The organism is Mesorhizobium sp. M0768, from assembly GCF_040320195.1.
Taxonomy (GTDB): Bacteria; Pseudomonadota; Alphaproteobacteria; order Rhizobiales; family Rhizobiaceae; genus Mesorhizobium.
Genome location: NZ_JAMYPD010000017.1, coordinates 57,672 through 115,342, shown reverse-complemented (window position 1 = coordinate 115,342; position 57,671 = coordinate 57,672). Strand labels below are relative to the sequence as shown.

42 protein-coding genes and 7 pseudogenes (2 of these 49 cut by a window edge) are annotated in these 57,671 nt (G+C 58.6%); 27 read left to right on the top strand and 22 right to left on the bottom strand.

Annotated elements, in window-relative coordinates:
• Together NKI08_RS21175 and NKI08_RS21170 are read right to left on the bottom strand one after the other, a co-directional pair.
• Positions 1-12, bottom strand: the beginning of a protein-coding gene (locus tag NKI08_RS21175; RefSeq protein WP_352771950.1) for a glycosyltransferase. It extends 1,269 nt beyond the left edge of the window; 12 of the gene's 1,281 nt are visible here — the first part of the coding sequence; the start codon lies at positions 10-12; the stop codon falls past the left edge of the window.
• A gap of 96 nt (positions 13-108) precedes the next feature.
• The gene (locus NKI08_RS21170) at positions 109-1,356 is read right to left on the bottom strand and encodes a glycosyltransferase (RefSeq protein ID WP_352771948.1); all 1,248 of its coding nucleotides are present in this window, start codon (positions 1,354-1,356) and stop codon (positions 109-111) included.
• Between the two features lie 442 nt (positions 1,357-1,798).
• On the opposite strand from NKI08_RS21170, the gene NKI08_RS21165 reads away from it, so the two are divergent.
• Genes NKI08_RS21165 through NKI08_RS21150 form a run of 4 tightly spaced genes read left to right on the top strand, consistent with a single transcriptional unit; the run spans position 1,799 to position 7,384 of the window.
• Positions 1,799-4,447 (top strand): SGNH/GDSL hydrolase family protein, encoded by a 2,649-nt coding sequence (locus tag NKI08_RS21165; protein WP_352771946.1) that lies wholly within the window; start codon positions 1,799-1,801, stop codon positions 4,445-4,447.
• Positions 4,402-4,662, top strand: coding sequence for an acyl carrier protein (locus NKI08_RS21160; protein ID WP_352771945.1), 261 nt, complete (start codon positions 4,402-4,404; stop codon positions 4,660-4,662). Before NKI08_RS21165 ends, NKI08_RS21160 begins: the two co-directional genes overlap by 46 nt.
• Positions 4,663-4,670: 8 nt before the next feature.
• Positions 4,671-6,236, top strand: a complete 1,566-nt coding sequence (locus NKI08_RS21155) for an amino acid adenylation domain-containing protein (protein WP_352771943.1) — start codon at positions 4,671-4,673, stop codon at positions 6,234-6,236.
• Complete coding sequence (locus tag NKI08_RS21150; RefSeq protein WP_352771941.1) at positions 6,236-7,384, top strand: acyl-CoA dehydrogenase family protein; 1,149 nt, start codon at positions 6,236-6,238, stop codon at positions 7,382-7,384. Before NKI08_RS21155 ends, NKI08_RS21150 begins: the two co-directional genes overlap by 1 nt.
• A gap of 424 nt (positions 7,385-7,808) precedes the next feature.
• On the opposite strand, the gene NKI08_RS21145 is transcribed toward NKI08_RS21150, so the two are convergent.
• Positions 7,809-8,036, bottom strand: coding sequence for a hypothetical protein (locus tag NKI08_RS21145; protein ID WP_352771939.1), 228 nt, complete (start codon positions 8,034-8,036; stop codon positions 7,809-7,811).
• A gap of 241 nt (positions 8,037-8,277) precedes the next feature.
• Here NKI08_RS21145 and NKI08_RS21140 point away from each other — a divergent pair, with 241 nt between their 5' ends.
• A complete protein-coding gene (locus NKI08_RS21140; protein ID WP_352771937.1) occupies positions 8,278-8,637 on the top strand; it encodes a glycosyltransferase in 360 nt (119 codons plus the stop codon).
• Between the two features lie 282 nt (positions 8,638-8,919).
• Here the strand turns inward: NKI08_RS21140 and NKI08_RS21135 are convergent, their stop codons facing one another.
• Positions 8,920-9,438, bottom strand: a complete 519-nt coding sequence (locus tag NKI08_RS21135; RefSeq protein WP_352771935.1) for a transposase — start codon at positions 9,436-9,438, stop codon at positions 8,920-8,922.
• A gap of 22 nt (positions 9,439-9,460) precedes the next feature.
• Positions 9,461-9,574, bottom strand: coding sequence for a transposase (locus tag NKI08_RS21130; protein ID WP_352771933.1), 114 nt, complete (start codon positions 9,572-9,574; stop codon positions 9,461-9,463).
• A gap of 589 nt (positions 9,575-10,163) precedes the next feature.
• On the opposite strand from NKI08_RS21130, the gene NKI08_RS21125 reads away from it, so the two are divergent.
• Complete coding sequence (locus tag NKI08_RS21125; protein WP_352771931.1) at positions 10,164-11,258, top strand: acyltransferase family protein; 1,095 nt, start codon at positions 10,164-10,166, stop codon at positions 11,256-11,258.
• Positions 11,259-11,557: 299 nt separating this feature from the next.
• Here NKI08_RS21125 and NKI08_RS21120 read toward each other — a convergent pair.
• A pseudogene (locus NKI08_RS21120) lies at positions 11,558-11,977 on the bottom strand (IS5 family transposase); the annotation flags it as partial.
• Here NKI08_RS21120 and NKI08_RS21115 point away from each other — a divergent pair.
• Positions 11,943-12,338 (top strand): annotated as a pseudogene (locus tag NKI08_RS21115) (transposase); the annotation flags it as partial. The pseudogenes NKI08_RS21120 and NKI08_RS21115 sit on opposite strands and share 35 nt — an antisense overlap.
• Before the next feature lie 131 nt (positions 12,339-12,469).
• On the opposite strand, the gene NKI08_RS21110 reads toward NKI08_RS21115, so the two are convergent.
• Positions 12,470-13,837: an exopolysaccharide biosynthesis polyprenyl glycosylphosphotransferase gene (locus NKI08_RS21110; protein ID WP_352771929.1), complete on the bottom strand. Its 1,368-nt coding sequence runs from the start codon at positions 13,835-13,837 to the stop codon at positions 12,470-12,472.
• Between the two features lie 398 nt (positions 13,838-14,235).
• Here NKI08_RS21110 and NKI08_RS21105 point away from each other — a divergent pair, with 398 nt between their 5' ends.
• Both NKI08_RS21105 and NKI08_RS34715 read left to right on the top strand, forming a co-directional pair.
• Positions 14,236-15,012, top strand: a complete 777-nt coding sequence (locus NKI08_RS21105) for a Crp/Fnr family transcriptional regulator (protein ID WP_352771927.1) — start codon at positions 14,236-14,238, stop codon at positions 15,010-15,012.
• A gap of 180 nt (positions 15,013-15,192) precedes the next feature.
• Positions 15,193-15,518: pseudogene (locus NKI08_RS34715) on the top strand (alkanesulfonate monooxygenase); the annotation flags it as partial.
• Positions 15,519-16,120: 602 nt separating this feature from the next.
• On the opposite strand, the pseudogene NKI08_RS21095 reads toward NKI08_RS34715, so the two are convergent.
• A pseudogene (locus NKI08_RS21095) lies at positions 16,121-16,261 on the bottom strand (transposase); the annotation flags it as partial.
• Positions 16,261-17,057 (bottom strand): annotated as a pseudogene (locus NKI08_RS21090) (type IV secretory system conjugative DNA transfer family protein); the annotation flags it as partial. The pseudogenes NKI08_RS21090 and NKI08_RS21095, both read right to left, overlap by 1 nt.
• A gap of 138 nt (positions 17,058-17,195) precedes the next feature.
• On the opposite strand from NKI08_RS21090, the pseudogene NKI08_RS21085 reads away from it, so the two are divergent.
• A pseudogene (locus NKI08_RS21085) lies at positions 17,196-17,645 on the top strand (TIR domain-containing protein); the annotation flags it as partial.
• A 250-nt stretch (positions 17,646-17,895) separates the two neighbouring features.
• Here NKI08_RS21085 and NKI08_RS21080 read toward each other — a convergent pair.
• The 3 genes from NKI08_RS21080 to NKI08_RS21065 all read right to left on the bottom strand — a co-directional run bounded on the left by NKI08_RS21080 (position 17,896) and on the right by NKI08_RS21065 (position 23,845).
• The gene (locus tag NKI08_RS21080; RefSeq protein ID WP_352771925.1) at positions 17,896-20,097 is read right to left on the bottom strand and encodes a family 16 glycosylhydrolase; all 2,202 of its coding nucleotides are present in this window, start codon (positions 20,095-20,097) and stop codon (positions 17,896-17,898) included.
• Between the two features lie 907 nt (positions 20,098-21,004).
• Entirely contained in the window at positions 21,005-21,259 is a 255-nt protein-coding gene (locus NKI08_RS21070) for a DUF982 domain-containing protein (protein ID WP_352771923.1), read from the bottom strand.
• 279 nt (positions 21,260-21,538) lie between these two features.
• Positions 21,539-23,845: an AGE family epimerase/isomerase gene (locus NKI08_RS21065; RefSeq protein ID WP_352771921.1), complete on the bottom strand. Its 2,307-nt coding sequence runs from the start codon at positions 23,843-23,845 to the stop codon at positions 21,539-21,541.
• 810 nt (positions 23,846-24,655) lie between these two features.
• Between NKI08_RS21065 and NKI08_RS21060 the strand changes: the two genes are divergently transcribed.
• A complete protein-coding gene (locus NKI08_RS21060) occupies positions 24,656-26,473 on the top strand; it encodes a GumC family protein (RefSeq protein WP_352771919.1) in 1,818 nt (605 codons plus the stop codon).
• Between the two features lie 179 nt (positions 26,474-26,652).
• Complete coding sequence (locus NKI08_RS21055) at positions 26,653-27,453, top strand: sugar transferase (RefSeq protein WP_352771917.1); 801 nt, start codon at positions 26,653-26,655, stop codon at positions 27,451-27,453.
• Between the two features lie 12 nt (positions 27,454-27,465).
• On the opposite strand, the gene NKI08_RS21050 is transcribed toward NKI08_RS21055, so the two are convergent.
• The 3 genes from NKI08_RS21050 to NKI08_RS21040 form a co-directional block, all read right to left on the bottom strand.
• Positions 27,466-27,702, bottom strand: coding sequence for a hypothetical protein (locus tag NKI08_RS21050; protein ID WP_352771916.1), 237 nt, complete (start codon positions 27,700-27,702; stop codon positions 27,466-27,468).
• A 211-nt stretch (positions 27,703-27,913) separates the two neighbouring features.
• Positions 27,914-29,221: a polysaccharide biosynthesis/export family protein gene (locus NKI08_RS21045; RefSeq protein WP_352771914.1), complete on the bottom strand. Its 1,308-nt coding sequence runs from the start codon at positions 29,219-29,221 to the stop codon at positions 27,914-27,916.
• A 13-nt stretch (positions 29,222-29,234) separates the two neighbouring features.
• Positions 29,235-30,107, bottom strand: a complete 873-nt coding sequence (locus NKI08_RS21040; protein ID WP_352771912.1) for a glycosyltransferase family 2 protein — start codon at positions 30,105-30,107, stop codon at positions 29,235-29,237.
• Between the two features lie 244 nt (positions 30,108-30,351).
• On the opposite strand from NKI08_RS21040, the gene NKI08_RS21035 reads away from it, so the two are divergent.
• A complete protein-coding gene (locus tag NKI08_RS21035; protein ID WP_352771910.1) occupies positions 30,352-31,584 on the top strand; it encodes a glycosyltransferase in 1,233 nt (410 codons plus the stop codon).
• On the opposite strand, the gene NKI08_RS21030 is transcribed toward NKI08_RS21035, so the two are convergent.
• On the bottom strand, positions 31,577-32,707 hold the full coding sequence (locus NKI08_RS21030) for a glycosyltransferase family 4 protein (RefSeq protein WP_352771908.1): 1,131 nt from the start codon (positions 32,705-32,707) through the stop codon (positions 31,577-31,579). The two genes, NKI08_RS21035 and NKI08_RS21030, sit on opposite strands and share 8 nt — an antisense overlap.
• A 191-nt stretch (positions 32,708-32,898) precedes the next feature.
• Between NKI08_RS21030 and NKI08_RS21025 the strand changes: the two genes are divergently transcribed.
• A complete protein-coding gene (locus NKI08_RS21025; protein ID WP_352771906.1) occupies positions 32,899-34,173 on the top strand; it encodes a glycosyltransferase family 4 protein in 1,275 nt (424 codons plus the stop codon).
• 136 nt (positions 34,174-34,309) lie between these two features.
• Positions 34,310-35,320 (top strand): glycosyltransferase family A protein, encoded by a 1,011-nt coding sequence (locus tag NKI08_RS21020; RefSeq protein ID WP_352771904.1) that lies wholly within the window; start codon positions 34,310-34,312, stop codon positions 35,318-35,320.
• 419 nt (positions 35,321-35,739) lie between these two features.
• On the opposite strand, the gene NKI08_RS21015 is transcribed toward NKI08_RS21020, so the two are convergent.
• Positions 35,740-37,233 (bottom strand): lipopolysaccharide biosynthesis protein, encoded by a 1,494-nt coding sequence (locus NKI08_RS21015; protein WP_352771902.1) that lies wholly within the window; start codon positions 37,231-37,233, stop codon positions 35,740-35,742.
• The gene (locus NKI08_RS21010; RefSeq protein ID WP_352771900.1) at positions 37,230-38,339 is read right to left on the bottom strand and encodes a hypothetical protein; all 1,110 of its coding nucleotides are present in this window, start codon (positions 38,337-38,339) and stop codon (positions 37,230-37,232) included. The genes NKI08_RS21015 and NKI08_RS21010 overlap by 4 nt, the downstream gene beginning before the upstream one ends.
• A 398-nt stretch (positions 38,340-38,737) precedes the next feature.
• Between NKI08_RS21010 and NKI08_RS21005 the strand changes: the two are divergent.
• A pseudogene (locus NKI08_RS21005) lies at positions 38,738-39,742 on the top strand (IS5 family transposase).
• A 363-nt stretch (positions 39,743-40,105) separates the two neighbouring features.
• Here the strand turns inward: NKI08_RS21005 and NKI08_RS21000 are convergent.
• Complete coding sequence (locus NKI08_RS21000; protein WP_352771898.1) at positions 40,106-41,092, bottom strand: glycosyltransferase family 8 protein; 987 nt, start codon at positions 41,090-41,092, stop codon at positions 40,106-40,108.
• Positions 41,093-42,038: 946 nt separating this feature from the next.
• On the opposite strand from NKI08_RS21000, the gene NKI08_RS20995 reads away from it, so the two are divergent.
• From NKI08_RS20995 to NKI08_RS20975, 5 genes are all read left to right on the top strand, one after another.
• Entirely contained in the window at positions 42,039-43,547 is a 1,509-nt protein-coding gene (locus tag NKI08_RS20995) for a DUF4214 domain-containing protein (protein WP_352771896.1), read from the top strand.
• A gap of 377 nt (positions 43,548-43,924) precedes the next feature.
• Complete coding sequence (locus NKI08_RS20990) at positions 43,925-44,089, top strand: hypothetical protein (RefSeq protein WP_352771894.1); 165 nt, start codon at positions 43,925-43,927, stop codon at positions 44,087-44,089.
• An 87-nt stretch (positions 44,090-44,176) separates the two neighbouring features.
• Complete coding sequence (locus NKI08_RS20985; protein ID WP_352771892.1) at positions 44,177-44,335, top strand: hypothetical protein; 159 nt, start codon at positions 44,177-44,179, stop codon at positions 44,333-44,335.
• A 595-nt stretch (positions 44,336-44,930) separates the two neighbouring features.
• Entirely contained in the window at positions 44,931-45,992 is a 1,062-nt protein-coding gene (locus tag NKI08_RS20980; RefSeq protein ID WP_352771890.1) for an NAD-dependent epimerase/dehydratase family protein, read from the top strand.
• Positions 45,993-45,997: 5 nt separating this feature from the next.
• Positions 45,998-47,320, top strand: a complete 1,323-nt coding sequence (locus NKI08_RS20975; protein ID WP_352771888.1) for a DUF4910 domain-containing protein — start codon at positions 45,998-46,000, stop codon at positions 47,318-47,320.
• Between the two features lie 37 nt (positions 47,321-47,357).
• Here NKI08_RS20975 and rfbC read toward each other — a convergent pair whose 3' ends face one another.
• The gene (gene rfbC / locus NKI08_RS20970) at positions 47,358-47,897 is read right to left on the bottom strand and encodes a dTDP-4-dehydrorhamnose 3,5-epimerase (protein ID WP_352771886.1); all 540 of its coding nucleotides are present in this window, start codon (positions 47,895-47,897) and stop codon (positions 47,358-47,360) included.
• Between the two features lie 338 nt (positions 47,898-48,235).
• On the opposite strand from rfbC, the gene NKI08_RS20965 reads away from it, so the two are divergent.
• The 4 genes from NKI08_RS20965 (at position 48,236) to NKI08_RS20950 (ending at position 51,412) form a co-directional block, all read left to right on the top strand.
• On the top strand, positions 48,236-49,531 hold the full coding sequence (locus NKI08_RS20965; RefSeq protein ID WP_352771884.1) for a methyltransferase domain-containing protein: 1,296 nt from the start codon (positions 48,236-48,238) through the stop codon (positions 49,529-49,531).
• Positions 49,528-50,343 carry a sugar phosphate nucleotidyltransferase gene (locus NKI08_RS20960; RefSeq protein ID WP_352771882.1) on the top strand — a complete coding sequence of 272 codons (816 nt, stop codon included), beginning with the start codon at positions 49,528-49,530 and terminating at the stop codon, positions 50,341-50,343. Before NKI08_RS20965 ends, NKI08_RS20960 begins: the two co-directional genes overlap by 4 nt.
• Complete coding sequence (locus NKI08_RS20955; RefSeq protein WP_352771880.1) at positions 50,340-50,993, top strand: PIG-L deacetylase family protein; 654 nt, start codon at positions 50,340-50,342, stop codon at positions 50,991-50,993. The genes NKI08_RS20960 and NKI08_RS20955 overlap by 4 nt, the downstream gene beginning before the upstream one ends.
• Positions 50,994-51,145: 152 nt before the next feature.
• Entirely contained in the window at positions 51,146-51,412 is a 267-nt protein-coding gene (locus tag NKI08_RS20950; protein WP_352771878.1) for a hypothetical protein, read from the top strand.
• A gap of 138 nt (positions 51,413-51,550) precedes the next feature.
• Here the strand turns inward: NKI08_RS20950 and NKI08_RS20945 are convergent, their stop codons facing one another.
• Together NKI08_RS20945 and NKI08_RS20940 are read right to left on the bottom strand one after the other, a co-directional pair.
• Positions 51,551-52,297, bottom strand: a complete 747-nt coding sequence (locus tag NKI08_RS20945) for a LuxR C-terminal-related transcriptional regulator (protein WP_352771983.1) — start codon at positions 52,295-52,297, stop codon at positions 51,551-51,553.
• 613 nt (positions 52,298-52,910) lie between these two features.
• Positions 52,911-53,567 (bottom strand): Crp/Fnr family transcriptional regulator, encoded by a 657-nt coding sequence (locus tag NKI08_RS20940; RefSeq protein ID WP_352771876.1) that lies wholly within the window; start codon positions 53,565-53,567, stop codon positions 52,911-52,913.
• Between the two features lie 392 nt (positions 53,568-53,959).
• Between NKI08_RS20940 and ligD the strand changes: the two genes are divergently transcribed.
• Together ligD and NKI08_RS20930 are read left to right on the top strand one after the other, a co-directional pair.
• Positions 53,960-56,575, top strand: coding sequence for a non-homologous end-joining DNA ligase (gene ligD / locus NKI08_RS20935; RefSeq protein ID WP_352771874.1), 2,616 nt, complete (start codon positions 53,960-53,962; stop codon positions 56,573-56,575).
• Between the two features lie 1,081 nt (positions 56,576-57,656).
• Positions 57,657-57,671, top strand: the 5' end (the start) of a protein-coding gene (locus NKI08_RS20930) for a hypothetical protein (RefSeq protein ID WP_352771872.1). 162 nt of this gene lie beyond the right edge of the window; only the first 15 of its 177 coding nucleotides appear in the window; it begins with the start codon at positions 57,657-57,659; its stop codon lies beyond the right edge, outside the window.

Genomic DNA, 57,671 nt, shown 5'->3' with positions numbered 1-57,671 from the left:
GATGGCGGCCACCAAGATTACAACCGGTCCCACGTGCAAAAAAGAGCGTGCACCGCTATCCAATCTGATAACCTATCGATCACTGTAAAACGCACAGGTCACAGCCGTTCATCGCGGAAGCGCAACATTTCGGACAGGACGCCTTGCTGACACTCCCTTGCTTGCCCAATGCTGGTGGAGAACTTTGCGGTAAATGGCATCGATCCGCTTGCCCATCAGCCTGGCGTCCCAGTTCGAAAGATCAGTCGCCGCGGCACCTTGGGCGAGGCCAGCCAGTCTTTCACGATCCTCAAGGAGGGCTGCAATGGCGTCGGCCATGGCTGCCAAATCGTGCGCGGGTGCAATCACACCGTTGATACCAGGGCGGAGCACTTCGCGAAGACCTGGCAGATCGCAAGCGACGCAAGGCTTGCCGCCGGCGAGATATTGCATGACCACGCGGGGGAGTCCCTCACGCATGGAACAGAGCAGGCAGAGATCCGCGAGCGCGATCAGCCGCTCCGGGTCGTCCCGATAGCCGGTAAAGACCACTTGGCGCCCCAGCCCTAGCCATTTGGCCCGCGATTCGACGACCGAGTGAAGCGGTCCGTCGCCCGCAAGCACAAGCATCGCGTCGGGTAAGCGGGTTTCGACTTTCCTGAAAACGTCCAGAAATTCCGTGTGTCGCTTCCGTGGCTCGAATGCAGCGATCATCAAGAGCACAGGCGGCCGCGGCGCGCCCGGTGCCAAGCGCAACAAATCGCGCCAATCATCGGGCGGACCGGCGTTGCGAAAACGATCGAGATCGAATCCGGAATGGATCACATAATGTTTGTCCGGACGTCCCACTCCTGCGCTTAAGCACAAATCACGGATGCCCTCGCTCACACTGATGAACGCACTGGTGAGTGGTGCTGCCAGCTTTTCCAAGACGAGATAGGCAAACCGCTCGACGACACCGACATTGACAAAAGGCACGATATGCACGCCATGAACGATCCCTGGAACGCCCGCCGCCCATGCCGCGAAACGCCCGAGAATGCCTGCTTTGCTGGTGTGCGTATGCACGATGTCGGCATTCAACGAGCGGAAGCGTCGGGTAAGCGACAACAATGCCCTCACGTCGCAAAGGGGCGAAATGGACCGGGTCAAGCTAGGGACACCAATGAGTTTCACCCGCGGGTCCACTCTAGCTATGATTTCCGGGTGGACCGTCTCGCCGTGAAGCAGGACAACATCATGTCCTCTTTGCGCGGCCCAATTGCAGGAATGGACAGTATTCTCATCAGCACCGCCATTGATGAGACGGGTAATGACATGAACGATCCGCAGTCGATGCCCCATGTCGATCTTGTTTTCCGGATCCCGTGCTTTCATATGGCCGCACCGATCGCGCTGAATCCATGGGATGGGTACGTTCCATGCCCAGCCGTGCATCGATGGGTGGCATGCCGCATCCTCAAGACCCCCGAATCCTGTTCTCTGCCCTTCTCCTTGTTGGGTCATGGCACGTGCAGTTCCATAAGGAGGGGGGTCATCCCAGTCGCTCAGATTGAGCCTGATTAATTTAAACGTCTCAGAGACATATCGCTGTTACCCCGGGCACAGCGGACTGCTTATTTTGCGGTATACTTCTATGCTAATGTCTCTGCTTAACGCGTTTGCGCGAAATCGGATTCGTTGAAAGAAAAAGAAGTAGTCAAGGCAACGCTTTAAGGAAGCGGTGCGCTTACCTTTTCCAGGGGACAGGAGCCAATGGCAGAGGTCGCTTGGCCTGCAGCTCGGGGAACTTTCGCGTGCCCCAAGTTGCTTATTGTCGATGTGCGCCGGCATCGATCAAGAGATTCGTGGCTTTGATATGAAGACATTGATCCTTCCCTGGTCGGCGGGTCCTACGGAGTCTGACCCGAGGAGCATTCTGGCTTGGTTAGCCATAGCCGGCCAGTTGGCCCTCTTCATCACACTCGTCTATCTCCTCAGGCTTGAGACTACTGCGCTTGTCCGCGTCCTGCTCGTCGCTCTCGCCGGCTGGTGCGTGCACTACTTCCTGCCACAGCGTTACCGGCTGCAGTTTTTCGTGCTGCTCTCGTTCGCGGGTATCGCCGCAGTCTTTGGTAACTTTGGGCCCAACCATCATCATTGGAGATTTGAAGGCCTCATCGATGCTGCCTGGATCGTCGTCATTGGGCTCGTATTGATCGAAATTGCTCGCCTGCCGATCGCTTTTGGATGGAGAGTGCTGGTGCTGGTTGGCGCCGGCTGCGGGCTCGCCGCCGCACGGATCGATTGGATAGCTACCCCATGGACGCACGCAATCTGGCCCGTGCTCGCTTCCATGTTCATGTTCCGTCTAATCGTCTATGTATACGAAATGCGGCGAGAACAGAGAATGTCGACGCTGTCGGAACGGCTCGCGTATTTCTTTATGTTGCCGAATGTATGCTTCCCGCTCTTTCCAGTCGTAGATTTTAGGACTTTCCGTAGCAGCTACTACAATGCTGACCAGCACTATATATATCAAACGGGTATTCAGTTGCTGTTTCGCGGCGCTATCCATTTGATATGCTACCGCATCGTATATCAGCGATTTGTGATCGATGCAGCGGATGTACAGAATCAGGTTGAACTTGTGCAGTTCATGATCTGGCCGTTTTTGCTTTATATGAAGATTTCAGGAACATTTCACGTAATCAGCGGGATTCTTCATTTATTTGGATTCAATCTTCCAGAAACCCACAATCTCTATTTCCTCTCCTCGAGCTTTACAGACTTCTGGCGTCGAATAAATATATATTGGAAAGACTTTATAATGAAAATTGTATACTATCCCGTTTATTTTCGTTTTCGACGCTGGGGAGAGAGCGTGGCGCTCGTCAGCGCGACACTCCTGGCGTTCCTCGCGACTTGGCTGCTGCACAATTATCAGTGGTTTTGGTTGCGTGGCACCTGGGTATTCACCTGGAACGACTTCCTCTTCTGGATGATCCTGGCCGTGCTCGTGACAATCAACGCCCTCTATGAAATGCGGCACGGTCGCACGCGGCGCCTGCGTGGCGGGGCACTCAGCTGGAACGGTTCGCTGCAAACTGCGGGCCGGACCATCGGCGTGTTCGTCGTTATCTCGCTCCTTTGGTCGTTTTGGAGCGCGAGCTCGGTCCCGCTATGGTTCTCGGTCTTCGACACCGTGGGCGTCGAAGGTCCCGGCAAAATGACGCCCGTCCTCGTGCTGGTCACGGTGGTAGCTATAATTGGCATTCCTGCCCTTGCGCTCGCGCGTGGCGCCGCCGACCGCCAGTACAGTTTCTGGCGGTCGGTTGCGTCGGTCGGTGTCTGCGGGTTTATCGCGGTTTGCACCTCGCTCCTGGGGGTTCGCGGTGGCCTGGGCGAGACAGTCAGTACCGCAATGGCCGACATTAGAATGCCGAACCTCAACACTCGCGACAGGGCGAACCTGGAGCGCGGCTACTACGAGAACCTCGTCAATGTCGGCGCATTTAACCCAGAACTGTGGATTGTCTATGGCCAACGACGACTTGACGGATGGGAGAATTTAGACAAAACGCCGCTGAGTGAGTTCACAGGTGCGCTTCCCACGACCTATCTGCGTCCACTCTCCCAAGCAGACTTTAAGGGAACCCGGGTCCACATCAACCGCTGGGGCATGCGAGATCAGGATTACGAAAAGCTCGCTCCTCCCGGCACCCTACGAATTGCAGTCGTCGGCTCTTCGCACGTCTTCGGCGAGGGTGTCGCGGATGACGAGAATTTCGAGGGCCTGTTGGAGCGGCGGTTGAATGAGCAGGCGGCCGACAGCGGGTATCAACACTACGAGGTGCTGAACTTTGCCGTTGGGGGTTATGCTAGTCTGGACATGCTGGCCATCATCGAGGATCGGGTGCTTGCATTCAAACCACAGTACATCTTTTACTTTGAGCACAGCGCGCTTAATCCGCGAATGCTAAAGCAGCTCGTGAAAGCAATCCAGAATGGCTCCGCATATCGCTACGACTTCGTGCGCGACATTATACGCCAGGGCGCGATAGATCACAGGGCCGATCGTGAGGTGATTAGACGAAAGCTCACGCCCTACGGAGAGACACTTTTGCGTGCGATCTATTCTCGAATCGTGGAAACTGCGAAGCGTGAAGGTGTGGGGGTCTTTTGGATCTATCTTCCCAGACTAGACGAGAGGACCAATCCTGACCTGGAGAGGCGCCTCGCTGCCGAGGCCGGATTCAACGTTCTCGATCTTTCCGGCGTGTATGACGGGTACGACTGGCGGACCCTTCAAGTAGCGCCTTGGGATGATCACCCAAACGCCGCTGGCCATCGGCTTATCGCCGACAAGCTTTACGAGGTGCTGCAGCAACGCCGGGATCTAATTCCCCTGAACCTTGCGGTTGCTCCACAAAAGGAGGAAAAATGGATGCGATCCAGATTAGGACAATGGCAAAGGACTTCATATTGAAGGAGTTCCTGCCCGGTGAAAGGCCGGAGAATCTGACGGATTCAACGGAGCTGATAGATGGCGGCATTCTCGACTCGCTGGCGACGCTTAGGCTCGTTGCCTACCTAGAAAAGTCCTGCGGTATCGAAATCGCCCCCGACGAACTCGTGCCAGAGAACCTGAACTCCATCGCCCATATTGCCCATTTCGTCCAATCGAAGCAGGCGTTTACATAGAGCCCGTCATGACGGTCGCTACCTTACACGAATATCTGGAACAGAGCGCGATGCGGCATAGCGGTGCGTGCGCAGCCGTCGAGGCGAGTTCCGGGCGGCAGATCACTTACGGCGAACTCGACACGCTGTCGAGCCGAGTGCGCGCCTATCTCCGTCGGATAGGCGTCCGTCCGGGGGATCGCGTCGGCATTTGCCTTCCAAAGTCGATCGCTTCGCTCGCTGTTTTATTCGGTATCTTGAAGGTCGGCGCGGCCTATGTGCCTGTCGACTCTCTGGCGCCGCCTGCGCGTAATGCGTTCATATTCACCGACTGCGGCGTGCGCGCGATTTTCGTGGAGGCGTTCCGAGCCGAAGCTTTGCGCTGCGAGTTAGCGCGCTTAGATGCGGAACCTCGGCTCTTGCCGCTCGACGGGTCCGACAGTTCCTCGCCGCTCTCGACGTACCTGGCTCGCATGGAAGCCGAGGGCGGTTTGGCGGTGGAGGACGAATCGGCGCGGCCGGGGCCGGAGAACCTGGCTTACGTGCTCTACACTTCGGGCTCGACCGGCCAGCCGAAAGGTGTGATGCTGACGCATCGTAATGGCTCGAGCTTCGTGGACTGGTGCTCCGAGATCCTCGCCCCTGACGAGACTGACCGCTTCTCCTCTCATGCGCCCTTCCACTTCGACCTGTCCCTCCTCGACATCTACGTACCGCTGAAGCACGGCGCGACCGTATTCCTGATCGGTGAAGAGCTCGGCAAGAACCCGGCCCGAATGGCCTCGGTTATCGCGGAGCAGCGGTTGACCGTCTGGTATTCCACGCCCTCCGTACTGACGCTTCTAGTCGAGCACGGCGGCCTTAATGCTCGCGACGACTACGCTCTTCGGTTCATTCTATTTGCCGGCGAGGTTTTTCCGGTCAAGCATCTGCGCAGGCTGAAGGCTCTGATTCCGCGCCCCCGCTACCTGAATCTTTATGGCCCAACCGAAACCAACGTCTGTACCTATTACGAAATCCCGCAGACGATCGTCGAAGACCGCACAGCACCATTTCCGATCGGGCGCTCTTGCTCGCATGTTAAGGCACGCGTGATTGATGCGAAGGGCCGCGACGTGCCGCGAGGCCAGGAAGGCGAGCTCGCAATCAGCGGCGCGCCCGTGATGCTGGGCTATTGGAACCTGCCTGAGCGAACAAGCGGCGCTTTTCACGTCGATTCAACCGGCCGCTGGTACCGGACCGGCGATATCGTGGTCGAAGGCGATAATGGCGTCTACATCTTCCGCGGTCGACGCGACCGGATGGTCAAGAGGCGGGGATATCGGATCGAACTTGGCGAGATCGAGACGGCACTCTATCGCCATCCAGCGATCTCCGAGGTGGCGGCGATCGCTCGCTCGGAGGAGTCGGGCGTTTCGATTAAAGTGTTCTATGCCTCGCGCAACGGTGCTGCGCTGTCACTCATCGACCTGAAGCGGTTCTGCGCTCACAATTTGCCGGCCTACATGGCCCCGGACTGGTTCTCGCATCAGCCATTACTTCCGAAGACATCGACGGATAAGATCGACTACCAGCATCTAATAAGGATGGAGTGATGGATTTCGCGCTGAACGAGGAGCAGCGTATCCTGCGCGGCGAGATCCTTCGCTTCGCGCAAGGTAAGCTCAACAAGGATCTCAGGCAGCGCGACCGAGAACAGATATTCCAGCGCGAGTTGTGGCAGGCCTGCGCGCAAATGGGCCTGACCGGCCTGCCAGTCCCCGAAGCCTATGGCGGATCCGGTCTCGATTCCCTGTCCACGGCCATTGCAATCGACGCGCTCGGCTACGGCTGCGAGGATTCCGGCTTGGTGTTCTCGATCTGCGCCCACCTTTTGGCCGGCGTTGTGCCGATTTGGAAGTTCGGCACTGAAGAGCAGAAGAATCGATATCTTCCGGGGCTCTGTGATGGCACTTTGATCGCAGCCAATGCGATGAGCGAACCGGAATCGGGCTCCGATGCATTTGCGATGAAAACCAGGGCGGAGCCCCATGGCGACGGCTTTATAGTCAACGGGACGAAGACCTTCGTGAGCAACGGGCCGGTGGCGGATGTAGCCGTCGTCTTTGCTATCACTGACTTCGCACGGGGTCATTTCGGCGGGATCACGAGCTTCCTGATGGACTGCACGCTGCCGGGCTATCGGGTCGCGCAAAAGTTCGAAAAAATGGGGCTGCGGACGTCTCCGATCGGGGAGCTTGTCTTCGAGAATGTGCTCGTTTCGAAAGACGCCGTTCTCGGCGGAGTGGGCGGCGGCTCGAGGCTATTCGCCCATAGCATGGACTGGGAGCGGGCGTGCCTATTCGCCGGCCATGTAGGTACGATGGAGCGGCTTCTGGAAAAGGCAGTGGCCTATGCGCGCACCAGACATCAGTCCGGCCGAGCCATTTCCAAGCACCAGGCGGTCGCCCATAAAATTGCCGACATGAAGATGCAGGTGGAGGCGGCCCGACTCCTCGCCTACAAGGCGGCGTGGGGCCTTGAGCGCTCCGAGTCCGTATCCCTCGATGCCGCCGTTTCGAAGCTCTTTGTGAGCGAATCGCTAGTTCGCACTACGCTCGATGTCGTCCAGGTCTTCGGCGGCTACGGCTTCTTGAGCGAATTCGATGTCGAACGTGCCGTGCGCGATGCCATTGGCAGCAAGCTCTATTCCGGAACTTCGGAGATACAGCGCAACATCATTGCTGGCTGGCTGGGGCTTTGATGACCGCTGTGGTCAGAGGACCTATCCGGTGATGGGCGACGTGAGCTGTCGCGGGCCCTGCCGTAAGCTCGCGAAAAAGGGCGCTCGACTTTGCTGAGGCAACCGGAACGGCGGCGCGGTGGCTCGACCTGAACGGCTAAGCTTAAGCTAGAGCTTCGCGTGTGGGGCCGGCACCTCAGGAATGGGTCTACAGTCTGTTGCCGATTGATCGCCGTTACTGCGAGCACTTGTTCGCGGATTGCCGATTATGGTCTTGGCACCCTTTGATTGCTTGCGGCACAGAAGCTTGTGGATGCGGCTTTTGTATATACATTCTGCATACGTCCCAGCGCCGGCCGCCAATGCGGCACATGTCGCAAAGATGTCTCATGCATTTCGCGTTGCCGGTGCGGAGGTCCTGCTAGCGAATTCGCGCGCGATCTTTTCATAATGATCCCGTGTATTCATAGAGGCGCGAGGAAGCGGATTGAACACCGAGTTCGGCTACTGTAGCGCTTGTTTCCGCCGGAATTTTCCGGTTCACGATTTTGAGCTTCACCATCCGATTGGCGGTTTGAGCAGCCGTCAGCGTCGGCGCCTTGCCAAACTGATAGGGTTGGAGGCATTCAGTATGCTGGTCACCCACGTCGCAACGTCTGCCGGACGACAGCATCTGTCTTTTTCCTCAACATGCCGGAAAATTTTTCATCGCGCCCAATGGCGCGGACCCGGTTCCACCGAACGTGGAGACATGCAGCCTGCCTGCCACGTTTAAGATCGGTTATGTCGGGATGAGATCATAAGCGCTATTGCGCCTCGATGCGGCTGGGCGACATTTCATATCGTCGGGGGAACACCCAGCGATTTAGCGTATTGGACATCGAAGCTGGCCCAATGCCCGAACACAGTGTTCCATGGCTACGTCCCCACCGCGACATGTGCCTACTTGGCTGAAATGGACGTTGTACTCGCGCCGTATCTCAGAAATGTACAAGGCCAGGGTGGCGGTCGAGGCTGAGGGAATGTCGCTGCTCAAGCTCTTCGAATATATGGCGCACGGCAAACCCATAGTATCCTCCGACCTGCCGGCTATCCGTGAAGTCTTGAGGGATAGCGTCAACAGCGTTCTGGTGTCGCCGGACAATCCGTCTGACTGGGTCAAGGCCCATCAGCGGCTGCATGAAAACGAGGTGTTTCGGGATCAGATTGGCCTACAGGGGAGGCGGACTTTCTGGCCAAGTATAGCCGCATCGCACGCGCAACCAACATCTTAAAGGAAATCGAGAACCGGATGTCGTCGAGCCGAAGCTTATAGGCTGCACAGTTTTTCTTATTGAAGGCGGCCGCGCCGTCAGCAGGTTTTCCTAATCCACTTCCCGCGCCAGAAGAAATCATGCGCTCATAAAGATCCGGCGACTGAACCGGCACGACCCGAATTTTGGGGCTCTATATACTCACTGGCGCGGGATCGCTCGAGCATCAAAATCAAAACTATCAGTTCAATCCCGGACGATGGATCGCCTGTCCATGCCGCTTCTGAGAGTCCGTTTTGAAATTCAGGGATGAGCGTTTCGGCGGATGAGATTGCCGCCCATTGCGGCAAGGATCATGGCTTGCGAGACATCGATGCGCTGCTCGTAGTCGCGCACGAGGCGGCGCCATCTTGTCATCCAGCCGAAGGTCCGCTCGACGACCCGGCGGCGGGGCAGGATCTGGAAGCCCTTCTGGTCGTCGGATCGACGAATGATCTCGACCACGAAGTCGAGATAGGCGGCTTTGTCCATGAGCTTCAGCCTGTCATAGGCGCCGTCGGCGAATAGATGCTTCACCCAGGGCCAACGCTTGCGGATACCATCCAGGATCGCCTGAGCACCGGCACTGTCGGAGATATCGGCGGTGGTGAGATTGACCATCAACAGGCGCCCATCCGACGGCAATGTGTCGCTTGCGGCCGACAATCTTCTTGCCGGCGTCGTAGCCCTTGTTTCAGCTTGCGGAGCTTTGACCGACTGGCTGTCGATCACGCCAGCCCTGGCCTCGCGCCCGGCTCGCTCGCGATCCAGCTTCAGCGCCACATTGGGTGGTCTAGTCTATAGTCTAGAGCAGAAACCGCCGCGCCAGCTCGCGAAACCAGCCGTAGACCGTCTGCCAGGGCCCGAAATGGATCGGCAGCATTCGCCAACCGCAACCGGAGCGGACCAGGTAGCGCACGCATTGATCACCTCGCGAAAATCAACCTCGCGCGGACGGCCGCGACGCCCAGGCTTGGGCATCAGCGGCGCGAACTGCTCCCACTCCTCGTCCATCAAATCAGACGGGTAGCGCTTGGTCTTCTTGGCGATCGGGCTATCCGGCCACGACTCTGCTCTGATCGCATCTAAAGCTTGAATCACAACCAAGCTCAGATGGAACCCATAGTCAGCCGATTTTCAAAACGGTCTCTGCGAAGCCCGAACCCGGTGGATCGCTCGCTGACCGTCTCGACCTGTCGGCGTTCGCCGCACGCCAATCCCAAGGTTGATCGAACCGGCCCTGCCAAATGCCGCGGTGAGCCGCCTTGGCGTTGCCTTGCTCGGCGGCAAATGTCCCATTCGAATACCGTGCCCAGTCCAATGCGAGGCCTTGTGTATTTCGGCGTGGAATAATTGCGGGCCGATTGAGAGACAGGGCGAGTCTGGGCGCAGCGCCGTCTCCCCAATACGAGGTATGACGTCGCATGCGAGGCATCGAAAGAGGTAATTGCCTCCGAAATCGCCTCCGGTCAGACTGGCTGATTGTCGCGAGCGCGAGAGCCAGGCTGATGCTGAACAACCTCCAGGTGCTCCGGGCTGTCGCCGCCTATGCGGTGGTTTTGTACCATGCCCAGCCGTTCATCAAGCGCCTGCACCCGCTTCCCTATCATTCACATCTGGGGGCTGCCGGTGTCGATATATTCTTCGTCATATCTGGCTTCATCATGGTTTATGCGAGCGACAGAAGCCACTGTGGCCCCGCCGCGTTCTGGCGTGACCGACTCATCCGGATATTGCCGCTATACTGGATCATCACTGTCGCGATGATAGCCGTCCACTCTGTCGGCTTCAGTCCGTCGGGACTGCACAATTGGGACGGCTCGGACCTGCTGACATCCCTGTTCTTACTGCCAAATATACGACTCGACGGCGTTTCGGAGCCCATACTCAGTCCGGCATGGACGCTGATCTACGAGGCCTTTTTCTATTTCTTCTTCGGCCTTTTCCTGCTTTCGGGGCGAATTAGTCGGGCAACTACCATTTTGTCGGTGGTCTTTCTGTCGTTTTGGTTCATGGGCGTAGTATTCAAGCCACAACCTTTTGCGATCAAGTACTATACGAATGCCATCCTACTTGAGTTCGGGCTCGGCTGTTTGCTGGGACTCTTATATCTGAAGTCACAGGCACTCGACCTGCCCCACGGAGCAACACTGAGTGTCCTCGCGATTGGGCTAGCCATTGCTGTGCTGATTGCCCAGGACTGGTACTTGGGCGTCGAGGTTACGCGCACCGGGGAAATCAGGCTCATGCGGCTTGGCCTACCAGCGACGGTCATCGTCGCCGGAGCGTTGATACTTGAGCGTTCAAACCATCGGGCGTCGCATCGAGGCGCTCTCCTGCTGGGGTCTGCGAGCTACGCGACCTACCTAATCCATCCGCTGATTCTGCACGCCGTCTACTTTCTTTCGGCAAAAGTGCTTCCAGCTGGTTCCATTTTCTCAGCCACTGTTTATTTGTTCGCCGCATTTGCCGCTGTCTGTCTCTTCAGCGTTGGCCTGCATTTGTGGGTAGAGGCACCGCTCACCCGCTCTCTCAAGCAGCTGTCCCGCAGCCAGTCAGACAGGACAGGTATTCCAATGCCCAAAGGTGCGAGCGCTCGGTAGGACCTGTCAAGTCTTCCCGGCGATGCTACAAGACCGCCGTGCCGGTGCGGTCGGTCTCGCGCGTCATGCCAAGTGCAGCGCGGCATCGACCTGTTCCGCGTCCTCAGAGACGGTCAGACTGTCCTGAACGTGCTTCGGCGTGTGGGCGTAGCCTTTGGTTGTCTGGAGCGAGGTGTGCCCCATCCATTCACCGTGACTGCCCCTCCCAGCGGCGTCTAGAATGCGCAGTTAATGTGAGAGGCCGCTCTATGGCCTGCTACCGGTTCCATGGACACAGAGTTAAGAGTCCGTTTTGAAATTCAGGGATGAGCGTTTCGGCGGATGAGATTGCCGCCCATTGCGACAAGGATCATGGCTTGCGAGACATCGATGCGCTGCTCGTAGTCGCGCACGAGGCGGCGCCATCTTGTCATCCAGCCGAAGGTCCGCTCGACGACCCAGCGGCGGGGCAGGATCTGGAAGCCCTTCTGGTCGTCGGATCGACGAATGATCTCGACCACGAAGTCGAGATAGGCGGCTTTGTCCATGAGCTTCAGCCTGTCATAGGCGCCGTCGGCGAATAGATGCTTCACCCAGGGCCAACGCTTGCGGATACCATCCAGGATCGCCTGAGCACCGGCACTGTCGGAGATATCGGCGGCGGTGAGATTGACCATCAACAGGCGCCCATCCGTATCGACGGCAATGTGTCGCTTGCGGCCGACAATCTTCTTGCCGGCGCGCTACCCGTCTGATTTGATGGGCGAGGAGTGGGAGCAGTTCGCGCCGCTGATACCCAAGCCTGGGCGTCGCGGCCGTCCGTGCGAGTGATTTTCGCGAGGTGATCAATGCGTGCGCTACCTGGTCCGCTCCGGTTGCGGTTGGCGAATGCTGCCGATCCATTTCGGGCCCTGGCAGACGGTCTACGGCTGGTTTCGCGAGCTGGCGCGGCGGTTTCTGCTCTAGACTATAGACTAGACCACCCACGATGTGGCGCTGATGCTGGATCGCGAGCGAGCCGGGCGCGAGGCCAGGGCTGGCGTGATCGACAGCCAGTCGGTCAAAGCTCCGCAAGCTGAAACAAGGGCTACGACGCTTGGTCTTCTTGGCGATCTGGGCTATCCGGCCACGACTCTGCTCCGTCCGCATCTAAAGCTTGAATCATAACCCAGCCTCAGACGGAACCCATAGTCAGCCGATTTTCAAAACGGTCTCTGCGAAGCTGCTATACATCAATAGACATTACGATCCGAAAGCACCAGTACAGCGGTTGTCCAAATTATCTTAAGATCGAGCTGCACGCTCCAGGACTGTATGTACCAGAGGTCATGCTCTACGCGTTTTTCCATCCTCCACAGCTCCTTCGTTTCCCCTCGAAAGCCATTGATCTGAGCCCAGCCTGTCAAACCGGGTTTTACACGATGGCGATAAGCATAGCTCGCAATAACCGCACTATACGTATCGTCATGAGCGACGGCGTGGGGTCGTGGCCCCACGAGGGACATCTCCCCCCGAAGCACATTGAATAACTGCGGCAGCTCGTCGATATTTGACTGGCGCAATATTCGGCCAAGTCGGGTAACCCGCGCATCATTACGCTGAGCCTGGCGAATTTCCGCACCGTTCTCCTGCACGGTCATTGATCGGAACTTGTAAATATTGAATGGCTTACCACAAAAACCCCGCCGCGTCTGCCGGAACAGCACTGGGCGACCGCTCTCGAGCGCGATGGCACACGCGACTACGGCCATCAACGGAAACAGGAACAGCAGTAGCAGTGATGCAAAGGCAATGTCGAATAACCGCTTCAGCAGGCGTTCGGCAGGCCTCAAAGGCGCGCGCTGGACTTCAAAGGCTCGCTGCCAGCCGGTGTGCAATGGGCATCCGGCCAGAATCTTGTCTATGTAGGCATCGGCGAAAAGATAGATCGGCAGCGGGAGGCGGGACATTTCGTCCAGGATGCCTGCGATCAACTTCCGCTGATCCCAAGAGCAAAAGAGATAAACTGCCCCATACGGGTCACTACGGAACGCAGCCTGCGCAGCTGCGACGGCGGCTTGCACCGATCGTGCTGCGATCGTGCCATCATGGTTCTCGATGTTCGAAACACCGCAAACCGCGATGCCCTGTTGCCCGAGCTTGCCGATTATCCCCTTTTCCATTCCAGGAACGCCAGCGTAAAACAGATAAACTGTGCGCAGGACGAGCTTCTCGGCGGCCAGAAGCCGTTTCAGCACACGCGCTAGAACTGCGTGGCTAGGCAGCAGGGTTGGGAATCCGACCGCAAACGCCAGCGTCAAGGAACCGCGGGAGAACGTCGACGTCGTCTTCGTGAGAAAGGCGAGCCAGAGAATTGAAAAGAAAACGAATAACCACCCGGTGAAGAGTGTTTTGATCACGCGGTGATCGTCCAGGATGCCACTGATCGTGTAGGCGCCTCTGGCCCCCATGAATGCGACAAGCAATAGGCCGGCGGTAAGACTTAGATAAATCGTCTCCCAAATATCTGGCCGGCTCACGCCGACGTACCTATGATAGACGTCATTTGACGCAAGAAGTATCGTCTCTCCGAGGAGGAAATCAGCAGTTGCAAGAAACACGCAAACTGCTCCCACAGGAAGCCGTAGCGGTTCTACGCTCCGCTTCAAGAACGCACGCGACGCCTGGGTTGGTGCATGCCGCATGGAGACAAGCCCCCGAATCCTGTTGTATCCCTTCTCCTTTTTGGGGCATGGCACACGCCGTCCCATAGAAGGGGGTTATCCCAACGGCTTTCAGTCGATCACATTTGATTTAAACTCTCTCAGAGACAGGGTCGCTGTTACCCCGGGCACATAGAAGTGACTATTTTATGCTATCCTAATATTCCTAATATGGTAACACTTCTGTCTGAGCGCTCTTGCGCGAGAACGGCCCGAAATCGGACTCGTTCTAAGGGGTAGTCAAGGCAACGCTTTAGGGGACCGGGGCGCTTTACCCTATCAGGGGGGCAGGAGCCATGGCAGAGTGCGGCGCTGAGGTTCGAGTCAAACAGCTCGATAAAATACGGTTATTTCAGCAATTTGACCAGGATATCCTTAGTGAACTGGCAAAAGTGGCCATTCTGCGAAAGGTTCCGAAGAATAAAATCTTAACGCGCCTTGGCGACGTGCCAATTTATATTTACTACATAATTCAAGGAAAAATTCGGCTTAGTGCTCCCCTCTCGGACGGACGAGAATTCATCTTTGCAGATCTTGGTCCCGGTGACACTTTCGACCTGACTAGATTGTTCATCACGCGAAGAAGTAACATGAATGCTGAGTCAGTTGCGGACAGCGACTTGCTGCAAATCGAAGTAGCTTTCATGGTTAGGGTCTTCGACAAACACCCCGATCTCGCATTAAAGGTGATCCCGTACTTGTGCGAAGCAACCCACGACGCGCAGGAGCGAGTGATCCACAGTGCGGCCAGTGCCCTATCCACTCGATTGGCGAGCACGCTCTTGCGATTGACAGAGAGGCCGCACAGCACGGCTACCGTGGATAGAGCTCTGAGTATCCACATTTCGCAGACCGACCTCGCGGCAATGGTCCCGGCTTCTCGAGCGAAAGTGAATCGTTGCCTGAGAGAATGGGAACGGCGGTATATGACCCGATACGACCACGGCTCGCTGACGATCCTCAATCGCGCCGCGTTAGAGTCTGTTGCTCTTGGCGAGATCGCCTTTGATCGTTCTATGATGCAAATGCCACGTGCTCGAGCATCTCCGTGGCATGCTCCGGGGAGACAATGAAACCGGAAGTGGTGCCGGTCGTCCTCGCATCCCTCGGTAAAGTCCTTCTCGTCGGCGTCGTAAGTCGCCGCACCGGACATATGCGCCTTCTCACCGGCGTCAGCGCCAATGAGACAGAATTGGGGCTAATTGAGAGCGGAGGGTTTCCGAGTCATCGTAGTCTTTCAAAGGCGCAGAAGGTTTTCGCGAATGGATTCCGCCGGCCAGTCGCGCATGGGCCGGCTGCACTGGGACCGTCGCGACAAACTCGAAATCAGCCCGAACCCTTTGGGCCGGCCGTCGGCCTAGCGCGATGGCGCCGGCACCGCCCTGGTCGACGACGCGGCGACAATGGCGGAGCGGATCGACGAATACCGCGCATTGAGATCGAAACCTTCATCCTGCCCGACTATCCGCATCTGGAGGAAGCCTATCGCTTCGGCGAACTGGTGCTGCCGCTTCTGCCGCTCGATCACGAGGTTTCGACGCGGCCAATGGCCGTGAGCATGGGGCCGTTCGGCGAGACGTGGCTGGCGACCATCTGCGCGCGAGCCAGTCTTGGGCGTGCGTCGTCTGCTTCCAGCGTCGTGATGAGGCGAGCGGGGCCTTAAGACTACCGGTAACAAGATGCGGCTCAGTTTTTCAGATCACTACGATCAGTGAATGTCGGTATCGGTGCTTGCGCGTCCCTGATTTGAACCTGCGCCGGCAAAGAGCCGATAACTATCAGGCAGCAGGTTTGATGGTCCTCTTGCTCAGCTTTACGACGAAAGCGTTCCTATAACGCGACAATCTGGGAGAGACCTCGCGTCCTGATCGCCGCGCCGCATATTCCCCTTCTTCATGGCTACCGTTTTCCGGCATGTAGTTCCAAGTGGGGCCGCCAGAAGGGTACGCAGGGTTTAATCCTGCGTGATCAAGATTGGTCGAGATGAATGTCCACCAGCCTCACGGTTGATTGCGACCTTTCGCGAGCCCGTCTGCTCGCAATCGCATCGCGCGTGTCTGCTTTCCGGAGCAGGACCATGTTCGTACACGGCGTAATCCCGCCGTGTGCATGTCTTTTCACGATGCCGTCGAATCTACGATGATGGCTTTGCAGGCCTAGGCGAGGGCAGGGCGCTACGCGGCGCAGATAATGCCAGACCTGCTCGACCCGATTGAGCTCCGGAGAGCGCGATGGCAGCAGGATCGGCGCAATGTTCTTTGGCCAGACGAGATTGCCGGTGGTATGCCATCCGGCTCGGTCCAGCAGCAGCACGGCGTGAGCGATATCGCGGTGGAGAGAATGCCAGACCGCTCGTTGTCGGATTTGTTCAAGAGCTCGCGCGCTGTTGAGGCTACGACGGGATGCGGGTCGATCTCTCCGAGATGCGGCGTCGTCATCATCGCTGCCACAGTGGTCTCGATCGGCCGCTTTGGGTCTGACACGATTCCCGCGACGCCGGCCAGCATCTTGTCGGGCTCGGCGTAGAGTACGTGCAGGATCGCCCCGATGAGCAGCGAGTGACTGATCTTCTCCCAGTGATTGCGCTTTCGAGCGAGCCTTCGGGATCGACCAGCACGTCGACGACATTCTGGACGTCACGCATCTCCCACTCACCGCGGCGCACTTCGAGAAGCGGGTTGTAGGCGGAGGACTTCCTGTTCGTGGGATCGAACAGCAGCACCCGCCCGTGCCTGGCCGCGGCGCGAAAGCCTGCAGTGAGCTGCCAGTTCTCACCCTTGATATCGTGCACGATGGCCGAGCCCGACCAGGTGAGAAGCGATGGCACGGCGAGGCCGACGCCTTTGCCGCTTCTCGTCGGCGCGAAGCACAGGATATGTTCCGGCCCGTCGTGACGGAGATAGTCGCGATCGAACATGCCGAGTACCACGCCGTCAGGGCCGAGCAGACCGGCGGACTTGACCTCATTCGCTTTCGCCCAGCGCGCCGATTCGTATGTCTCGACGTTCTTCGCCTCGCGCGCCCGCCAGACCGAGATGCCGATCGCCACGGCGATGGAGATGGAGCCGCCAGAGGCGGCGATGAATGCGCCCTCGACGAAGATCGGTGGCCGCATAGCTGGCAAGGTCCTCAGCGGTTCAAATCGGGACTAGCCCTTGCGAGCCGTCGCCAACTAGCGGGGCTCCTTCCACCTCGGCAGGTCATTTCAGGTCGCGACAGCCTAACGCTAAACGCGCACGCAAGTGCAGTTCTCTCGGTGGCTGCTCTCCACAAGTATCCTATAGATTCGGCGGCGGGCGGGGATCGTTTCCGTGCGTGTCTTGCGCATTCAGCGTGGTTGAGACACCGTGGCAGCGCGGACGGCGGTGGTACGACCTGCTGTAGTGAGGGAATAGATCAACAAGCCCCGCATTTTCCTTGGCTCGTCGGGAGCGCAGATGAAGCTGGTGCAGGCGCTGACGCGCGGCCTCGAAGACGTCGCGCCTGTCGATCCCTGGACGACATCCTTCAATCCGGGAAGGAGCACGCTGACCGTCTCCTCGAGCTTACGCGTGAGGTGGACTTCGCGACGTTCGTGTTCGCCAGCGACGACTGGACGACGGCCAGCCTGCCCGCTTCCCCTCCCGCTGGTTCCGGCCAGGCTTCTCCGCGCGACAATGTCGTCTTCGAAGCCGGTCTTTTCAGCAGCGTCCTCGGCTTGCGCCGAACTTTCATACTGCATGCGAGCGGTTCGAAGCTTCCGACCGATCTCCTCGCATTGACGTGCGCAGGATATGGCGAAGCGACAAACGCTGCCGAGATGAGGACCATCAACCAGAAGCTTCGAAAGGTGATCGAGAGCGAGGGCCGCGTTGCACGCATTGAGGGCCTGTGGTGGCAATTCTCCCTCTCGGCGCGCGGGAACCTTCCGGCCTCCTGCGCATCTCGCGAGCCCTCGACGCTTCCCCGTCGGTTCTTTAGGTCACGTAGAAGGAGGCTGCCGAGAGAGATGGGGGGAAAAGCGTGGCGAACTGTGTTTGAGCTGTGCCGCCGATCCCGTCGCTGTCGAAAGAGAGCGCCCCGGTTGCACTATTGTAGATGATATGATCGGAACTGTCGTGTGCTGCCGTCCCGGCATAGAAAGCAGCCGGGGAAAGCGCTCCAACCGGAAGCCCTTTGAAAATGCCATCGTCGAGGTGGATTTTGTCCTGCGAGGAGTTGAAGTCGGTAATCCTGTCGACATTGCCGCTGCCAAGGGTGTTATTGAAGACGAAAGTGTCGTTGCCGCCAAAGCCGGTCAGCGTATCGGCGCCGCCGCCGCCGTTGATCACGTTGGCGCCGGCATTGCCCTGGATGGTTTGGGCGAACGCATTGCCGGTGAGGTTGATTGCCGTGGTGGCGGACGCGTTGGTGGTGGCAAGAAGTTCAATTTCCGAGCCGGCCGAGAGCGCGTAGCTCACAGAGGTCCACACCCTGTCGTGACCGCCGCCCGAAGCCTCGTTTACCTTGTCACCGGCATTGTCGACATAGTAGGTGTCGTTGCCGCCATAGCCGGTCATCGTATCGGCGCCGCCGCCGCCGTTGATGACGTTGGCGCCGGCATTGCCCTGGATGGTTTGGGCGAACGCATTGCCGGTAAGATTGATGGCCGTCGTGCCGGACGGGTTGCTGGTGGCGAGAAGCTCGATCTGCGAGCCGGCCAACAGGGCATGGCTTACCGAGGCGAGCACTTTGTCGTTGCCGCCGCCCACCGCCTCGTAAACCCTGTCGCCGGCATTGTCGACATAGTAGGTGTCGTTGCCGCCATAGCCGGTCATCGTGTCGGCGCCACCGCCGCCGTTGATGATGTTGGCACCGGCATTGCCCTGGATGCTCTGGGCGAACTCGTTGCCTGTAAGATTAATGGCCGTCGTGCCGGACGCGTTGGTGGTGGCGAGAAGCTCGATCTGCGAGCCGGCCAAGAGGGCATGGCTTACCGAGGCGAGCACTTTGTCGGTGCCGCCGCCCACCGCCTCGTAAACTCTGTCGCCGGCATTGTCGACATAGTAGGTATCGTTGCCGCCATAGCCGCTCATCGTGTCGGCGCCGCCGCCGCCGTTGATCACGTTGGCGCCGGCATTGCCCTGGATGGTTTGGGCGAACGCATTGCCGGTGAGGTTGATTGCCGTGGTGGCGGACGCGTTGGTGGTGGCAAGAAGTTCAATCTCCGAGCCGGCCGAAAGCGCATAGCTCACAGAGGTCCACACCCTGTCGTGACCGCCGCCAGCGGCCTCAATGACTACGTCGAATGCGTTGTCGACGCGGTAGGTATCGTTGCCGAAACCGCCGGACATTTTGTCAGCACCAGCTCCCCCATCCAGAACGTCATCAAAGCTGCCGACGTTCAGGATATCCGCCGCATCCTTCCCGGTCAGGTGCTGCTCCATCACGTCCGGCGCGGCATAGGCGCGCACGTAGTCGATGACCAGATCGTAGGTGCCGGACGCCCGCTCGACCTCAAGGGGATTCATGGCAAGCGAGGCCACCATATAGAGCGGCGTGCGGAAGAACTCGCTCATTGGAAAGCGGCTCAGCTCCGTGCCGTCATAGTACACGGTGATCCAGTCCGTCGTGATCCTCGCGCCGTAGGTGTGAAACGCCCCGTCAAACATCGAACCGGCGAGGCCCGTATAGTTGCCTTTCGAAGCCTGGCTTTCCTTATTGCTCAAGTGCACCGCCTGGTGATGACCATCGGGATCGCCCCCATACGCTTCAACGATGTCGACCTCGACGCGTGGCACAGTCTGATCGGGCGACAGCATCCAGAAAGCCGGCCAGGCTCCCGCCCCGCCGTGAAAGGCGGCGCGCATCTCGAAATACCCGTACTCTTGCGCGAAACCCTGGCCGGCGCTGTTGACCGTTTGCATCGTTCCCGACTGCCAGACGCCGTCCACCTGCTTCATGGTAATGGTCAGCTTCCCGTCGGAGACAGAGAACGGATTCGTTGCCCCCACCGGCGACATGAACGTGGCGGCCCCATAGGGGGCGTGTACTGGCGCGAACCACTTGCCGGTGCCGTTGTTCGGCACGACATCAAGCGTGTTGAACTCGTCAGAAAAGGAGAGCTTGAACCCCGAGAGGTTCAGCTTCGATCCCTTGTACTGTTCGGTCCAATCGCCAGGGAGAGCAATCGCAGCCATTGATGGGGTCCTCGTTCTCGCAACATTTTCGCGGTTGACCCCCCACCAAGGCTTATAGTGGACACCCATTCCGTCGCAAATGCGGCCAGTACGGTTGTCCCCAACATTTCACGAGAAATTTGGGAGATGTCGCAAATCGGTTGACTAGCCGGCACACGATACTGCGAATCCTCCGATACCGTGACGCCGGGCGCGAACGTCGCTGCAACCAGCCGCTCCTTCTCCGCCCGCGACCAGCGCCGCCGGCGCTGCACCGAGGTGATCACTTCCACCGCGCAATCGTCATAGGACTCCTCCCCGGATTATTCCCGGATTTGCCAATGCGGCCTCAGTCGGGGTTTCAAGAGGCTCGGGCGTCTCGCCAGCGGGGTGGCGCGACGGTCGGCGCAGATAGGATGGCCGAACGTCCGTTTTCTCAATCCGATTCGGACCTGCAATTTCGCCTCCGGAATGACGAGGCTCTGTACTCTTTCGCTTTGACGCTCAGCCAGCCCGGTAAGGGCCTTCTTCCGTCGTTCCCTGTTTGGCTCGATCACTCGCCGCAAATAACGACTGTAAGGTTGGCGGCAGTTCTGGTCGGACTACCAGCTTTAAGGGCCTGTGCATGTGACGACGATTGTCTTCGGAACGGACCAGTTTCCGAACTGCTTTGGAGACGGACTGACAATCTTTCTTTGTTTCTCTTTGTCATGTTCGGGGCGTCCCTTCCCAGTCAGCCGCAACTCGCGTAGGCGCGGATGAGGGAACGATGTAGGCCCTCGCGGGTTTAGAGCTCGCAGCGGTCGATTCTTCGTAGATGTGCAGCCGCTGTGGGGGGGGGCCGTCGCCTCTCCCTCACCGGCGGCGGGCTCCTTTCGCGAAGGCGGTGTTGGTCAGAGACACATAGAACCTCATACCGCAATCCAATTTAGCTAGTTGTCATTGGGGGGAGTAACGTTCCCTCCTCTTTTGCAGCAGCCAAGAATGCCTTGCGGGCCTCCTCAGGTTCCATCTCGTCGAAAATCACGGCCATGCAAAGGCGCACCGCGAGATCCCAGCAAGGGCCACGCTTGGTCCACTTCATCAGCTCCTCGCCGGCTGCCTCGGCGTTGTTGACGTTGCGGATGATCCCGGGACGCTCGGTCTTGACCGGGACCGGAGGGTTGAACCAGTGGGGGGCCATGAAGGGACCTCAGGGCGGCTAGCGGGTTTCGTCTCTACTAACCGGCTCAGCGATGAGGACGGTTAACCGTTTGTTAGGCATGTCTGAGTTCGTGACGGGCTGTTTCCAAACATTCATCGACGGTTGTCCGAGCTGTCGGTACGAAGCCGGTATACGCTTGCCGCGGCATGCCGAATCGACGGCTAACAGCGCTTGGGCCGAAGTCGGGCGCGGTTTTCCCTGACCCCAGTCGCGCCGCCATGCGCAGTATCTAGCGTTCGCACATGGCGGACAGTTGGGTCAGCCGCAAACCTGCTTCGGAACGGCCTTGCTCATATCCAAAGCTGGTAGCGGGAATGGTTCGACTTGTCCTCCGGTCTTGTCCAGATACTGCATCAAGGCCGTCACGAGATGGTAGAAAATGCTCGCGGGGACCTCAGTCGCCAGTGACCTTCCGCGCTCGTCAATCCTGTCGATCCACAAGCCAAGCGGTGCGGGATCGATATGCCATTTGAAGAGGCGGGCGACACGAGCTTCGATCTCGGGTTTCAGATCGGGCCCGCCGATGCCGTCCAGGGCGACGGCCGCCTTGACGGCTTCGCATTGCGGCCAGCTGCGGGAGAGCCGGTCGAAGGGCATTCCCTGCCGCGACACGGCTGCATAAGCCAGGCCCGTCGCCCGGTTCAATCCGCTGGCGATCGCCGACGAATAGAGCTTCCTGGCGTAGGCTGCCAAGTCTTTCTGCCCGCTTGCCCGCGCGAACTCGACGAGGAGCGAGGCCCATTCGAAATGGTGCCCTGGTTCGGTCCACTGTCCCTCGTCTCCCGGCAACGGTAGCCAATCAACGTCGAAATGTTCCCCAAGCGTCCAGCTCTCCTGGTCGAAGAAATGGCACCGGAAGAGATCGACGACGCGTGCCGCCCGACGGAGATATGCACGGTCGCCGGTGACGCCGTGCCAGGCAAGGAAGGATTCCAGCATGTGCATGTGCGGGTTCGAGAGCCGCACCCCCTTCCAGCCGGGGGTCTCAAGGAAGCCGTTCAGGCTGACGTCCTCGAGATGGGTGTCGATGAAATGGAACGTCTCTTGTGCCAGCTGCAGGGCGTCCTGATGGCCGCATCGGTGAGCATGGGCAAGCGCCAGGAGCACGCAGGAATGGTCGTAGGCGTCCTCCGTCGGGTCAGCCACGCTGCCGTCGGAATTAAGGGTGCGCACCCAGCCGCCGCGATCGGTGCGGCCGTGTTTCGCGATGAAGTCGATGCCGTGTTCGATGAGCTTGTCGGCCGGTCCGACCCAGCCGCGTTCTTTGGCCACAGCAAAGGCGTAAATCTGACGAGCCATCGTCCGCATGCGCTTGGGTTTGCCCAACGGCCTTGCATCGAAACCAAGAGCCTCGTGGAAGCCGCCATATGCATCGTCGACACCTGCAGTGGACCACAACGGCAGGGTCTCGTCGAAGAGCCAGTGCTCGACGCGCTTGCGCCATGATCCGCTAATGATGACCCGGTATTCCGACGCCGTGAACTTCGTTTCAAGGCGTCCGCTCTTCTCGAGTTGTTCGACGACTTTCTTCACGTTCTGGCTGTGGCTGACAGGAGCAACGAATACCGCGTCCGGTGTCGCCACCACGGCAACGTGCTTCATTCCGACGACTGTCAGCAGCCTGCCCTGGCTTCTAAGATAGGAGTTGCCACAATCCATGGCGACGACGTCTCCCATTACGACATTGCCGTCACAGTCCGTCGGGCTGGCTTCGAGCAGCGATTGCCAAGATCCAAGGTCGTTCCAGCGGAAGGAAGCCGTAACCATCGCAATATCGCGTGCATGCTCTATGACTGCGTAGTCGATCGACGTCGACGGGACAGCCGAATAGAAGCCTTGGGGCAGGTAGATGCCCAAGACGTCGGTCCGTGCAGCCTTATAGGCCCGTTCCGCGGTATCCCAGATGTCCGGCCGGAAATCGATAAATGCTTTCCGCATCGTGTCGGCACGAAACAGGAAGATGCCGGCGTTCCAGTAAAATCTTCCCGAAGACACGTATTTGCGGGCCGTCTCGGCATTGGGCTTTTCGACAAAGTGCAAAACGGAAACGGCGGCCCCGCCGTCACTATTTGCCGTAACCTCGATGTAGCCGTACCCGGTTTCGGGATGCGTCGGCCTGATGCCGAAAATGACAATGCTTCCTGAATCGGCGGCGGGTACGCCCGCTTCGACGGTTTCCCAGAATTGCGTTTCGGTCGATATCTGATGGTCGGAGGGGACCACGAGCACAAGCGTGTCACCGCCATATTCGGAGATCGTCTGCAAAGTGGCTATGGCCGCCGCCGCGGCGGTATTGCGGCCGACGGGTTCGAAAATCGGTCTGCCGCCATTCAGGCCGAGCGGACCGACGTCCGAGATAACACGGTCGGCATGCCGCTCGGAAGCTATCAGGTAGATCGGCGTCTCGCCGTCCTTCCGCGCCTTGAGGCGCCGGACAGCCTTCGCAAGCATGGAGCCGTCGCCCGAAAGGTCGTGGAATTGCTTGGGATTGTCTTCGCGCGAGAGCGGCCACAGCCGTGAGCCGACGCCCCCGCTCATGACAAAACTTACGATCCGCTCCGGCATGGTCCAGTCCTCTCAAAATGTCTGATTGTAGGTTCCGACCTCTGGATTTCGAGAGCCTCGAACATCTCGCGACGTCGCGCCGGAGACCAGCACCATCTTGCTCCGCTCTTGCGCAGAACAGCCCTAGCACGCTGCCGGGCGCAGGCCCCCTCGTGAATTCGAGTAGTCCTAACACGCTGGTTCGCGCCCCCTCATCCAATGGGAGCATGCTTGCCGATGGCCGAAATGATGACGCGTCCAAGCGTGGCGGTGTATTCCCGAAGCTGCACTCTGCTCGGGCGCCGACGACAAGGATGCGCTGCAAGATGCCACGGCCCGCGGTTTCCTTTCCGCGAGAATGTCGACGAAAGACGTTTCGCACGCTTGGCTCGCCTTCTCGAAGGCATTCAAGTGGAAATCCAACGGCATCCGCGGAACTCCGCCCCGTCCGAAGAAAGGATGATGGACTGTGCGCCGTTCGCCCTGGAGGCGATCGAAAAGGCGAGACCCGGAACGTATGTGCACGAAGATCGATACGCTCACCGCGGGATGTAGCGATCAACCGCGGACGGCGGGTCTCGTGGAAACCGCAAATATCATTTGTCGACAGATCGAGAACGAGGCCTACCGCGCATTCTCTCCTCCCATAGGGCGTAGGCCCATACGCCCATTGGGGGCGTTTAACCTTTCCTGGCGCAGGGGTAGCCTTTTGCGGCACTCTGGGAACGCCGGGCCTTCGCGTTCATGAAAACATCGGCCGGATGCCATGGACCGCCTGCATCGAGACGGCGTGCGCGCAGGATTTTTCCGCACGCGTGCTGGAGAAGTTGATTGGATCGCATATCCCCCCACCAATGGGCCTCTACAACGGACCCGCAGGCTTCCGCCAGCCAGGAGTTCATCGGCCTCGCCGACATAACCGGATTTCTGAGGCGCTATATCGGAACGATCATCGCCTGTGTTGCCGCGGCTGTCTTGGTGGCCTGGTTCTACAATTTGACCACCGACCCGGCTTTCACTGCCAGCACGCAGATCCTGATCGAGCCGAAACTGCCGCAACACCTGCAGGAGGGCGGCGAAGTCAATCTGTCATTGGACACTGCCCAAGTGGAAAGCCAGATCGCAGTGATGCAGTCGGAAAAGATCGCGGCGATGGTCCTCGATCAGTTGAAGCTCGTTGACGATCCCAAGTTCAACCGTCCACAGGTTCCGATTTTGGTGGAGAGAATCAGGAAAATAAAAGCGATCCTGGTTGAAGCTTTCGGGCTCCAGAAAAGCGCTTGGCTCACCCCGCTTTGGGAGTTTTTTGGCTTGGACGTGCCTGAGACGCCTGCGATGCTGACCGATTACCAGAAGTCCCGGCGCACCATGTTGATTTTCCGCCAAGACCTCGACATCCGCAGAGTCGGCGTTTCCTATGCCATAAACATATCCTTCACCTCACTTGATCCCGAGGGCGCAGCCAGAATTGCGAACGCCACGGCCGATGCCTTCGTGCGTGAGCAGATCGAAACCAAGGCCGACGCTGCTAAACAAGGCGGCGCATGGCTCGAAAAGCGCCTTCGGCAGCTGCGCACTCAGATGAACGAGGCCATGGCGACAGCGCAGGAGTTCCGTTCAAGGCACGACTACAGCGTCGGCAAAGAAGCCAAAGAGGCGGACCGGGCCAACGCTGTCCCGACGCTTGAGGAGCTTGAGGTGACTGCCGAAACCTACCGGAAGATGTACGAGAGCTTCCTGCAGGCCTACACCAACTCGGTGAGCCAGCAGTCGTACCCGGTTGCAGACGCAAGGGTGATCACGGCTGCGACGGCGCCGCTCTATCCGAGCGCTCCAAGGCCGAAGCTGATGCTGGCTTTCGCGGCGGTTTCCGGGTTTATTCTCGGGATCGGAGTTGCGTTGGTAAGGCATACGCTCGACTGGACCGTAAGGTCGCCCCGACACATCCGGGACAATCTGAGTATTGAATGCGTCGGAGAACTGCCGGCCATCAGCAGGAGGAGGGCATCCGGCCACGTCGACGAAGTGGTAAGATATCCGCACTCCCGATACAGCCAGAGCCTCAGGAAAGCGAGGACCGAAATCAGCCTTGCGGAAACCAACCACCCGATCAAATTGCTTGGGTTAACCGCTGTATCCAATGACAGTTCGAAGAGTTCCGTTGCCAGCAATCTTGCCACGCTTTACGCGATGTCCGGCCTGAAGACATTGGTGATCGACGCCGACGTCTGGCGGCCGGCTATGACCAAGCGGCTACTCGGCCCATCGGGCGCCCTGGACAAACCGTTCCAAGATCCTGTCCGGCTCAACATCGTCTGCGCTCCGGGGCGGTCGTTCGACCTGCTTCCAAGTTCGGTCGTGCAGGCCAAGAACCTGCTGGCACCACGTAACATGGAGGCGTTTCTCTTGGACCTTGCCGCCTGCGACATTGCCCCCTACGACATTGTCATCTTCGACTTGCCGACACTTGCCTCGGGAGCCGACATGCTGATGGTCGGATCCGTCCTGGACGGCGTGGTCATCGTCGCCGAGTGGGGTAAGATACACGTCGAAACGTTGCGGGGACTAGTCAGGACGCTGCAGGCCAGCAGGACGCCCGTCCTTGGCGTGCTTCTGACGAAGGCGCGCGCCAAGCACCGCAAAGCATGAACGGATGGCGAGGCATTCTCCTTCGAAAGTCGCAAAAAGCGTGTGGGGGATCAGTCCTTGGGATTAGCATGGGATTAGGGGGATAGTTCCGGACCGCCACGCTACCTCCTTTGCCTTTCTTGCCGACGAGCCCCGACCTTGGAAAAGTGTGGAGAACAATTCGAAACAGCGACCCTCCCATGACAACGAATGCCGTCGAGAAGCCGTCGCATCAGGGAACCCCGATCTGGGTTGAGTCATCTCGACTGGCGGCGACCGACAGCCGAACAATAGCACTGCACGTTATTCCCGCGCCCGACCAGGACAGTGCCGGGACAGTGTTGACAGACCTGTCGCCCGCCACCAGTACAGGAGCGACGGAACCTCCCTTGGGAGGTCTCCTGAAGCGGATCATGGATCTGGTCGTAGCGGTCATGGCACTTGTGATTGCCGCGCCAGTGATGATCGTCGTCGCCCTGCTGATCAGGGTGACGGCGGGAGGCCCGGCAGTGTTTTCGCACTGCCGAGTTGGCCTCGGCGGGAAACCGTTCAATTGTTACAAGTTCCGCTCGATGGTTGCCAATTCGGAAGAAGTTCTAAAAGCATATCTCGAAGCCAATCCGGAAGTCATCTTGGAATGGGAGGAAACCCACAAGATCCGGGACGATCCTCGCGTCACATCCCTTGGGTGGATGCTTCGTAAGTCAAGCCTGGACGAACTCCCCCAGCTCTTCAACATCATCCGCGGCGACATGAGCTGTGTGGGTCCGAGGCCCATCGTGAATGACGAACTCAAACGGTACGGCGACCACCTCGGGGAATACCTTCGGACGCGGCCGGGACTCACTGGCCTGTGGCAGGTGAGCGGAAGAAGCAGCATGGACTACGCCAACCGCGTGGCGCTGGACAGCCAGTATGTGCGGAACTGGTCGGTCTGGGTCGACGTCGTGATCCTGTTCAGGACCGTCTTTGCGGTCATTCGCATCGACAGAGCTTGCTGAAGTCCGCAAACATCACCGTTCGTTCCGCCTCCGGTGCACCGAAAGGAACAGACCTGCGATATAAGTGCAGGCCAATGCGAATGCCAGGATCAGGAATTTGGTGACGGTCACGTAGCCCGGCAGCCCTAGGGTATTCCAGACAAAACTCCCCATCAGCAGCAGGGCGGTCGCCGCAATGAGGGCGGGAGCCTTGAACCGCACTCCCAACATAACGCCGACCGCCGACACGGCCACTACACTTATGAGCACCGATATCTCCACCGGTATCCGCGGGACCAATTGGCTCTATGCGGCAGGGAAGGTTCAGTCAGGGTGGTGATTTCTGTCGCGTTTGACGGCTCCCTGATAGGGGGCCTCAAAGTACATGGCAAGTGCCCGGTTCACGCCAAGGCGTCAATTCTGTGGGTGGACCGATCAACGAGCCAACGAGGCGAAGGCCACGCTGGACCATAGAACTTGATCAGTTGGCGTCCAGAACCGCTATCGGCTCCGCCTGAGAGCTGCCGCCTGCAGGCAGCGCAGCCAAGCCTGACCGCGGCAGTGGGATCTCGATCTTCACGGTATCGCCGGGCTCGATCGGCGTCGTTTCTTCAACCGTGAGTTCTTCCGTGCCGCTGTCGGACGTCCTCACGATCTTAAAGATCGGTTTGGCCCTTTCGGAGCGTTCCCTGAGGGCGAGCAGAGCAGGGGCCGTGATCTCGGTTTCGTGCAGCAACTGTACTGCGGTGTCGGTTTTACTGGCGACTTCATTGAGCTGTAGCTGCGTCTCCCTCAAAGTCTCGGCGACCTCGCTGGTATGGCGATTGCTGAGGTCGAGGATCTCGATGTCAGTCTTGCTTATCTCCTGCCTGACCCGCAAGAGCGAGGTCTCGGCAGCCAACCTGTCGCTTTGCATCTGGGCGACCATTCCCGCCAGAGAGAATTCCCGCGGTGCAACCGCAAGCCCTTTCTCGACCAGGGTCGAAACCCCGGCGAGCTCCTTCTGGACGAGTTCGACCCGTTTGTCGTGGAAAGTCAGCTGCTTCTTGAGCGAGACCAGTTCCTTTTCCAGGAACTCCCTGAGTTCGTGAAGTGCACGGAGTTGCGTCGTCAGCGCGTCTTTGCGAAAAGCGAAGATCTTGCGCTCCTGCTCCATCGTCAACCCGACCGTTTCGTTCGAAGCCCTGTTCTTCAGTTCTGCAGGGAAAGAGATGTCGTTGCTGCCAGCCAGTTCGGATTCCAGTCGCGCCTTGCGGGCAAGCAAACTGACGTTGGTCAGCGCCAGCAATCCCACGTCACCTTGGCCCGCGATCACTTCACGCTCGAGTCTCAAGACATCTTCCTCGCGTGTCCGCAGGCCGCCCGCGATCCCCACCGCCTGCAGCACCGTCAGTCCGGGCCTGTAGGGAAACTCGCCGGGCTGCGTGACGTGGCCGACTATGTAGAAGGGTCTGTACTGGATGATTTCGACGGCGACATCCGGCTGGCGGCCAAGGCCCATCTGCTGCATCAGGCGGTCGCTGATCGCGCGGGCGAGGTCGCCGGGGGCGGTGCCTTGCGCGCGTATCTGGCCCGCAAATGGCAGGAAGAGCGTGCCGTCGGCGCCGACAACGAAATCGTCGTTGAGAGCCGTCCATTCGAAGATCACATCGCGTGATGCGCGCCACTCGTAAATTTTGAGCCTGACCTTATCCTGAGGTCCCAGGAGATACTCGGCAGCCATCGTCGGCAAGGGCCAGGCCGCGGCCACGTGTGAAGCCGCCACCACCCTGACCAGCCATTTTCGCATTGTCTTCCCCACATCAGATTTTCAAGATGTATTCGGGTTCGATCCGTCCTGTGGCCACGTGACGGATCGCGAGCATGTTGCCCCTGAGCCTGCCCCTCCGATCGACAAACGGCTCAGGCCACAGGCTCTTTGCGAGGTTGGCCGCTATGTTCCTGAACATCAGCGGAAGCGCGAAAGAGGCCGGAACAGTCCCCTTCTTGATCAGGTAGATCGCATTCGCAACCTGGGAGTATCCGAACCGCTCTCCGCTGACACGCCCTGTCTTGATGCCGAGATGGACGCCCCTGATTGAAGTCACGCAGACCACTCGGCCTTTGGATCTCATTTGGCTGGTGAAGTCGATGTCTTCCTGCCAGCCGTACAAGACGAGGCGCTCGTCGAAGCGCAAACCGCCCACCAAGGAAGAACGGAGGGACATGTTACATCCGTATGCACCGACATGATCGACCACCGATGGTCCATCATGTTTTTTGCCCTCGCTTGCCCGCAGGACGGCTTCAGCATCTTCCCAGGTGAGTCCCGCGTTGGTGGCCCCGTCCTTTACGACTATGCCCATCACCACCGCCCATCCGTCATTTTCCACGAAAGCTTTCTCGACCTGCTCCAGGTATTCGGCGGACGGAACGAAATCGTCGTCGAAGAATGTGATGATATCGAAGCGCTCCAGGGAAGGTACAAGAGCCGTGTTCCGCTGGGCAGACGATCCTATCGGCCCGAAAACGAGCGACAAAAGGAAAGGACAGCTTTCCGGCAGCTCGACATGCGCGGCGTCGGGCGCCGACACTATCACCTCGTCGGGAAGTCTCGTCTGGCCACCCAAATATCTGAGCAGGCGCGCGACCTGTCCGCTGCGGCCAAGAGTCGGGATGATTACGGTGAGTCTCATGCTGGATCCCGTTTCGGTTCCAGCGGACCGTAAGCCGACGAGAGGACCGAGACAGCCTGCATAAAAGGAGACGGCAGGAGCTTGGCCTACCTCCGGACACAGGCTTTGTGAGTACTGCGGGTGAATGCCCACAGCCAAATGTATTAGGTAGGCATGCACCCGGATCAGCCTGTAACCGATCGGACAACTTGCCGGAGCCATAACACGGAATGGAAACTGCTGGCCTGCTGAGGCTAGGGGAACCATGCTCCACGAACGCTCTTCCGATTTGGCCATCACGGCCAAGGTCAACGTGCCCATCGAGGAGTTGCCCGCCGGGCCGGGGCTTGGCGTCGACAGGTACGCGAAGATCGCGGTCGTTCATGACTGGTGCCCGAATTTCCGGGGAGGTGAACGGGTTCTGGCGCAAATTTGCAAGCAGTTTCCTAATGCCGAAGTCTTCACGCTGTTCGATTTCTTGCCAGCCGATATAAAGGAGAAATATTTCCGCGACGTAGAATTCCATACGTCCGCAGCCAACCGCATACCGATGGTGCACAAATTCTATAGGTCTCTCTTCTTCTTTTGTCCTTTCCTGATCGAACAGTTCGATGTGACAGGTTACGACGCAGTGATCTCGTCGTCGGCAGCATTTTCGCGCGGCGTGATCACCAGGCCGGACCAACCGCACCTTTGTTATGTGCACAGCCCCGTCCGCTACGCCTGGGACGAGCAGTTTTCTTATCTTCAGCAAGGGCGGCTTGGTTTCGGTCCCAAGGGAATGCTCTATCGGTACATGCTCCATCGGCTGAGGACATGGGACACGAGAACCGCGCACGGCCCGGATCTGATGCTGGCGAATTCGAATTACGTCCGCTCCCGAATCCAGCACATTTATGGGCGCCAGGCACGCGTCGTTTTCCCGCCGGTCGCTCTGGGAGAACTGCCCTGTGTGGAGGACAAGGACGACTACTACGTTTCGGCGTCCTTCCTCGCCCCTTACAAGCGCACTGACCTCGTCATCCGGGCCTTCAACGAAATGCCGTCGCGGCGGCTAGTCATCGTTGGCGAAGGGCAGCAATCATCCAGTCTGCGAGCGCTTGCCGGCCCGAACGTCACCTTCTCGGGTTATCTGCCTCGGAAAGACTATGTGGACAGCTTGGCGCGGGCAAAGGCCATGGTCTTTGCGGGCTGCGAGGATTTCGGCATAGCGCTGGCCGAGGCACAGGCCTGCGGAACGCCACTGATTGCCTTCGGCCGCGGCGGGGCGGCAGACATCGTGCAGCGCCTTGGATCATCCCTCGAACCGACAGGAGTGCTGTTCAAGGCTCAAACTGTCGATCACCTCAAGGAGGCAGTCGAATGGTTCGAAGAGAACAGCTATGCCATCACGTCCCGCGCCTGCGCCAGGAATGCAGGACGCTTCTCCGAAGAGAACTTCGACCGCGCGATCCTGGAATCGCTCGGGGCTGTCCAGGCACTTCACCAGATCATGTAAGTTCGCGCGCTCTGACGACCCTCGTTTCCGTATCGATACCGTCGGCGGCAGCCATTACCTCGAGATAGCGTAAGGCCGTAGCCCTCCAACTGTATGCCGAGGCTCTGGCCTTGCCCTTGCCTATCAACTGAAGTCGCAAGGCCTGAGAACTGTGAAGCTGCACGAAGCTTTCGAACCATGCTTCCGGGTCGTCGGGAGGTGCAAACAGGGCTGCGCTCCCGCAGACTTCCGGCAGGCTGGCGCGGTCGGAAACCACCACAGGGCAGCCGACCGCCATCGCCTCGAGGACCGGGAGGCCGAAGCCCTCTGAAAGGGAGGGGAAAGCTAGACACAGTGAGTCCCTCAGGAGGGCCGCCAACTCGCCATCGGAAATGCGCCCGAGCCAGTGGATGTTTCGGGCTTCGGCTCGGGCTGATGGTGATCTAAAAACACGGGAATCCGACATCCCGACAATCGCGATGCTGAGTCCGGCCTCGCCAAGATGGTCAGCCATGTTCAGGATGAGCTCCACATTCTTGTGGGGTGCGGCACTGCCGATCATAACGATGGTTTCCCGCGAGGCCGCCAGGCGTGTCTCTGCCGAGTGTTCAGGCTTCCACCGCAAAGCATGCTCGTGGCCGTTTGGCGCTACGAAAGCCTGTTGCTCCCGGATGATGCGGCGGCGGACCAGTTCGCCCAACGAGTAATCGGAAACCGTCGAAATACCCCGCGCCGTCTTACCGAGGCATGGCAACAGATTCTTGTAAACTATTCTAAACGCGATGGAATAGCTCTGCGGAGCGTTCCAGACGTTTGCGTCATGAATGCAGACGATGTGCTTGTGGGACAGCAGCGGTCCGGTGTTGCAGAGGCTGAGCAGTCCGCTGCCGTCTAGCGAGGACGGGAGCTGCACCTGCTCCCAGACATGCCCCCTCCTGCTGCCGATCTCGCGGCGTTCGATGGAAACGAGGGGGATGTCGCCCGACCCCGGCGGACAATGCAGTCCGACTTCGAGACCGCGGGCGAGAGGCTCCTGTTCCGCGATCAAAGCGTCGAGCGAACGGACGACCTCGCGCGCATAGCGCTGGACGCCTGTCGTCGGTTGGGAAAGAAAACGCCCATTTATCGTCCAACGCCGTGCCATGTGTTCCCCTTTTTTACCCTCAGTGTGCAGCCGCGAAGACGGGCGGTCATCACGGCCATTGGGTCATCGGGGCTGACCGGGAATCATCCAGATAGGCGAGGGGATAGTGTGCCTACCTCAAACGTCTGAGGACCCTTGCACCCTCGAGAATGCTAGTCTGGCTCGCGACGCCGAAAGGGCGGGGGAGCGACATGGGCAATCTCGAAACCGATACGACAAAGTGGCCACCAAGACGGCCCAAACAGGTGAACAGAAACAGCGCCGACACAGTGCTGGCGAGATCGCTTGCCGAAGATCCCGAATATCTGGTCGGGCACCCCGGCCGGACGTGGGCGGACAGCGAAACTGCGAGGCGGCGTTGGACGATAAACGGCGACTTCACCACGCTCAGGGCGACCGGAATAGCCCGCTACGCCAGCGAGGTGACCATGGCTCTCGACGCGCTCATTTCGGAAGGACACCCGCTTGGTCGCGATCTGGAGATCGATCTCGTGGTGCCGCGTCCGCTTTCCGAACCTTTCCGCCTCAACGCCATCTCCACCCGAGTCGTTCCCGAATTCAACTTGCCGCGACTTCCCCAATTCTGGGTGCAGGCGCAGTTGCCCTGGCACGTGCCCGGAGGATTGCTGAGCTTCTGCAATCTCGCTCCCGTCGTACTGAAGCGTCAGATCGCGTGCATCCATGACATGCACACCAGGCTCATGCCGTCGAGCTACGGGCGGGGTTTCAGATGGGCGCACCGACTGATCTTGCCGGCACTTGGCAGGCGAGCCGCCCGCATTACGACGGTCTCGCAACTCTCGCGCAGCCATCTTGTCAAATTCGGGATCGCGCCGGCGGAAAACATCGTCGTCACATACAACGGCAGCGAGCATGCAAAGAGATGGGATACAGCGAGATCCTCACTGGTTGTCGATCGCAGCAGGCCATATGTCCTCTGCCTCGGCAGGCGGGACCAGGAATACAAGAACATGGGGCTTCTCGCCAGGCTGGCCCCGCTGCTCGATGAGATGGGTCTCGATCTCTGGATGCCAGGCGATGTCGACGAGACCACCGTCCTGCGCTACGTTCCGGAACTGCCCGGGAACATCGTCCTCCTTGGCCGCATAGGAGACGACGACTTCAAGAAGGCGCTCGAAGGCGCCCTGTGCTTTCTGTTCCCGTCACGGATCGAGGGTTTCGGGCTACCCGTCGTCGAAGCGATGGCGTCAGGCTGTCCGGTGGTGGCCTCGACCTCGCCGTGTCTTCCCGAAATCTGTGAGGATGCCGCTCTCTACGCTGATCCCGACGACGTCGATTCGTGGGCCGAAACCGTCCGCCTGCTGATGCTCGCCCCAGATTTACGGCAGCGATTGGTCACGAAGGGGTACGCCAGGGCGAACAGTTATTCCTGGCGGTGGATCGCGTGGAAATACCTCGAACTGATGATTCAGGTCGACGCCGATTTCGGGGAGTTCGGCAGTTGACCGGCTTGAGTGTTGGGCAAAACGAGCCAGGAAACCCAAGCCTGGGTTCGGTTTACCGCAACGAAGCTCATTTTGTGCTCGCAGTTTGGGGACCCGAATTGTGGGTTTCGTATGGTGACTGGCAGAAGGTTGTGGCGTGAAAAACGGCGGTGCGTCGGGTCGACCCCTGGTTGCTGTGGTGACGCCTGTTTACAATGGGGGCGCCTATCTCGAAGCCGCGATGCAGTCCGTTCAACAGCAAACCTATGACAGACTCATACATGTAATAGTTGACAACTGTAGCACGGACAATACGCCAGAAATCATCGATCGATTTCGCTCCCAACGCGTCGAGTTAATCACTTTCCGCAACGGAAACTTACTTCCCGTGCGGGAAAATTGGACCAAGGCGCTGTGCGCTGTTCCAGCCGAGACGTCTTATGTGAAATTTCTCTGCGCCGATGACCTGATGCGAAGTGATTGTATCTCGCGCTTCGTGGCGGTCGCGGAATCTGACGATAGAATTGGGGTCGTCCTTTGCGATGATGTCTTCATGGACAAAGTGCACCGCGCGAATTTGCGTTCAGACCAGAGCGTCTTTGACGGGATTGAGATTGTGGGCAAGATGCTAGATGGAAGCATCAATTGGTTACCCTATCACCATCTGTTTGTTCGGTTCCATCAGGACACTCAAAGCGCCGAATTTTTCAAGGATGCCCCCGTTCATTTTGACTTTGCCGCGGTCGCCCGCATTTCACTGTGTAGCAAGATCGCCTATTTGCATGACCCCCTCGTCTGGACGCGTTGGCACCTGAATTCGCTCACAAGCCAGGAGCTTGGTGCGAATCGGCTAAAAACCTTGGTTGAGGGGTTTGATCTTTTGTGCACATTTGGTCTCCGATGCTGGGACGAGCCGACCTTTCGAAGAAAAAAGGAATATATGCGCTCCAGAATGATGCGCTCAGCTATAAAATGGACACTAATGGGCCGGTGGGACGCCGCTCTAGAGCTTTTGAGGGACCTGAAAGAGCGGCGAGTCACTCCGAGCGCTGCAGATTGGGCCAGATCGATAATTGAGCTAATGTCCTATGCAAGCTGGAAACGAACCCGGCGTCTTCCAACCGGCCCTGAAATTGATGAAGGCAAGTTCCGGTCTGAAAATTTTTAGCTAGTAGCTGTTGAACAAATGGCTCGCAGCGAGGCTGTGAGTGTCATTCAGTGTCTCGGGAGAGATTCGAAGAGCGAAGTATGCGCGGCGGACGAATGGTCTGGCGAGCTGTTCTGTTATGTTGATCTCGAGACGCGGGTGCGGTGCGATCGGTGGGAATGAATTCAATGCCCTAGTTCCCTCCGCTAACAGCTGAGGCTCTCACCGCATGCTACGACTCATCAGATCCAGTACGGAGCAATTCAGGCGCCGGGGGTCGAGGCATACCATAGTCGCAGCGGTCCATCTCTGACTGGAGCAGCCATTCAACCAAATGGGGGTTTTGCCATCGCTCGGTCATCGCGTTCTTCGCCGCACAAAACCGCATCATCGCTAGTGGATGATGCCGGGCGACCGAGGGATAGCGCGCGGGCCAGCTTTCAAGCACCGGCCCCCGCTTCGCGCCGGAAGCTCAGCAGCACATCCTGGAACAGCTTGAACTGCCCCAAGACGAACAGCAAGACGAACGTGTAGATACTGGTCAGGACCACACCTCCCGCCAGGAGTCGCAGAAGCGAAGGAACCTCCGGGCCGAGATAGCGCTGCACCGCCAGCGCACCCGCCGAGGCCACGATACCGGACGTCCACGGCCTCACGATCGTCCGCAACAGATCCCCAACTGAAACCGGCGTACGATGCAGGCTCCACGCCAGGTGGGGATAGAGCCAGAGCAGCAGCGCCGTCGAGTAGCTCAGGGCCACGCCCTCGGGGCCGAAGGAAATCCCGATGCAGTAGGAAACGATGACGAGAGGCGCGATGGCAAAGGCGAGATACAGGCTGCGCTTCTGCCTACCGGTCGAGATAAGCAGCCAATATGTCGGGTTGATGATCCCGAACACCAAGATGGTAGGGGTGAGCAGCCGGAAGATAGTCGCCGCTTCCGTCCATTGCGAGCCCAGCACTACGGTGACGATCTCATGTGCGAACAGGAACGAGAACATTGTGATGGGTACCGTCGCCGCGATGAGGATCGAATATCCTTTGAGGTAGAAGTTCCGTAACCGCGCGGGATCGTTCTGCATCCGCGACAACGCTGAGAACAGTACCGCCCCGACGGCGTTATTGATGGTCGCCGTGGGAATGCCAATCAGCTGGAAGGCCCGGGTATACAATCCGAGTGATCCAGCGCCCCAGAACCGGCCAAGAAGAACTTTCTCGGCATTGTAGCCAATATAGACGACGAGGCCGTTCAGCGTGACGATTCCACCGAAATGCAAGAGCGAGCGGATATTGGCGCCGCGCCGAGGCAGTCCAGGAATCCATCCAGTGGCGATCCAGCAGCCCAGACTGTTGATCGCCGGTGAGATAAGTATCGGGGCGATCAGTGCCCAGGGACCGTAGCCACGGAACGCCAGCAGCGCACCGGCCACAATGCCCAGGCACAGGGCGCCCGTGTCGATTCCGCTCAGGGTGACATAACGAAGACTGCGCTCCAGCAGAGCGGCATGCTGCACGCCGGCCGCGTTAAGCAGGAAACCTGGAGCGATCGCGATTGTGATCCAGAGCACGCGCGGCTCATGGTAGAAGGCGGAGATGGGGTAGGCACTCGCAGCGCAGAGCAGCGTCAGAAGGATCCCGACCAGTATATTGATCCAGAACAGTGCCGAGACCTCCTCAAACGAAATCTCATGCTTTTGGATAGTCGCGGAGGAAAGCCCGGCGCTGGTGAAGACATCGAAAACGCCTGTGAGTGCCACCACCATGGCGACCAGACCAAAATCATTAGGGCTGAGCAGGCGTGCCAGTATAGCAATGTAGCCCACCTTGAGCATCAGGTTCGCGCCCTGGCTCACCATCCTGACGACGCCACTTTGAATGGCTTCGCTCTTGATATTCCGACGCTCGCCTTTCGCAGTCAGGGCCTTGTCGGTCATGTATCACTGGCTGCATGCGCGCGTGTCTCCGTTTGAGCGGCCTGGGCATGCCTTTTCTGATCAGGCGGGTCGCCAGAAGTCCTCTCGAGCCATATCTCCCGCCACCAAGGATAGATGGCTCTCGGGCACTGCATCCGGCAACCGCTATACCGCGAATTGCACCAGGCTTTCTCCAAGATAACGGCCGGCCCTCTAAGCCTGTTAATAAGTCCGGTCTGTTCATTAACGAACGTTGTCACGCGTGATCTGACTTTGAAGATGTGGCCACAATAGGGAACCATCTCCGCATCGAAAGTAAGACCCCGGCTCTTGTTGTCGGTATCTAAGGTCGCGAGTATTTCTTCATAAGATCTAACCCTGATCAACTCGCCGGGTTGGAGATCAAGCTTGACAGTCGGAACTGGCTGGCCGGCAGGAATTGATCCCCGATGTCGCGGGAAAGGAACACCACCGTAGAGGCGCTGCACCTTGTCATAAACCCAGCTGACACCCACGGATAACCTGGTGAGGCCTAAACGGCGCGTGTAATGATAGTAGCTGAATATCGTTGCGTAGACGAACCCGGCGAAGAGGCGCGATGCGCCGGCATTTCCCGATGCGTAGTCTTCCGCGTATTGGCGAACATCCCACCAACGAAGAGGGGTAGTCGCCTCCAGAAGTTCTGTGGCTTGGCATGAGTATCTCGGACCACCCGACAAAGGCTGATTCTTGGCGCGCGCGCCAGCCAGCACATCCCCTTCTGTGCAACCCTTTCCGTCCGCCATCTTAGTCGGAAACGAGACAGCTCCATTCGAGGACGGCGAGGCCACAGGCTTAAGCCATCCCTCCTTCCAGAAAACCAGGCACGCCGCCTGGCAGCCTCCAAACGCGTTGCCGTCGCACCTCAGGTTTTCAAGATGGATGACGCCCGATAACTTACGACCGCCAGCACCGTTGATCGTGTCACATGTCTTGTGCGCGCGCTTATAAACACGAAAGCGGAGACCACAATATCGAAACATTTGTGGCATAAAAGGAAGCTTCTCAAGGCGACCATTCTTGTCGAGTGTAAGAAGGATTTCTTCCTTGGACCGCACCTCCACCCAGTCTCCGACCCTCAGGGACATGTATCACTCCCGTTCACAGCGCTCTGGAACCTATGTCATTTGCCCAGCGCCAAACTATACCATCCCGAAATTCCAATAGCCGGCCCCAAATTAGCGGTAGCTACCTTCCACTTTTGACTGAGTGGACGCTAGCCCGAGAAGAGCGCAGAGTTGCCGAGAGCCCCCTGCTGGATTTGCAGGCTGTGACTTGAATAGCGGGCGAATAAGAAGCAATGGGGGTGGTCTGCTGCGCCGACGTGGACACGCTGGCAACATCATCGCAAAGTTGGCAAACGTGCCCAGCGTCGATGTAGTCATTCCGAACATCAGTACGGGTGCCGAATTATCAATCTTCTTCTTTTCATACCCGTCTGTATCAAGACGCGAGCAGATTACTTTATGATACGTTGCTCGACGACATTCTCGCGCCGGGCAGTCCGTCACGCGAGGCCAAGGCTGGATTCTGGGACATTGACGAGCGTTATGTCCGGCTGAGCGCGGCCGGCGATCCACTGGAGAAGCTGAACGCGGTGGTGCCTTGGGAGGTTTTCCGGAAACCGCTGGCCAAGGCGCTGAAGCGCTCCGATGGCGCCAAAGGCGGCCGGCTGCCCTTTGATGCGGTCATGATGTTCAAGGTCCTGGTTCTGCAGGGGCTCTACAGTCTCTCGGACGATCAGACCGAGTTTCAGATCCAAGACCGGCTTTCCTTCATGCGTTTCCTCGGGTTGGGGCTCGGCGACAAGGTGCCCGACGCCAAGACGATCTGATTGTTTAGGGAGCACCTCACGCAGGCCCGGGGCGGTGGACAACCTGTTCGCCCGTTTTGACAAGCACCTCACCAAGGCCGGTTATCTGGCGATGGGTGGCCAGATCGTGGATGCCACGATCGTGGTGGCGCCGAAGCAACGCAATTCCGATGCTGAAAAGGCTGACATCAAGGCAGGAAAGGTGCCGGACGAGTGGCAGAAGAAACCAGCCAAGCTGCGCCAGAAGGACCGGGACGCGCGAAGTTCTCGAAGGCCAAGGCCGATGAGGAGGGAAAGACGAAGCAGCGCGATATCGCCGTTCCCGCCTTCGGCTACAAAAACCATGCCTCGATCGATCGCCCCCACGGCTTCATCCGCGGCTGGAACGTCACCGGCGCCTCGGCTTGGGACGGGGCGCAGCTTCGCAACGTGCTGGACAAGAACAACACCGGCTCGACGAAAGGCCGGCCGATGAGCGAGGCGATGGCACGGGCCAATGGCCGGCGCTCAAAGATCCGCGCTTTCGTCGAGCACGTCTTCGCGCAGCAGAAATCCCGCATGGGCCTGTTTGTCCGCACGATCGGCATCGCTCGCGCTTGCACCAAGATCGGCATGGCCAACCTCGCCTACAATCTCACCCGCTTCGTCTGGCACCAAGGGCGAACTGCGTTCGCCTGACGGCGAGAGCGGCGGAAAACGCCGCCGCGATGCCGAAATCGGCAACCAGCATCAGTCCCAACGACCGAAATCCAGCCCCCGCCGCGCGCCAGGCTGTTCGCAACCTCATTGTCGCACCACCCACTCTGGAAACGCCGGTAGTTCGAGGTGTCCAATTGTCCAAGCGGCGGCTCCGCAGCGGTCAACTCGGTCGGCAGAGCATCTTCGACATCAAGGATTTGTGCCTCTCCTTGCGCCCAAACCTGGAGTGGGGACCGAGTGCTAGGTGCAGCGGACCAGGGTGCAAACCGCAAGCATTGCACAAACAAAGACTTGAAACACGCCGCGAGAATCTTGCGAGAATCTTGCGAGACTCGATGCGCTTCAAAGGGATCCGGCAGACAGAAGTCGCAGGATCTTTCCCTTCCTCGTGATCTTGCGCCATGGGTAGACCCAGTTGAGCCTGTTTTTTGTCCGCCGCCTGTGCGAAACCCCCGCGCGCACCTGGGCCTCAGGCGGCTTCGGCGGCTTCACATGGCAGTCCATGAGCTGCAGCACTGCCATCCGGTAGAACCGGTTGAAATACTCGCCCCAAGGCCACCCCGACCTATCCCACGGCTTGGGCCCGCCCGTGAAGTGCCAAACGACCGGGGCGAACCCGTTCCTGCGCGGATCGAGGATCATCATGTGCTCGCTTTGGTAGTTGTACGTGAGCGGCAGCATGGCAACGCGGCCGCGGGCGGCGTGATTCAGCGCGCTCTGATCTGAGGAGCGGCAGAGTTCGGGATGCTCGACTAGAAATTCCAGTGCCTGCGGAACGATGCTGTTCCAAGCCTCGCGCGACGTGTATATCACCCCCGCATTGAAGTAGCTGTCCGCGTCGCAGCCCAGGCCGTTAAGATAGGCGAGGTCGCGTTTTTTGCCCCGGCTCTTCTCGTCCATGAACATACGGATTACGTCCGGGGCCGCCATGATCCTTCCAGGGGGAGGCCTCATAGCCAAGAGGCTATCCAACTCTGCGTCGACCATCGTGTCTCCGTCGATGTAGAAAAACCTGTCTATCTCCTGGTCGAGCAACCCGTCGAGCCAAAACCGCGCCAGTGTGATCGGGGGCAGGTATCTGTCGCGGTGGAACCGAGCTGCTTCCTCGAGCTGCGGCAGCTGAACCGCCACTATCCTGATCTTGGTGCCCGCCACCGCACGGTCGAACTGGCTGGCCCATCCGGGATCGGAATTGACCACGAATATATAGACCGGAACATTAGTCGCTGTATGGCGGTCAGCCGAAAGAGCCGTGGAGAAGGTGGGCAGGAGGTAGTTCTCGTTACAAATGAGGACGATCGCAGAGCCTTGTGTTGCCGAAGAAGCCAATAGATCCTCCTATGCGCAAGATTCATTCGCGGGTTGAGCTTGGCTCGCCGGAATACCGGATGGTCTTCATTGTCTCGTCAAAGAGCGGATGTCGGGCGAGAATCAATGCTGTTGCGCACCCCCCAGAGCCAACAATCCCCCCGAATGCATGCTCGAACGAAAGGGCGAAGCCGAAGCCTCGCGGCTCAGTTCGTCACGCGGATGAGGAAGTTAGAACTGGAGAACTCCCTGGCGGACAGACAATCGCCGGGATGGCCATGCCGATCACCGACAGCCCGATTTCTTCAGGTGTCAATATTCGGGAGACTACGGCTGCAGTGACAAAATTCGTAACGAGCACGACGTAGCGTTCACCCGTGCTCATGAGGGATGCACGTTTTACCGAAGGCATTCTTATCCCTCTTCCCAGCAGGCGGGCGCTGCGCCCGCGGGGATATTCTAACAATTGAGGACGGAGGTCATGCCGCCCAATATGTTGAAGGAGCAACCACCTAAGGGTGTAACAGACAACCGGGTGATCCTGAGGGATGCATTGTATCTTCGCTGCCCAAGCTCCAGGCTCGGCCACCTTTTTTGTTGCATGGCGAAATCATATGACCAGGCAATGCGCCCCTGACCGGTTCCCTCGCTCCACGGAGTGGGAGACCATAACGGGGATACGTCTCAGCCGATTGCCCGCTGACAAAGACAAGCTGAGCTTGCAGAGGACGGCAAGGGCCATCTGTTCTTGCGGTCGCGGTCAATTGCAAATGACGACTGGTTGCTGGTTTTTGGCCTGCTGTCGGTTACGCCCTGGAGAGGGGCGCGGAGGAACCAGGACCCGAAGTCCTGTAGAGTCTCGCCCTTCCGAGCCACCCTGCTGCACAGGGATTCTGGCTGGCTGCCAAAGCAGCGACGGTTAGGAGACGACCCCCGAAAGGGGTAGCGCGGGCCATTACTCAACCGTATGTGCGAATTGCCTGACCCAAGCAAAGTCCTCGAATATCCCGGTCTCAAGTCAGGGCAAGGAGGTCCGGTTGCCATGTTAATTCGTTACGCAAAAGCTATGGCGTGCCTGCTGGCACTAACCGCGCCGGCATCCGCCGACGTCCTGTGGGGCGTCAACGGCCATCCGGTAATATCTTATCCGGGGATCCCGATCGAAAGGCAGCTCGATTTTATCAAGGATCTCGGCCTAAAATCATACCGGGTCAACGTCACGGGCGAGGATGACGCGGATATCCTTGGCCACCTTGTCGACGCCGGAAAGGCGCGAGGGATCGAGATCCTGCCCGTCATCACCCCCGCGGCCATCGATCTGGAAAAGGACAGCCCGGACGAGCTCTACGGGAAGACCCGGAAACTGGCGGTCACCCTTGGCACCAGGTTCAAGAACGACATCCGCGTCTGGGAACTCGGCAATGAGATGGAGAACTACGCCATCCTCAAGCCGTGCGAAAATCGCGACGACGGCTCGAAATATTCGTGTAAATGGGGACCTGCCGGAGGAACGGGAGAGCTCGATTACTACGGCCCGCGGTGGGTGAAGGTGAGCGCCGCCCTCAAGGGACTGTCTGACGGCATGACCGAGGTCGATCCGGGCATCAGGAAGGCGATGGGCACTGCCGGATGGGGCCACACCGGTGCGTTCGCGCGGATGAAGCGGGACGGGATCGCCTGGGACATCTCGGTCTGGCACATGTACGGCGAAGACCCAGAATGGGCTTTCCTCGAAATTTCTGGTTATGGCAAGCCGATCTGGGTCACCGAATTCAACAATCCTTATGGAAGTCAGCGCAGCGAGCGGCAGCAGGCGGATGGGATCAAGAATGCAATGACACGGCTTCTCGAACTCAATGAGAAGTACGACGTCGAGGCCGCGCATATCTACGAACTGTTCGACGAAACCTACTGGGCGCCGAGCTTCGAGGCTAATATGGGATTGGTGAGGCTCGCCGCTGCCTCCGATGGCAAATGGACGGCCGGCGAGCCGAAGCCTGCCTACGAGACGGTGCGTGACCTCACCCGCGGCCCGCGACCAGTGCCCAAGCCGCATCGGAAGTGCGATACCGAGATCGCGGCCACAGGCGAGTCCATGCACGTTCGGCAGGCACGCTTCGCCTACTGCCTCATCCTTGGCCACGAGGGCGACGCGGCGAGCCTGGATCAGTGGTCTGCGGCGCTTGAAAGTGGAGACACCAAACTCGCAGACATGATCATACATATGATGCACTCAGACGAGTTCGAAACCAAGTTTGCCACGATTGGCCTGACGGACCGCGCCTATATCAGTTTTCTGTTTCTGCTGCTTCTGAACCGTCCCGCGGACGGTTCGGGGCTCGAAACTTATGCCCGACCGTTGGGCGAGGGATCCATGACGCGCGAAGCCGTGGCCTTCGGAATCATCAACTCATCGGAGTTCAAATCCAGCCACGCGGTCATCCGCGAAACCTACACGCTGTCGAACCCCGGGTGAGCAGAGCCAATGAGCGCACGTGAGCCGGAAGGTCGTGGGCCAACGCCCCCCCCGCAAAGCCAGGCAGCAGGAAACCGCCGGCGGCAGGGAAACCGGACGTCGCCATCTTCGGCTTGTTCGGCTGCGGCAACCTTGGCAGTGATGGCTCGCTCGAATCCATGCTTTTGTTCCTCAGGGCGAAGTGACCCGACGCGCGGCGCGCTTCTGCATCTGCCAGCCCCCCGAAGTGCTAGCCGAAAGCTTCGGCATCAAGACAGTCCCGATCCGGATCGCGAAACCAGAGGGGACCGCACGCCTTCTCGACGGCATTTTCCTGAAATCCCGCGCAAGACCATCGATTCCCCCATGCAGCCCAGCGCATCGCCAAGGCGGGAGTCATGGTCGTGCCCGCAACGGGAATGCTTGATGATTTCGGCGACCGCCCGATGGGCATGCCTTTCGATGTCTTCAGCTGGTGCCTGGCGGCGTGTCTCGTGGGAACGCGTATTGTCCTTGTCAGTGTAGTGCTGCGCCGGCTGGACACCACCTCAGCCGATGGCTGATAACAAGCGCGGCCCGCATCGGAGCTACAGAGACACGGGCTCGAGGGAATTCATGGAAACGTCGGCGTCGACACCAGCCGGGAGTCGATGGATCCCGATCTCGCTTTCACGCTGCGCGTTCCACAATCCGCCAACGCCGACCCTTCACACCTGCTCACGGTCGGTGTCGGCGTAATGAACTACGGCGGCTGGTGCGGTTTCGAGGAGCGCGGGCAGGGCATCTCTGAATCTTATTTGCCAAAGTAGCGATATTCGTCGCCTACCTCCTGGCCAGCGGCTAAAATGTCCGCTTTCGCACAGGCGACGAAGGCGATACTCCCGCGGTCGAGGCGGTCCTGGGCGAAACTTGATACCCAACGGCTTTCGTGCCCACCCGTCCATTCCCTGCGCGACGTCTTCGGCCAATTCGCCCTGACCGATCTCGTGGTGGCGACCCGCTTCCAGTATTGTGGCCGCCCTGATGGCGGGAAAGCCCGTGATAGCACTGGGCTATGCGCTGAAGAACGACCAATTGCCCGGTCAGATGGGTTCCGTCAGACGTCGAAAGCTTCGATGTCGAAATCTTGATCAGGCAGTGGCGCATCGGCAAAGAACATGCACGCAGGGTCCGCAACAGCGTCGAAAATTCAGGGAGAGCCTCGACGTCCAAGGACGGATTCCTGCTCTCGACCATCCTTTGACAGAAAGCGTCGAAAGGACTAGGGGCTCACCGCCCGAAAGAGGTAGCCGACTGTAAGGCTTCGTCCAACGGGGCATCCTGATCGCCCATTGGCGTTCTCCCCCACTCCTCTCAGCCCACGTAGCCTCTGCGTGATCATATCCGCCCGAGAAGAGGTGTGCGATGAAAGTCATGGTAACCGGCCATCAAGGCTATATCGGCTCGGTGATGGTGCCGATGCTGCTCCGCGCAGGACATTCGGTGACGGGCTACGATAGCGATCTGTACCGGCGCTGCACCTTTGCTTGGGGAGGAGAGCAGGCTTCCGTCCCGTCCATCCAAAAGGACGTCAGGGACGTGCAAGCGCGCGACCTCGAAGGATTCGACGCCGTCATTCACCTGGCGGCTCTTTCCAACGACCCGCTGTCCGACTTCGATCCGGACATCACCTACGAGATCAATCACAAGGGTAGCGTCCGCTTCGCGAAGGCGGCCAAGAAGGCGGGCGTGTCGCGCTTCCTCTTCGCGTCATCGTGCAGCAATTACGGACAGGCGGGCGACGAAATGGTCGACGAAACGGGCGAGCTCAACCCGGTTACGCCCTACGGCTGGTCCAAGGTGCTTTCCGAACGGAATATTTCCGAACTGGCCGACAGCAGCTTCTCTCCGATCTATTTCCGGCCCGCCACGGCCTACGGGCTGTCGCCCCGGCTCCGCTTCGACATTGTGCTGAACAATCTTGTCGCCTGGGCCGTTACCAGAGGGGTGATCCTCCTGAAATCCGACGGGACACCGTGGCGGCCGATCGTCCACATCGAGGATATTTCCAGGGCGTTTATTGCCGGACTGGAAGCACCGCGCGAGGTCATTCACAACGAAGCCTTCAATGTGGGTCAGACGGATCACAATTACAGGATCCGCGATATAGCCAAGATCGTCGCCGAGGTCGTGCCGGGCTGCCGACTCGAATTCGCGTCCGATGCTGGACCCGACAAACGATCCTATCGCGTCAGCTTCGACAAAATTGCGCGTACCCTGCCTGCCTTCAAACCGCAATGGGATGCGCGTAAGGGTGCCGAGCAGCTTTACCAAGCTTACCGCAAGTCGAATGTTACTCTCGAGGAATTCGAGGGGCCCCGCTTCCAGCGCATCGACCATATCCGGTACCTTTTGGCCAACGGACTTTTAGTCGGGCGCATGCGGGTCGCTGAACGTTCGACAACGCTCGATGTCGCAGCCGAGTAATCGGAATGGAACACCTGAACCCCTACGGACTCGGGCCGCCGTGGTCTTCTATCGGCGTCGGCCAGGAAATCTATGCCTTGGTCGAACGTCTCTTTCCGATCTGCAGGAGCATCACCGGAGACGGGGTGCGACAAACGCTGGATATCCTATCGGGACACGTTGATTTGGAAAGGCACGAAGTGCCCACCGGGACGCAGGTGCTCGACTGGACTGTTCCGAGGGAGTGGAACATCCGCTCGGCGAGCATCACCGGCCCGGACGGGAAAACGGTCGTGGATTTCGCCGACTCCAACTTGCACGTCGTCAACTACAGCGTACCCTTCAAGGGAGTCCTGCCGCTCGACGAACTGCGGCCGCACATCCATACGCTGCCTGAACAGCCAGAGGTGATCCCCTACCGCACCTGCTATTACGCCCCGGCATGGGGCTTCTGCGTTGCCTACGAACGTGTCGCCAAGATGCCCGACGGCCTCTATCGCGTGGAGATCGATGCCGAACTCAAGGACGGCAGTCTCACTTACGGCGAATATCTGCACTGCGGGCAGACGGAGCGGGAATTCCTTCTTTCGGCACACATCTGCCACCCGTCACTGGCCAACGACAACTGTTCAGGCTTGGCCCTGCTGGCAACCCTTGCTAGAAGCCTGAAGGCAAGGAAAACAAGATACAGCTACCGCTTCCTGTTCGCTCCGGGCACGATCGGCTCCGTTGCATGGCTGTCGCTCAACGAGGACCGGACACATCTGATCGACCACGGTCTGGTGCTGTCATGCGTTGGCGATGCCGCTAGCCCGGCATACAAGCGCAGTCGTCAAGGCGACGCCTTCATCGACCGTGCCATGGCCCATGTGCTCGGGCAGGAAGCAGGGGCAAAGTTGATGGATTTCTCCCCTTACGGCTATGACGAGAGGCAATATTGTTCGCCGGGCTTCAATCTTCCAGTCGGCATGTTTCAGCGAAGCGTCCACGGCACCTTCCCCGAATACCACACGTCGGCCGACAATCTCGACTTCATCGGCCCGGAGCACCTGGAAGACTCCTTCCGGATTCTGACGGATGTGATCGACATCGTCGAAGGGGACTGGACGCCTTCGAACCTTTTTCCCAAGGGCGAACCACAGCTCGGCAGACGCGGCCTCTACGCAGCCCTGGGAGGGCAGAAGTCTTCGGGAGCAACCTCGATGTCCCTGCTTTGGGTGCTCAATCTCGCCGACGGACAGCATTCGCTTCTTTCGATGGCGGAGTGCTCGGGTCTGCCATTCAGGGAATTGGCCGCCGCCGCGAGATTACTGTCAGATCACGGTCTCCTGGCCGAGGGGCCTCCATGAGCGCTGTTGAACCTTTCGCCTCCAGTCTTTCGGTTCGTTAGGGGACCGGCTTCTTGACCAGCGGCCACGTCCTGTCTTTCTCCGACATGGCGGTCGGCATCAAAGGCCAGTTTATCGAAATGGCGGGGTCGCTGTAGCGGACGCCTTTCGATGCCTGGGGTGTATAGAACTGCGATATGAGATACGAGACCTCGGCGTCGTTCGTCAGGGTCTGGAGCCCGTGGGCGAACCCGGCAGGGATGTAGACCTGTTTCATGTTTTCGGGCGTCAACTCGAAGCTCAGCCAGCTGTGGCGCGTCGGCGAGTTCAGGCGCAAGTCCACGACGACATCAAAAATCGCGCCGCGGACACAGGAGACAAGCTTTATCTCGGCATACGGTTCCTCTTGATAATGCAGCCCCCGGAGGGTTCCCTTTTCGACCGAATGAGCGCGGCTGTGCTGGACAAAGCGCGTCACCAGCCCGCAATCAGCCATTTCTTTTTCGCAGAACAGGCGGGTGAAGGAACCGCGGTCGTCAATCACCGGCGTCGGCTCGATCAGCCAGACACCCTTCAGCTCCGTTTCGGTAAACTGCATGTCAACCTTAGCCCCAGTTGCCGGGTAAGGACCGGCAGTCCAATTGTTGGCATCGCCCGCCCGGGCTGGAAGCGCTACCTAGGTCTTAGCTGGCTTCTCCGATAGCGGTATGCCGGGCCGATCGCTTACCCGATCGAGGGTCTTGGCGGCTTCACTGCCCTGACGGTTTCCCTATTAGGATTAAGGCAACCCAACGGATTGGCAAATCGAACCCGCGTGCGCACCGTCCTAAGCTGCCGCTGTCACAAAAGAAGCACCCCCTGCGGAGGGCGGCGGCAAAGGTTCTTGGTCAGGCCAATGCGTCTCCGCCTTTCAAACCGGCGGGGCAGGAGCACGGAATGAACATTCAGGCTGTCGAAATCGTTCGCGACCATAACGGGGCACGCCGGACTGCCAGCTGCAGACTTTGCGGATCGCGCCTGTACCACACGCTAGTTGATCTAGGCATGTCGCCTCCTTGCGAGGGCTTCCTGCGGGCCGATCAGCTCGACCAGATGGAACTCTATTACCCGCTCAAAGTACTGGTCTGCGACAGCTGCTACCTGGTGCAACTCAAGGAGTACATGAGCCCCGAGACCATCTTCAGCGAATATGCCTACTTCTCTTCTTTCTCGACAAGCTGGGTAGCCCACTCGAAAGCCTATTGCGAGGCGATCACGAAGCGGCTTGGGCTTGGAACTCACAGCTTTGCGGTGGAACTGGCAAGCAACGACGGTTACCTGCTGCAGCACTTCCTGCCGCTCGGCGTTCCCGTGCTTGGCGTCGAGCCGGCGGCCAACGTTGCGCGCGCTGCGGTCGAGAAGGGCGTGCCTACCCGGGTCGACTTTTTTGGAGCGCGGCTGGCAAATGAAATGGCGGCCGAAGGGCTTCACGCCGATCTCATCATTGGCAACAACGTCCTGGCGCAGGTGCCGAACCTCAACGACTTCGTCGCGGGAATGAAAATCCTTCTCAAGCCAGAGGGCGTAATCACTCTCGAGTTCCCGCACATTGAGCGGCTGATGGCCGAGAACCAGTTCGATACCATCTACCACGAGCATTTTTCATATTTCTCGCTGCTGACGATCGATCTGATGGCGGCCCGCCACCGGTTGCGGCTCATTGATGTCGAGGAACTGCCCACGCATGGCGGCTCGCTGCGTGTTTATCTCGCCCACGAGGGCAGCAGCTGGGCCGTGGATCACAATGTCGGCGAACTCCTCGACCGTGAAAAGAGGCACGGGCTGACTGTAATGACGACCTACACCTCCTTCGGCTACAAGGCGCAGCGCGCGAAGCGAGATCTCCTAGCGTTCCTGATTTCGGCTAAAAACGAAGACAAGAGGATCTGCGGGTACGGCGCGCCTGGCAAGGGCAACACACTGCTCAACTACTGCGCTATCGGCACCGACTTCCTCGATTTCACGGTGGACCGCAATCCATATAAGCACGGCCGCTTCACGCCGGGCATGCACATCCCAATCAAGCCCATCGACGCGATCGACAAGGCCAAGCCAGATTACATCCTAATCCTTCCGTGGAACCTGAAGGACGAGATCGTCCAGCAGATGCACCATGTCGCCGCTTGGGGCGCGAAATTCGTGGTGCCAATTCCTTTCGTGACAGTGATCGATTCATCGGAGTTACCAAGATGAAAGTCATCCTTTTCTGCGGAGGTCGCGGGACCCGGATCCGGGACCATTCCGAAAGCATACCGAAGCCGATGATTCCGCTCGGCCAGCAGCCGATCCTGCGCCACGTCATGCAGTGGTACAGCGATTACGGACACGACGAATTCGTCTTGTGCCTGGGCTACAAGGCAACCGTCATTAAGGATTTCTTTCTGAACACCCGGCCACAGACCTTTTCCGATTGCGTGGTCACGCATGGTGGCCAGGACGTGAAGCTGCTTGGCGACATCGTCAAGGACTGGAGCATTACCCTGCTCGACACGGGCATCTGGCGCAACATCGGAGAGCGCCTCTGGGCCGCGCGGGATCACGTCAGGAACGAGAGGATGTTCCTGGCCAACTACTCCGACGGCCTGACCGATGTCGACCTCGACGATATGATCGCGAAGTTCGAGGCCAGCGGCAAGATCGGCTGCTTCCTTGCCGTGCACGCGCCGCTGACATACCACTTGGCCGACATCGCGGAAGACGGCCGCGTGCGCGAGTTCCGCACGACGGAAACGTCGGAGATCTGGATCAATGGTGGCTACTTCGTATTCCGCCCCGAAATCTTCGACTACATGCGCGACGGCGAGGAACTCGTTCTCGAACCCTTCGGACGACTCATCGCTGACAACAAGCTGATGGCGTACAAGCACGATGGGTTCTGGCGTTCGATGGACACGCTGCGCGATTGGCAATCACTCGAAGACATGGTCGAAAAGGGCGACATGCCCTGGAATATGAAGGTCACCGCCGAGAAAAACAGGCGCAATGTGCTGCTGGCCGTATCATGAGGGGGCTTGGCCTCGCACGTCGCGGGGAGGAACTCTCGATCCTCTGCCTTGGTGCCCATTCCGACGACATCGAAATCGGTGCGGGAGGCACGATACTCGGCCTGATCGCGTCGGGCGTCAAACTGGACGTCCGCTGGTGCGTGCTGAGCGCAGGCGGTCGACGGGTCGCGGAAGCCAGGGCTTCGGCCGAAGCGTTCCTCGAAGGATCGAGCTCGTCCACTGTCGACGTTGCGGATTTCGAAGACAGCTACTTCCCTGCCCATAGCCGATCGATCAAGCAGTGGCTGACGGATGTAAGATCACGGGTTGATCCCGACGTGGTGTTAACCCACGCCAAGTTCGACGCCCATCAGGACCACCGGGAGGTTAACCAACTGACCTGGAACGTCTTCCGCGATCATCTAGTGCTCGAGTACGAGATCCCGAAATGGGACGGTGACCTTTGCCAGCCCAATGCCTACGTGCCGCTCACGGCCGACGTGCTGAAGCGCAAGATCGAGCTCCTATACGAACACTTCGGGACGCAGCGCTCCAAGGACTGGTTCGACCGCGAGACATTCGCCGGGCTTGCGAGGTTGCGCGGAATGGAATGCCGAGCACCAGAGCATTTCGCCGAGGCTTTCACGCTCCGGAAGACCAAAATTCTTTAGCAGTTGGCCCATATTCTCCTGTGCATAAGGTTGGATCAAGTTTTATTAAGTGAAACAGGTTGTATTCATCGCTTGATTTGACAAGAACATGCATAAATACACTAAATATAACGTGTTTTTACTACCATTTTGAATTTGAGGGATTCGTCAAAATGGGCAAAGCAAAAATACCTTCTGGATTGTCGTTCAGCGAAGTTCGGATCGGAACGGTCGAGGGCGGAGAAGCCGGGGTTCTCGTGTGGAAACGCGACCAACTGGTGGCGGTCCTTACCCAGATCGACGAGGAGGCCTACTCGACGAAAGGCAAATGGTTTCTCGAGACGGGGTTCGGGCTGCTGAGCGGGCAGCACAAGAATTTCGATACGATCGAGGAGGCCATACGATGGGTTGGCAGACACACCTTTCCCGAGCCTGCTTAGACTGCAGATTGGTCGGCCGATTCCGCGGCAGCAATTAGGCCGAATTACGCTCAACTGGGCAAACTGCTGATCGAGCCGAAGACCCATGACGAAGGCCCTTCGACTTCCGCGACCCAAGGCAGGCAGATTATGCCTGGGTCACTCTCCAGCCAGAGTTCCTTCCGCGAGGAGATCGTTGACCTTGTAGGCGACTTCCGTGCGGTTGGTCGCCTTCAGCTTCTTCATGATGTTTCGGATGTGGACCTTCACGGTGCTTTCGCGCAGATTCAGTTCGTAGGCGATGATCTTGTTCGCCTTGCCGCGCCGGAGCGCTTGGGCAACCTCGGCCTGCCTGAGCGTGAACATGCCTGTCAAAGGCTGCGTGTTGCGACTGCCCGAATCTATCAGGTGCCGCATGGAAAGGACACTGCTCGCCGGCACGAAGATGCCTCCCGCTGTCGCAAGGTTGATAGCCTCGACACAGACGTCGATACCGACTGAGGTCGGAATGTAGCCGCGTGCGCCGCATTCGAGAGCGCTCAGTATCTGTGCAAGCTCTTCGGTGTCGGCCAGGATGACCACAGGAACTGATTTGAACTCGGACGAAATATGGCTGATCTCGTCTGCGATCCCCTGATCGGTGACCTTCCGGCCGCCAAGGTTGAAGAGTATGGTTGCAAGGGGAGGAGCCGAACCCTTCTTCACGCGCCATTCGCCGATCGAAGCCATGGCGACGATCTCCATGCCGAGATCGTGGTCCACGAGAGCCGAAGCGAGACACTCGCGGTCTAAGGCCCTTCCGTCTAGGATGAGGAGACATTGCCCGCGGACGCCTTCCGTCCCGTCGGACGGAACTCCTGACCGATTGGCTGAAGAGTAGTTATGCGGTCCTGCTGTGGAATCCATATCAATACCCCAATCTTTCCCAAACAAACCGCCTTGCGGCGGCCGATATAGTCTCCTCATTCCCTAGCATTGAAGATTTGATACCACGCCTTGTGAAGGCCGAGGCCCGATTAACCCCACTAAACCCTTTTCAGTTCTCCGCCCTCAGCGAGACCAGCTTGGGTAAGTGTAAGGTTTATTATTTAGCAGTCTCTAACATAGGTTGTCTTTTCATGATTTTCAGAAAAATTCCATGCCGAGCTGGGCGGCAATCTGGCTGAAGACGCAGGCATGGACCGCTTAGCCAATCGCCAGCAGGCAATCGAACGTCGACCGCTAGTGCCTGCGGCGATTGCAGGGCTAGAGGAGAATGCCTGAAAGGGCGCAGCGCCGATATGGTATGGCCCAATGCTTTAGCTCGAGAACGCTCGGTCTACCGGGACTAGGTGGGCGCTTGCATATATTTCGGCAGTGCGCTGGTCCTCGCGACAGACCGTGTTGCGGTCGCGGCTGCCGTCGAGACATACGGGCCCTGCCAAGTATGCGGCGCACGACCAGTTGTCCGCAAACGTCCTCTCTCCTAACGGAAAACTTACTGATGGCCCATACGCTGCCGCTCGAACAGAGATACCCGTTACCTGAGATACTCTTTATCGAATCCGGCTGTTTCAACCAGCTTCTTGCGATTGATCACCTCTACATGGCCTGACTTGAAAGAGACGAGATCGGCCTTGCGAAGTTCCATTAATGTTCGGTTGACGTGAACGGTGGTCATTCCAAGAATGTCGGCAAGTTCATTTTGGGTGAGGGGACATTCATATCTTCCATGGGCCGACAGCCCAACCATGGAGAGCCTCTCCTCCAACTCGAGCAGGAAATGGGCCGTGCGCCTCATCGCGTTCCGCCGCCCGGTGTTCATAAGATGTTCGGCAAGGATGGCGTTCAGGCGGGCCAGGGAATAGGCGATCTTCTTGCCGAGGCGGCCGTCCGACGAGATCGCCTCTACCAGTTCCTTACTGGAAATTTCATAAACAGCTAGTTCGGTTATGGCCGCCAGTGACGCTAGACGGGGTCCGTCCGCAACACGAAAACCGACAATGTCCCCGCTAACAGGAGTGTCGATGATCTGCCGTTCTCCGTCCGGTAATCCATGGTAAAGGATGGCCCAACCCGATTTTACGATGAATATCTCACTGTTGTCGTCATCCTGGCGGCATATCACCGAATGGGGTTTGTAGATTTTTGCGGTAACACCGAGAAAATCGTCGTTCCCCCACTCGTTCTTCGACAATGTCTCCCCTATGGGATGAGAGCTTAAGAACTGCAATAATGTCTGCATGGAGTATCACGAGGTTGCTTCTATTTTCCATCACCTTCAATATAATCTCCATTATCCCCCAGATAATTTCGACAGAACGACCTCTCACCCTAAAGGCGGGCTGGCCCATTGTCCTCGTCTGTTTGAATGAGGTAAACTGCGTTTAGCTAGGAGTGCTGCAAGGGCGGTCAGCCTCCGAGTATCCACCATAAGGAGGAGTGCCTGCCGCGTGCTGCAATTGCGGGATCTTAGGCTACGCCCTTTGGCTCGCTTGTCCGGAATACCCACCTGCCGAAAGATGAGCCGTCGGGCAGCGTCCTTCGTGCGCACACCAGGGCCAAACCAAGCGGGAGGGCCGATCAACAATGCAGGTCTCTTTACCGGGCTTGCTGGTGTGCGCGGCTATTTTGGTCGTTGCCTACTATTCCAGGGGAATGCTGATCATAGGCCTGATAGCTTCCCAGGCGTTCGGCGCGACGGCCCTCATGACCCTGACCTTTTTAGGTGGATCATCTCCACTGATCTACACCATGTTTGCGGCCCTGCTCGTCATGGCGGTTACTGCAAGACGTCGCATCTGGTTCGACCTTGGCAGCGTATTCGGAAGCATCGGCCCTGTTTGGATTCTCACGAGCCTCATAGCGTACGCAATCATCGGAGCATGGCTGTTTCCAAGATTCTTCGCAGGACAGACCGCCGTCTTCGTACAGTCGAAAACCCGCGGCGCGGTCGTCGAAGCTTCTCTCGCGCCGGTTTCGGGCAACGTTTCCCAGACGGGCTACTTCATTCTTGGCGGGCTCACCGCCATCGCGCTTTGTGCGCTGCTGCTGCACTCCAACAGGATCCATCAGGTCCGCCGCGGCTTCTTTCTGTGGTGCGGTCTGCACACAGGCATGGGGCTGGTCGATTTCATTGGCAAGAACGCTGGGGCGGGAGATTTGCTCTCCCCAATCAGAACCGCGAACTACGCCCTTATAACGGAGGCGGTCGAGGCAGGGTTCGTTCGGATCACGGGACCTTTTTCGGAGGCCTCTTCCTTCGCTGGCGTTTCCCTCGCCTGCCTGGCATTCTGCTACACGTACTGGAGAAAGACTAAATCACGCCTTGCCCAGTGGCTGGCAGGCGTCTTGCTCTTCCTGACCGTTCTGTCGACATCATCGACCGCCTACGCTGGTCTGATTCTCCTGTGCATTCCGGTCGCCTTCTCGACGTTGCTTTCGGTCCTCAGGGGGAAGGTTCAGCGCGAGGAGATACTGATAACCGCGCTCATGGCCACAGGCGTGGTGACCATAATGGGCATCAGCCTCTACAACGCCGAGGTCCTAGAACCCTTCGTCAAGCTAATAAACGCCACCATTATCAACAAGGCGGATTCTGCCTCGGGCGAGGAGCGCACCTACTGGAACATCAAGAGCCTGCAGTCCTTCCTGGACACCAGCGGCCTTGGCATCGGTTTCGGTAGTTCGAGGGCATCGAGCTGGCCGATCGCAGTTCTGTCCCAGCTTGGCGTCTTCGGATCGCTCATGATGGCCATCATGCTCGGTGTCGTGGTCAGCGGAATGGGCCGGCTACGGAAATGGGTGGACCCAGAGACCAACGCTGTCGTGACGAGTGTCAGGAACGCTTCCCTCGCCAGCATAGTTGCCGGGTCAGTGTCAGGTGGCAGCGCCGATCCAGGCATCCTCTTCTTCACCGCATTTGCCGTCGTTGCCGCCGCGAGGACGCGTGCTCGGCGCACCATGGCAGCAAAACGATCAAACTGGCTACTGATCAAGCATAGCAATCAACATGCTCGCGACGGTGATGGCGAAGCGATCTCGGCGGAGGCCCCCGGCCGAACTATAGCGACGATGGGCGCGGGAGAGCGCGCAGGCGCAGGCACAAAACCTTTTGCGATGAGCGGCTTCGCAGCAGGCAGTGGCGGCGTCATGCGGGACAGTAACCCGGGCGCCCCCCGGGACAAGCGTGCTACCAAAAAAGCAAAGCCGTCCCAGCGCCAACGGAAAGCTGCCTCGCGCACTGCCAAGGCAAGAATGCCGGAGTTCATCGCCCCTCAAATGTGCGAGACCCTATCCCGACCCCCTGGTGGGCGCGATTGGGTCCACGAGATTAAGCTCGACGGCTATCGAATCCAACTGCGTGTTCAAGCCGGCGCCGTCACGCTGAAGACGCGCAAAGGTCTGGATTGGACCTATAAGTTTGCGGCAATTGCAAAAGAGGCGTCAAGCCTTCCCGATGTCATCATCGATGGCGAGATCGTGGCGCATGGCGAAAACCAAGCGCCCGATTTTTCCGCCCTACAGGCCGCTTTGTCGCAGCGGAGAACCAACGACCTTATCTTCTTTGCCTTTGACATGTTGTTCGATGACGCTGGCGATTTACGGCAAATGCCGCTCTGCGCCCGGAAGGAGCGCCTGAAACAGATGCTAAGCAATGTTCATCATGGGGAGGGCAGTCAGCTCGTCCGTTATGTGGAACACTTCGCAAATAGCGGTCATGCGGCCCTGCGGGTTGCGGGCATCATCTCGAAGAAGATCGATGCGGTGTACGTGTCGGGCAGAAGCGATGGCTGGGCGAAATCAAAATGTCGGTCTGGCCATGAAGTGATTATCGGGGGGTGGTCATCCACCAACGGTAAGTTTCGGTCGTTGTTGGTTGGCCTCAATCGCGGTGACCATTTCGCCTACATTGGCCGGGTAGGAACGGGCTACAGTAAGACGAAGGTCAAGCAGCTTCTCCCACGTCTAAAGGCTGCGAAGGCTAAGACGTCGCCCTTCACCGGCAATGGAGCGCCAAAAGAAGATCCGGCCGTATTTTGGACCAGACCGCAACTTGTAGCAGAAATCGAAATGGCGGGCTGGACACGCGGTGGCAATGTTAGGCAGGCTGCATTCAAAGGTTTGCGCGACGACGAGTCAGCAAAAGACCTGGGAGCCGAACGCCCCGCCTACGCCGGAACATCGAGGCGCCGAACCCTTTAAAAAAGGCAAGTAGTCCCTATGATTGCAGGGCCTGAGGGTCCGTCATCCGATATGCAACGGTACGAGGGTTAAGCCGACTGGCCGGCACAGGGGCCTCATGCACTAGGAGAAGGGCCTCATGGAAGATACCTGATTTGTTGGTTTGGATATTCACAAACAGCGGATGTCGATTGCGGTGGCGGAGAGTGGACGCTCCGGATCTCATGAGATCCGGGTTCCGATGAACGGCTTTTCCGTGGTTCTGTTTGGGCGCTCCAAGTTGAGAGCGTACTCATTGCCCTCTATATTAAGTCCGCTATCAACACTTTGGCCTGCCTCAATCCGACGCCGGGAGTCCCCTGCGCGTTGAGGGAAGCGGCTATTCAATTGCGAAGTATCGGGCGGCCGCAGTTGGACCGCGCGGGGAAGGGATGATCCAGGAGCTCTTGCCTTCTGTTATCAGACCGGCTTCCTAGTTTGGCGGGGCGCCACCTTTGGGCTCGGCCAGCATTACGAGTCGGGCAGACATCGTTTGATGCTGTAAGTCACCGGGTTCGCCAACGCATCCGAGTAGCTGCGAAGAATCCGGCTGGGCTGACCACCACTTGCCCTTTGTCTTGGTTGCAAAGCAGCCAATTGGGCATCTATTCCTTGGCGATCATGTACAAAACGATCTCGCTGATGAAAGTGGTAGGCGGAAAAACAGGTTGCGAAACGCTAACCACCTGCGGTCGCATTAGTATGGCTTGGTCGTGGAACGCAAAGGCTGACCCGATTTCGTCCCGCGATGCGGATGCGACAATTAGAGATCAAGCAAAACGTCGCCATGTGGGCGGCTGCAGCACGCCAGGATGTAGCCTGCCGATTTGTCCTCCAAGGTCAGCCCGCCTAGAGGTCATCCATGGCGACTTCGCCGGACAGCTTGGCGATCCGGCTCTTCCGGTTCCGGTCAGGACTGACAATCCGGGCATGACCTACAGCTGGTGGTAATGCTGCTGACGTGCTGGTCGAGGAACATCTGGATCAATCTTTTTGCGTGCGCTGCGGAACAACTCTCCATTTCAAGGATTGAGGCGAACATGAGAAGGGACAACTCATCATCATGTTCGACGACAAC

Excerpts from the sequence above, each read along its gene's own strand:
- NKI08_RS21045 (WP_352771914.1), bottom strand. The coding sequence starts at position 29,221 with ATGCGAAAATGGCTGGTCAGGGTGGTGGCGGCTTCACACGTGGCCGCG.
- NKI08_RS21030 (WP_352771908.1), bottom strand. The coding sequence starts at position 32,707 with ATGGCACGGCGTTGGACGATAAATGGGCGTTTTCTTTCCCAACCGACG.
- NKI08_RS20945 (WP_352771983.1), bottom strand. The coding sequence starts at position 52,297 with ATGGATTCCACAGCAGGACCGCATAACTACTCTTCAGCCAATCGGTCA.
- NKI08_RS20950 (WP_352771878.1), top strand. The coding sequence starts at position 51,146 with ATGGGCAAAGCAAAAATACCTTCTGGATTGTCGTTCAGCGAAGTTCGG.
- NKI08_RS21025 (WP_352771906.1), top strand. The coding sequence starts at position 32,899 with ATGGGCAATCTCGAAACCGATACGACAAAGTGGCCACCAAGACGGCCC.
- NKI08_RS21160 (WP_352771945.1), top strand. The coding sequence starts at position 4,402 with ATGGATGCGATCCAGATTAGGACAATGGCAAAGGACTTCATATTGAAG.
- NKI08_RS21055 (WP_352771917.1), top strand. The coding sequence starts at position 26,653 with ATGACAACGAATGCCGTCGAGAAGCCGTCGCATCAGGGAACCCCGATC.
- NKI08_RS21015 (WP_352771902.1), bottom strand. The coding sequence starts at position 37,233 with ATGACCGACAAGGCCCTGACTGCGAAAGGCGAGCGTCGGAATATCAAG.
- NKI08_RS21145 (WP_352771939.1), bottom strand. The coding sequence starts at position 8,036 with ATGCTGTCGTCCGGCAGACGTTGCGACGTGGGTGACCAGCATACTGAA.
- NKI08_RS21035 (WP_352771910.1), top strand. The coding sequence starts at position 30,352 with ATGCTCCACGAACGCTCTTCCGATTTGGCCATCACGGCCAAGGTCAAC.
- NKI08_RS20955 (WP_352771880.1), top strand. The coding sequence starts at position 50,340 with ATGAGGGGGCTTGGCCTCGCACGTCGCGGGGAGGAACTCTCGATCCTC.
- NKI08_RS21040 (WP_352771912.1), bottom strand. The coding sequence starts at position 30,107 with ATGAGACTCACCGTAATCATCCCGACTCTTGGCCGCAGCGGACAGGTC.
- NKI08_RS21105 (WP_352771927.1), top strand. The coding sequence starts at position 14,236 with ATGGCAGAGTGCGGCGCTGAGGTTCGAGTCAAACAGCTCGATAAAATA.
- NKI08_RS21065 (WP_352771921.1), bottom strand. The coding sequence starts at position 23,845 with ATGCCGGAGCGGATCGTAAGTTTTGTCATGAGCGGGGGCGTCGGCTCA.
- NKI08_RS21170 (WP_352771948.1), bottom strand. The coding sequence starts at position 1,356 with ATGAAAGCACGGGATCCGGAAAACAAGATCGACATGGGGCATCGACTG.
- rfbC (WP_352771886.1), bottom strand. The coding sequence starts at position 47,897 with ATGCAGTTTACCGAAACGGAGCTGAAGGGTGTCTGGCTGATCGAGCCG.
- NKI08_RS20990 (WP_352771894.1), top strand. The coding sequence starts at position 43,925 with ATGGTCGTGCCCGCAACGGGAATGCTTGATGATTTCGGCGACCGCCCG.
- NKI08_RS21070 (WP_352771923.1), bottom strand. The coding sequence starts at position 21,259 with ATGGCCCCCCACTGGTTCAACCCTCCGGTCCCGGTCAAGACCGAGCGT.
- NKI08_RS21150 (WP_352771941.1), top strand. The coding sequence starts at position 6,236 with ATGGATTTCGCGCTGAACGAGGAGCAGCGTATCCTGCGCGGCGAGATC.
- NKI08_RS21165 (WP_352771946.1), top strand. The coding sequence starts at position 1,799 with ATGTGCGCCGGCATCGATCAAGAGATTCGTGGCTTTGATATGAAGACA.
- NKI08_RS20995 (WP_352771896.1), top strand. The coding sequence starts at position 42,039 with ATGTGCGAATTGCCTGACCCAAGCAAAGTCCTCGAATATCCCGGTCTC.
- NKI08_RS21155 (WP_352771943.1), top strand. The coding sequence starts at position 4,671 with ATGACGGTCGCTACCTTACACGAATATCTGGAACAGAGCGCGATGCGG.
- NKI08_RS20965 (WP_352771884.1), top strand. The coding sequence starts at position 48,236 with ATGAACATTCAGGCTGTCGAAATCGTTCGCGACCATAACGGGGCACGC.
- NKI08_RS20980 (WP_352771890.1), top strand. The coding sequence starts at position 44,931 with ATGAAAGTCATGGTAACCGGCCATCAAGGCTATATCGGCTCGGTGATG.
- NKI08_RS21010 (WP_352771900.1), bottom strand. The coding sequence starts at position 38,339 with ATGTCCCTGAGGGTCGGAGACTGGGTGGAGGTGCGGTCCAAGGAAGAA.
- NKI08_RS21125 (WP_352771931.1), top strand. The coding sequence starts at position 10,164 with ATGCTGAACAACCTCCAGGTGCTCCGGGCTGTCGCCGCCTATGCGGTG.
- NKI08_RS20985 (WP_352771892.1), top strand. The coding sequence starts at position 44,177 with ATGGATCCCGATCTCGCTTTCACGCTGCGCGTTCCACAATCCGCCAAC.
- ligD (WP_352771874.1), top strand. The coding sequence starts at position 53,960 with ATGCAGGTCTCTTTACCGGGCTTGCTGGTGTGCGCGGCTATTTTGGTC.
- NKI08_RS20960 (WP_352771882.1), top strand. The coding sequence starts at position 49,528 with ATGAAAGTCATCCTTTTCTGCGGAGGTCGCGGGACCCGGATCCGGGAC.
- NKI08_RS21140 (WP_352771937.1), top strand. The coding sequence starts at position 8,278 with ATGGCTACGTCCCCACCGCGACATGTGCCTACTTGGCTGAAATGGACG.
- NKI08_RS21080 (WP_352771925.1), bottom strand. The coding sequence starts at position 20,097 with ATGGCTGCGATTGCTCTCCCTGGCGATTGGACCGAACAGTACAAGGGA.
- NKI08_RS20975 (WP_352771888.1), top strand. The coding sequence starts at position 45,998 with ATGGAACACCTGAACCCCTACGGACTCGGGCCGCCGTGGTCTTCTATC.